Source organism: Gordonia sp. GN26 (genome assembly GCF_054823965.1).
This window is the reverse complement of the sequence record NZ_JSYC01000076.1, coordinates 1-42,635: the sequence shown is the minus strand read 5'-3', so window position 1 is coordinate 42,635 and position 42,635 is coordinate 1. Positions and strand designations below refer to the sequence as shown.

27 protein-coding genes are annotated in these 42,635 nt (G+C 68.1%); 14 read left to right on the top strand and 13 right to left on the bottom strand.

What is annotated here, in order from left to right:
* The first annotated feature begins 8 nt into the window (after positions 1 to 8).
* From OK17_RS16095 to OK17_RS16085, 3 genes are read left to right on the top strand one after another with little or no spacing between them, the layout of a single operon-like run.
* A complete protein-coding gene (locus OK17_RS16095) occupies positions 9 to 11,612 on the top strand; it encodes an amino acid adenylation domain-containing protein (protein WP_461418053.1) in 11,604 nt (3,867 codons plus the stop codon).
* Positions 11,609 to 12,472: a glycosyltransferase family 2 protein gene (locus tag OK17_RS16090; RefSeq protein WP_461418052.1), complete on the top strand. Its 864-nt coding sequence runs from the start codon at positions 11,609 to 11,611 to the stop codon at positions 12,470 to 12,472. The genes OK17_RS16095 and OK17_RS16090 overlap by 4 nt, the downstream gene beginning before the upstream one ends.
* Before the next feature lie 58 nt (positions 12,473 to 12,530).
* On the top strand, positions 12,531 to 13,271 hold the full coding sequence (locus OK17_RS16085) for a FadR/GntR family transcriptional regulator (RefSeq protein WP_006360566.1): 741 nt from the start codon (positions 12,531 to 12,533) through the stop codon (positions 13,269 to 13,271).
* On the opposite strand, the gene OK17_RS16080 is transcribed toward OK17_RS16085, so the two are convergent.
* The 3 genes from OK17_RS16080 to OK17_RS16070 all read right to left on the bottom strand — a co-directional run bounded on the left by OK17_RS16080 (position 13,255) and on the right by OK17_RS16070 (position 18,459).
* Complete coding sequence (locus tag OK17_RS16080; protein ID WP_461418054.1) at positions 13,255 to 14,469, bottom strand: amidase; 1,215 nt, start codon at positions 14,467 to 14,469, stop codon at positions 13,255 to 13,257. The genes OK17_RS16085 and OK17_RS16080 overlap by 17 nt on opposite strands.
* 89 nt (positions 14,470 to 14,558) lie before the next feature.
* Entirely contained in the window at positions 14,559 to 16,379 is a 1,821-nt protein-coding gene (locus OK17_RS16075; protein WP_461418051.1) for a hydantoinase B/oxoprolinase family protein, read from the bottom strand.
* Position 16,380: 1 nt separating this feature from the next.
* A complete protein-coding gene (locus OK17_RS16070; RefSeq protein ID WP_006868424.1) occupies positions 16,381 to 18,459 on the bottom strand; it encodes a hydantoinase/oxoprolinase family protein in 2,079 nt (692 codons plus the stop codon).
* A gap of 255 nt (positions 18,460 to 18,714) precedes the next feature.
* Between OK17_RS16070 and OK17_RS16065 the strand changes: the two genes are divergently transcribed.
* From OK17_RS16065 to OK17_RS16040, 6 genes are all read left to right on the top strand, one after another.
* Entirely contained in the window at positions 18,715 to 19,293 is a 579-nt protein-coding gene (locus OK17_RS16065; protein WP_461418050.1) for a MaoC family dehydratase, read from the top strand.
* On the top strand, positions 19,290 to 20,501 hold the full coding sequence (locus OK17_RS16060; RefSeq protein ID WP_461418049.1) for a CaiB/BaiF CoA transferase family protein: 1,212 nt from the start codon (positions 19,290 to 19,292) through the stop codon (positions 20,499 to 20,501). Before OK17_RS16065 ends, OK17_RS16060 begins: the two co-directional genes overlap by 4 nt.
* Positions 20,498 to 21,877 carry an MmgE/PrpD family protein gene (locus OK17_RS16055; protein ID WP_461418048.1) on the top strand — a complete coding sequence of 460 codons (1,380 nt, stop codon included), beginning with the start codon at positions 20,498 to 20,500 and terminating at the stop codon, positions 21,875 to 21,877. Before OK17_RS16060 ends, OK17_RS16055 begins: the two co-directional genes overlap by 4 nt.
* 84 nt (positions 21,878 to 21,961) lie before the next feature.
* On the top strand, positions 21,962 to 23,125 hold the full coding sequence (locus OK17_RS16050; protein WP_461418047.1) for an acyl-CoA dehydrogenase family protein: 1,164 nt from the start codon (positions 21,962 to 21,964) through the stop codon (positions 23,123 to 23,125).
* A complete protein-coding gene (locus tag OK17_RS16045; RefSeq protein ID WP_461418046.1) occupies positions 23,122 to 23,973 on the top strand; it encodes an HpcH/HpaI aldolase/citrate lyase family protein in 852 nt (283 codons plus the stop codon). Before OK17_RS16050 ends, OK17_RS16045 begins: the two co-directional genes overlap by 4 nt.
* Positions 23,974 to 24,079: 106 nt before the next feature.
* Complete coding sequence (locus tag OK17_RS16040) at positions 24,080 to 25,648, top strand: hypothetical protein (RefSeq protein WP_461418045.1); 1,569 nt, start codon at positions 24,080 to 24,082, stop codon at positions 25,646 to 25,648.
* 34 nt (positions 25,649 to 25,682) lie between these two features.
* On the opposite strand, the gene OK17_RS16035 is transcribed toward OK17_RS16040, so the two are convergent.
* Complete coding sequence (locus OK17_RS16035; RefSeq protein WP_461418044.1) at positions 25,683 to 26,858, bottom strand: polysaccharide deacetylase family protein; 1,176 nt, start codon at positions 26,856 to 26,858, stop codon at positions 25,683 to 25,685.
* 205 nt (positions 26,859 to 27,063) lie between these two features.
* Between OK17_RS16035 and OK17_RS16030 the strand changes: the two genes are divergently transcribed.
* Both OK17_RS16030 and OK17_RS16025 read left to right on the top strand, forming a co-directional pair.
* A complete protein-coding gene (locus tag OK17_RS16030) occupies positions 27,064 to 27,951 on the top strand; it encodes a prolyl oligopeptidase family serine peptidase (RefSeq protein WP_269785170.1) in 888 nt (295 codons plus the stop codon).
* Between the two features lie 139 nt (positions 27,952 to 28,090).
* Positions 28,091 to 28,891 (top strand): SDR family oxidoreductase, encoded by an 801-nt coding sequence (locus OK17_RS16025; protein WP_232718454.1) that lies wholly within the window; start codon positions 28,091 to 28,093, stop codon positions 28,889 to 28,891.
* Positions 28,892 to 28,897: 6 nt separating this feature from the next.
* On the opposite strand, the gene OK17_RS16020 is transcribed toward OK17_RS16025, so the two are convergent.
* Positions 28,898 to 29,857: a phosphotriesterase family protein gene (locus tag OK17_RS16020; protein ID WP_461418043.1), complete on the bottom strand. Its 960-nt coding sequence runs from the start codon at positions 29,855 to 29,857 to the stop codon at positions 28,898 to 28,900.
* Positions 29,858 to 30,036: 179 nt separating this feature from the next.
* On the opposite strand from OK17_RS16020, the gene OK17_RS16015 reads away from it, so the two are divergent.
* Complete coding sequence (locus OK17_RS16015; protein WP_461418042.1) at positions 30,037 to 30,579, top strand: dihydrofolate reductase family protein; 543 nt, start codon at positions 30,037 to 30,039, stop codon at positions 30,577 to 30,579.
* Positions 30,580 to 30,582: 3 nt separating this feature from the next.
* On the opposite strand, the gene OK17_RS16010 is transcribed toward OK17_RS16015, so the two are convergent.
* The 7 genes from OK17_RS16010 to OK17_RS15980 form a co-directional block, all read right to left on the bottom strand.
* Positions 30,583 to 31,860 (bottom strand): TY-Chap domain-containing protein, encoded by a 1,278-nt coding sequence (locus OK17_RS16010; protein WP_461418041.1) that lies wholly within the window; start codon positions 31,858 to 31,860, stop codon positions 30,583 to 30,585.
* Between the two features lie 95 nt (positions 31,861 to 31,955).
* Positions 31,956 to 32,750, bottom strand: a complete 795-nt coding sequence (locus OK17_RS16005; RefSeq protein WP_232718457.1) for a hypothetical protein — start codon at positions 32,748 to 32,750, stop codon at positions 31,956 to 31,958.
* 154 nt (positions 32,751 to 32,904) lie between these two features.
* Positions 32,905 to 34,080 (bottom strand): TY-Chap domain-containing protein, encoded by a 1,176-nt coding sequence (locus tag OK17_RS16000; protein WP_461418040.1) that lies wholly within the window; start codon positions 34,078 to 34,080, stop codon positions 32,905 to 32,907.
* 303 nt (positions 34,081 to 34,383) lie between these two features.
* Positions 34,384 to 36,051 (bottom strand): DUF6777 domain-containing protein, encoded by a 1,668-nt coding sequence (locus OK17_RS15995; protein ID WP_461418039.1) that lies wholly within the window; start codon positions 36,049 to 36,051, stop codon positions 34,384 to 34,386.
* Between the two features lie 218 nt (positions 36,052 to 36,269).
* Positions 36,270 to 37,799, bottom strand: a complete 1,530-nt coding sequence (locus OK17_RS15990; protein WP_461418038.1) for a flavin-containing monooxygenase — start codon at positions 37,797 to 37,799, stop codon at positions 36,270 to 36,272.
* A gap of 175 nt (positions 37,800 to 37,974) precedes the next feature.
* The gene (locus tag OK17_RS15985) at positions 37,975 to 38,634 is read right to left on the bottom strand and encodes a fasciclin domain-containing protein (RefSeq protein WP_461418037.1); all 660 of its coding nucleotides are present in this window, start codon (positions 38,632 to 38,634) and stop codon (positions 37,975 to 37,977) included.
* A gap of 275 nt (positions 38,635 to 38,909) precedes the next feature.
* Entirely contained in the window at positions 38,910 to 39,569 is a 660-nt protein-coding gene (locus tag OK17_RS15980) for a fasciclin domain-containing protein (RefSeq protein ID WP_461418036.1), read from the bottom strand.
* Positions 39,570 to 39,721: 152 nt separating this feature from the next.
* On the opposite strand from OK17_RS15980, the gene OK17_RS15975 reads away from it, so the two are divergent.
* Positions 39,722 to 41,266, top strand: a complete 1,545-nt coding sequence (locus OK17_RS15975; RefSeq protein ID WP_461418035.1) for a molybdopterin-dependent oxidoreductase — start codon at positions 39,722 to 39,724, stop codon at positions 41,264 to 41,266.
* 1 nt (position 41,267) lies between these two features.
* Here the strand turns inward: OK17_RS15975 and OK17_RS15970 are convergent, their stop codons facing one another.
* Positions 41,268 to 41,867, bottom strand: a complete 600-nt coding sequence (locus tag OK17_RS15970) for a DinB family protein (RefSeq protein ID WP_461418034.1) — start codon at positions 41,865 to 41,867, stop codon at positions 41,268 to 41,270.
* 116 nt (positions 41,868 to 41,983) lie between these two features.
* Between OK17_RS15970 and OK17_RS15965 the strand changes: the two genes are divergently transcribed.
* Positions 41,984 to 42,622, top strand: coding sequence for a pyridoxamine 5'-phosphate oxidase family protein (locus OK17_RS15965; RefSeq protein WP_461418033.1), 639 nt, complete (start codon positions 41,984 to 41,986; stop codon positions 42,620 to 42,622).
* Positions 42,623 to 42,635 lie beyond the last annotated feature (13 nt).

Sequence of the window (42,635 nt, the reverse complement as noted above, 5' to 3'; positions counted from 1 at the left end):
GCGAGCGGATGTACCGGACCGGTGACCTCGCGCGCATCCGTCCCGACGGCGTGCTCGAGTTCCACGGCCGCAACGACTTCCAGGTCAAGATCCGCGGCCTGCGCATCGAACTGGGGGAGATCGAGTCGGCGCTCGCCGCCGATCCACGGATCGCCGCCGCCGCGGTGGCCGCCCATCACGGCGACACCCTCACCGCCTACCTCGTTCCCGCACCGGGTAACCCGGACGTGCTCGATCCGGCCGCGGTTCTCGCCGACCTGCGCAACCGGCTCCCCGCCTACATGGCCCCGGTCTCCGCGATCGTCCTCGACAAACTGCCGCGCGGAATCCACGGCAAGGTCGACCGCAATGCGCTGCCCGAACCGCCGCGCGCCGAGCGCGAGCACGTCGCGCCGCGGACCGCCACCGAGCGAATCCTCGTCGGCATTCTCGACGACCTGCTCCCCGCCGACGCGAACCGGGTGATCGGTGTGACCGACGATTACTTCGACCTCGGTGGCAATTCGCTGATGGCGGCGAGACTCTCGGGTCGAATCGCCGACGTCCTCGGCATCGACCTCCCAGTTCGTGCCGTCTTCGAGTCACCCGTGATCGCCGACCTTGCGCAGGCCGTCGACGCGACCGCAACTTCCGACCGGCCCCGGCTCATCGCTCGGCCGCGTCCCACGATCCTGCCGGTGTCGCGGGCCCAGCGTCGGATGTGGCTGCTCGACCAGATCACGCCCGGGACCGCGCTCTACAACCTGCCGTTCGCCGTTCAGGTCGACGGACCACTCGACGCCCACGCGCTCCGGACCGCCGTGACCGGAGTGCTCGACCGGCATGAGGTCCTCCGCACGATCTACCCCGCCGACGCCGGGATACCCCGTCAGCACGTCCTGCTCACCGAGGAGGCCCTCCAGACCGCGGAGATCGACCTCAGCGGGGTGAACGCCGAGGTGATCAGTCGCGTCGAGGATCACATCGCCGAGGTCGCCAGCCGCGGCTTCGACCTGGCCGGCCGAATCCCGTTTCGGGTCGCGGTGTTCCACACCGCACCCGCGTCGTACGTCATCGTGATCGTCGTCCACCACATCGCCGCCGACGGATGGTCGATGGGTCCGCTCGTCGCCGACCTGCTCGACAACTATCTCGCCGCGGCCGCCGGGACCACGCCGACCCGCGAACCGTTGCAGGCTCAGTACGCGGACTACACGATGTGGCAGTCGACGCTTCTCGGCGACACCGGGGAGCGGGGCGCCCATCCGAGCATCACCCGCCAGCGTGACCACTGGCGGCGGGCGCTCACGGATCTGCCCGGACCTCTTCCGCTGCCTGGCGACCGCAATCGGCCCGCGCAACCGACTCATCACGGCAGCACCGTCGAGTTCGGCATCGACCCTGCTCTGGTCGGGGAACTCGCGGCGATCGCACAGACCCGGCGCGCCACGGTGTTCCATCTCGTCCACGCTGCGCTCGCAGTCCTCCTCGCGCGGTTGTCCGGTACGTCGGACATCGTTGTGGGTACGCCCGTGTCGGGACGCGGTAGCGAAGTGCTCGACGACCTGGTCGGCATGTTCGTCGAGACCGTGGTGCTCCGCACCCGGATCGACGAGGACCGCACCGTCGAGGACCTGATCGACGCGGTTCGGGCGGGTGACGTTGCTGCACTGACCAACTCGGAGATACCGTTCGACGAGCTCGCGGACGAGTACGAGCCCGACCGCGGCGGTGCGCACCACCCGGTCTTCCAGGTGATGCTCGCCTTCGGCGACCCGGTCCCGGGGCCGATCGTCGGCGGCGAACTCACCGCGACCCCGCTGTCGATCGACGTGCCGGTGGCCCGCTTCGACCTCCACCTGACCGTTGACATGCCGCAGGTCATCGACGGTCTGGACGAGCCGGTGCGAGCCCGCTGGACCTATGCCACCGACCTGTTCGACCGCGACACCGTCGCCGGGTTCGCCGACGACCTGCTACGCATCCTGGAACAGCTCGTCGGGCAACCACACTCGCGCGTGCACGAGCTGACGCTCCTCGACGCTCCGCAGCTGGACCGGACGGTCCGGCAGTGGGGAAGTGGCGGGCCGTCGCCCGTCGTACCCGCTGTATGCACGCTTCCCGATGCACTGGCCGGTGACGCCGCCGGACAGGTCGTCGACGCCGAGCAGAGGATCGCGGCCGCCGACTTCGCGCGACGCGTGGCTCGCTCCGCTCGCGCGCTGATCGACGCCGGGGTGGGGCCGGAGCGGACGGTCGCGGTCGCCGTACCGCGGTCGGTCGACATGCTGGTCGCGATCCATGCCGTTGTTGCCGCCGGCGGAGCCTACGTACCGATCGATCTTGCGGCTCCCGCCCCGCGTATCGCCGCGATGCTCGAGACCGCCGATCCTGTCCGGATCTTCTCCGCTCCGGACGACGCGCTCCGAATCCCGGCTGCGTTCGCCGATCGTCTCCTCGATCCGACCGACCTGCAACTCGACCGCTGTGACACCCCGATCACCGACGCGGACCGGGTCAGCCCGCTCCAACCCGGACATCCCGCCTACGTCCTGTTCACCTCTGGCTCGACGGGCGTGCCGAAAGCGGTCAGCGTCACCCACGAGGCCATCGTCAACCGACTCGCGTGGATGCAGCGGCAGTACCCGATCGACGGCCGTGACGTCGTCCTGCAGAAGACGCCGATCACCTTCGACGTCTCGGTGTGGGAACTGTTCTGGCCCTTGGTCACCGGCGCCGACCTCGTCCTCGCCGAGCCCGACGCCCACCGTGACCCCGCAGCACTGGTCGAGGTGATCGGCGAGCACGGGGTGACGGTGATCCACTTCGTGCCGACGATGCTCGACGCCTTCCTGGCCACCATTCCTGCTGATGCCGATCTCACCTCGCTCCGTATGATCTTCACCAGCGGTGAGGCGCTGTCGGTTCCGACGGCGCAAGCAGTCCGCGCGCGGACGGCCGCCGCGTTGCACAATCTGTACGGGCCGACCGAGGCCGCCGTTGACGTGACGGCCGTCGAGGTCTCCGCCACCATCGACGGCACCCCGGTCTCGATCGGCCGCCCGATGGCCGGGAACACCGTTCACGTGCTCGATCACCGGCTGCGCCCCGTTCCCGGCGGCGTGACCGGCGAGCTGTACCTGGGTGGCGTGCAACTGGCCCGGGGTTACCACGCCCGACCGGACCTCACCGCAACCCGATTCGTCGCCTCGCCGTGGGGGAACGGTGAACGCCTGTACCGCACCGGCGATCTGGTGCGCTGGCGTCGTACGGCCGACGACTCCGCACCCGTCCTGGATTACCTCGGACGGAGCGACTTCCAGGTCAAGGTCCGTGGCCAGCGCGTCGAACTCGGTGAGATCGAGGCCGTCGCGTCGTCGCATCCGGAGGTGCGGTCCGCCGTCGTCGTGATCCACGACGACCCTCGCGTCGGCACTCAGCTCGTCGCGCACGTCGTGCTGGGTAGCAGTGCTTCGATCACCGCTGCCGAGCTTCGCGCCCACCTCACCGCGCACCTGCCCGATCACATGGTGCCGACCCACATCCTGCTCTCCGACGCCCTGCCGACGACGACGAGCGGCAAGGTCGACCGCCGCGCCCTGCCGGCACCCGAGACACCGGTCGCCACCGTCGGTGGTGACACCGAAGCCCGGACACCGACCGAAGGTGTTGTGCTGACGCTCATCCGGGACGTCCTCGGCGATCACGTCGGCGTCGACGACGACTTCTTCGCCGCCGGTGGCAACTCCCTGGTCGCGACTCGGCTGGTCGCCGGTATCGCCGAGAAGCTCGGCGTCCGGGTTCCGGTACGTGCGGTGTTCGACGGCCGAACCGCGGCCGCCCTCGCCGCCACCGCCGACGCCACCCGGAGCAGCGAGGCGCCGGTCACCGAGATCGCGCGTCCCGAGGTGCTTCCGCTGGCACCTGCACAGCTGCAGATGTGGCTGCACAATCGGATCGATCCGGCGTCGTCGGAGTACCTCATCGTCGCGCCGATCCGGCTCCCGCTGAGACTCGATCGTCAGGCGTTGCGGGCTGCGGTCGGTGACGTGATCGAACGCCACGAGATCCTGCGGACCGTCTACCCCGAGGGCGCCACCGGCCCGCGCCAGGTCATTCTCGCGCCCGGCGAGTACGACCTCGATCCGGTGGTCGTCGTTCTCGAATCGCCCGTGGTCGAAGGACTCTCGTCGGAAGAGGACGCGGTCCGTGCGGCCCTGTCGGCGACCATCGACCTCTCCGAGGATCTGCCCCTGAAGATCGTCGTCCGGGAACTGGACCACGACACGGTCGTCGTGCTCGCCGTCCACCACGTCGCGGCCGACGGCTGGTCGCTACGCGTCCTCGCCCGTGACCTCGAACAGGCCTTCACCGCGCGCCTGGCCGGTGGCGCCCCCGCGTGGAGCCCGCTGCCCATCCAATACGCCGACCATGTCGTCCGCCGGGCCGCGCGGCTCGGCATCGTTGAGGACCCGTCCTCGGAGCTGGCCGCCCATCTCTCCTACTGGAAATCGGCGCTCGAGGGGGCCCCGTCGCTGTCGGCGCCCGAGGCCGACGCCGACGGCGGCGCACCCGAGGTCCACCACGTGACGCTCGGACCCGGCGCGGCCGATCGAATCCGCACCCTCGCGGATCGCACCGGCAGCACCGTCTTCGGCGTCCTGCACGCAGCACTCGCCCTCACTTTGAGCCGATCCGGGCAGGGGCGGGACATCGTCATCGGAACCCCGACCTCCGGACGGTCCGAGGCGGCCGTCGCAGATCTGGTCGGCATGTTCGTCACGATGGTGCCGCTACGACTGGACGTCGATCCGCACGCCGGCTTCGACGCGCTGGTCACACGTTCGCGTGACGTCGTGGTCGATGCGATCGATCACGGCGAACTCGATGTCGAGGAGATCATCGATCATCTGAGTCTGTCACGCAGCGGATCCCGCCATCCGCTGATCCAGGCGACCCTGACCGTCGACGGCGACCATCCTGGTGCCGCGCGCGACGGCGGCGCCACCGGGGCCCGGGCGGTACGCCTCGACATCCCGGTTGCCCGCTTCGACCTGGAGTTCACCGCGACACCGACCGCCGACGGGGGCCTCGACCTCGCGCTGATCCATCGGCCCGACGTCTACCGGAACTCGACCGCCGCAGGCATCCTCGCCCGACTCGGCCGAGCGATCGGTGCCGCCACAGCGACCCCGGCGACACCCCTGCGTGCCCTGGACCTGCTCGACGATCACGAGCGGGCCACGCTGGCCGCCGGGTCGGGGTCCGACGCCCCCACGCCGGCATTCTTCGCCGACGCGATCAGCCACCCGGATCACCGCCTGGTCGGATACGACGACTGCCGTGAGTGGCGGGCATTCGACGCCGACGAGGTCGGAAGACGTGTCCACCGATTGGCGCGTGCCCTCATCGCTCGTGGTGCCGGTCCGGAAACAGTTGTGGCCCTCGCCCTCCCGCGATCCGTCTGGTCGGTCGTCGCGACACGCGCCGTCGCCGCCGCTGGAGCCGCCTTCGTTCCCGTCGACCCGTCCTATCCCGCCGATCGGATCGCATTCATGCTCCGCGATTCCGGCGCGTCGATCATCGTCACCACCACCGGATTCGGCGAGCAGGTGGTCGGGCAGGACGTCGACCTCCTGGTTATCGACGACGCGGACACCGACGCCGAACTCACAGCTCTCCCGTCCGGTCCGATCGCCGACGACGAACTGCGTGCACCGCGACACCTCGACCAGCTGGCCTACCTGATCTTCACGTCGGGCTCCACTGGACGACCCAAGGCCGTCGCGATCACGCACCGCGGCGTCGCGTCGTTCGTCACCGAACAGCGCCGCTACGGCGTGGACCGCGACAGCCGCGTCCTGCACTTCGCGTCACCGAGCTTCGACGCCGCCGTGCTCGAACTGCTGATGGCGACCGACGCGGGCGCCACGACCATCGTCGCGCCCACCGACATCTACGGAGCCGACGACCTCGCCGACCTGCTCCGCCGCGAACGCATCACCCACGCCTTCCTCACACCAGGCGTACTCGACACCATCGAACCTGACGATCTCCCGCACCTGCGGACGGTCATCGTCGGCGGTGACGCCTGCTCGCCGACGACCGCGCAGCGCTGGATCGCCTCCGGTGTGCGTTTCTTCAACGCCTACGGTCCCACCGAGTCGACCATCATGGGCACGCTCGCCGGACCTATGACCGAGTCCGACACCGAACCGATGTCCATCGGGCGCGGCATCATCGGCACCCGCGTCGAGGTCCTCGACACCGCGCTGGCGCCCTGCACACCCGGTGTGAGCGGCGAACTCTACCTGGCCGGAACGGGATTGGCTCGCGGGTATCACGGTCGTGCGGCCCTGACCGCGGCGACTTTCGTCGCCGACCCCGACGGCCCGCCCGGATCGCGTCGTTACCGCACCGGCGACCTGGTGCAGGTCCGCGCCGATGCCGAATCCGGCGGTCCCGCACTGGTTCACCGTGGACGTATCGACCACCAGCTCAAGATCCGCGGTCATCGCATCGAGACCGGCGAGATCGAGGCGCTGCTGCGCACACATCCACAGGTCCGGGCGGCGGTCGTCACCGCACAGGCCGGCCCGGACGGAAATGCCGCCCTCGCCGCCCACGTCGTCCCGGCAATCGACGCCATCGATCCGCACGTCCTGCTCGACCACCTACGAGAAACTCTGCCCGGCCACGCGATCCCGGCCGCGATCGTCGAGATCGACGCCATCCCGCTGACACCGGCGGGCAAGGTAGACCTGCGCGCGCTGCCGGCGGCGACATTCGCCGTCCTCACCGCCCACGTCGCCCCCGCCACCGCCCACGAGGTGCTGGTGACCGAGGTGTTCGCCGAGCTCCTCGGCCGCGAGCGGGTGGGCGCCACCGACAACTTCTTCGATGCCGGTGGCAACTCGCTCATCGGCGCGCAGGTCGTTGCGCGCATCCGCGCTCGTTCGGGGCGGGAAGTGTCGGTCCGCGATCTGTTCGACGCACCGACCGCCCAGGCGCTCGCCACTCGACTCGATTCGTCGACGCTGCGCGTCGGTCCGGTCCTCGGGGAAATAGCACGGCCCGGACAGATCCCGCTGTCGCCCGCGCAGCAGCGCATGTGGTTTCTCAACCGGTTCGATCCCGGCGCACTCACCGAGAACATCCCGATCGTGTTGCGCCTGACCGGGCAACTCGACCTCGCCGCCTTCAGAGCGGCATTACACGGACTACTGGTCCGGCATGAGGTCTTCCGGACGATCTACCCCGACAGCGCAGACGGCCCGCATCAGGTCGTCTTGGCCGCCGACTCGACGCCGACCGTTCTCGAGACGATCACGGCCCGTCGTGACGGCCTGGACAACGCAGTCCGTGGCATCACCCGGACGACCTTCGACGTCACGGCACAACCGCCCATCCGGGCCGTACTGCTGCGAGTCGACGACGTGGGACCCGACGAGCACGTCTTCGTGCTGGTCGCCCACCACATCTGCGCCGACGGCCTGACGATGGTGACGCTGGCCGGTGAGCTGGCGAGTGACTACGCCGGGGCGAGTCCGGCGATCAGCGCGCCGCCGGTGCAGTACGCCGACTACGCACTCTGGCAACGGGCAGTCCTCGACGAGGGGATCGCGGATGCCCAGCTGCGCGGGTGGCAGGAGCGACTGCGCGGGGCGCCGCCGGTCGTCGACCTGCCGCTCGACCGGCCCCGGCCGTCACATCCGAGCGGTCGTGGGGCGCGGATCGATTTCACGGTCGACGCAGACCTGCACCTGCGGATCGTCGAGGCGGCCAACCGGCTCGGCGCCACGCCGTTCATGGTTGCGCACGCCGCGCTGGCCGTGCTCCTCGGCCGACTCGGCGACAACCGCGACGTCGTCATCGGCACCCCGATCGCGGGCCGCGGCGAACAACACCTCGATCGGGTCGCCGGCATGTTCGTGAACATGCTCGCACTGCGGACGGTCATCGACAGTTCCGCGACCGTGGAAGACGCGATCGGAGCGTCGAAAGAAGCCTCGCTCCAGGCATTCTCGAACGCGCTGGTGCCGTTCGACCGAATCGTGGAAGAACTCGACCTGCCGCGGTCGCCGTCCCATCACCCGGTCTTCCAGACGGCGCTGTCGTTCCAGAACATCGGATCGATGGATCTGTCCCTGCCCGGCCTCGCGGTCGAGATCATCGACGACGACGTCGAGGTCGCCGAGTTCGACCTGCACCTCACGCTGGCCGACATGTTCGACAACGACGGACAACCCGACGGATTGACCGGCCAGTTGGTCTACGCCACCGACCTTTTCGACGCCCTGACCGCGGGCGAGTTCGTCGAGCGCTACCAGCGCATCCTCACCGCGTTCGTCGACACCCCGGACCGGGCGGTGGGGGACCTGGCAGTGCTGTCGGAAGAGGAGCAACGCTCCCTCACGATGACCGCACCTCGACCCGATGCGGACGCGGCGGTGGAGCAGAACGAAGGCCTCGCGGCGGCGTTCCACGCCCAGGCGGCCCGCACCCCCGACGCCGATGCGGTGGTCGTCGGAGACCGCGTGGTGTCGTATCGCGAGTTAGCCCAGCAGGTCACGACGCTCGCACGCATCGTCGCCGATCACGGCGCCGGACCCGACGACCGTGTGGCGATCACCGCGCCCCGCGGCCTGCTGCAGCTACTCGCGATGTACGCGGTGGCCACCGTCGGCGCCGCCTACGTGCCGGTGGATCTCTCAGCGTCGGAACGCGCCTCGATGATCCTCGACGTCGCCGACCCGGTCCTCGTACTCGGTGCCGGTCCGGATGCTCCCGACGCGCGCCCCTACTGTGATCTCGAACTGCTGGACGTCGGCTCGCTGAACCTCACCGCCGGGCCAGGTGCGTGCGAGTTCCCGGCGCCCCATCCCGAGACCACGGCCTACGTGCTGTTCACCTCCGGATCCACCGGAATCCCCAAGGGCGTGAGCATGTCCCACGCGGCCGTCGGCGAACAGCTGCGCTGGATGCAACACCGGTATCCGATGGGTCCGGGGGACTCGGTACTGATCAAGACCTCCGCGGGCTTCGACCTGTCGGTGTGGGAGTACTGGTGGGCCCTCGGTACCGGGGCACGCGTCGTCCTCGCCGAACCGGGTGCCGAACGCGACGGCGCCGAACTGCTCCACATCCTCGACCGCCACCGCATCACCGTCCTGCCGACCGTGCCGTCGGCCCTGGGCATGGTCCTCGACGCCGGCGACCCACCGGCCACGCTGACCACCGCACTGTGCATCGGGGAGGAACTCCCCGCCGAGCTCGTGAACAGAATGCGGTCCGCGGCACCGAAGACCCTGGTGCACAACCTGTACGGCCCCACCGAGGCGGCGGTCAGCGTCACCGGACACGAGGTGACGGCGCTGCCGACCGGCCGCGTCCCGATCGGCTCCCCACAGCCGACCGTGTCCATCCGCATCCTGGACTCACGGCTCCAACCGGTCCCCGTCGGAGTCGCCGGTGAGCTCTACGTGGGCGGAATCCAACTGGCTCGCGGCTATCACGCAGACCCGGCGCGGACCTCGGCGGCGTTCGTCGCCGACCCGTACGGCATCGACGGATCCGGCGCACGGATGTATCGCACCGGAGACCTGGTGCGGCGCACCCGGGATGGCTCGCTCGACTACCTGGGCCGCACGGATCACCAGCTCAAGGTGCGCGGCTTCCGAATCGAGCCCGGCGAGATCGAGGCGGCGCTCCGGCGATGCACCGGCGTGGTGGATGCGGTGGTCGTTGCTCGTGCCGGTGCCGATGGGCAGGATCGGGTCGTCGGATTCGTGACGGGCGACGACGCGCAGGCCGAGGTCGTCCGGCGCGAGGCCGCTCAGCTGCTGCCGTCCTATCTGCGTCCCGAAGTGCATGTCCTCGACACGCTTCCCACCAACGGCAACGGCAAGATCGACCGGGCACGTCTACCTCGACCGCGGATCGCCGAGCGTGCCTACGAGGCGCCGCAGACCGAGCTGCAACAGCGCGTGGCCACGGTGATCGCCGAGGTCACCGGCGCGGCACGGATCGGCCTGAGCGACAACTTCTTCGACGCCGGCGGCAACTCGCTGTCGGCGACGCGGGTGGCGGCGCTCCTCGAGGCCGAGCTCGGCCGTCGGATCCCGGTGCGGATGCTGTTCGACGCGGTCGACGTCGGCGACCTCGCCGCGCAGATCGACGCACTGCCCGCACTCGACCCGTCCGGAGTCGATGTGCCGGAACTGGTCCGAGGCCACGACGACGACCCGGCGCCGCTCGCGCCGGCGCAGCGTCGGATCTGGGAGGCCGTGAACAGCGGTGCCGGAGCCGACTGGAATGTGCCGGTCGCCGTGCGTTTCTCCGGAGACCTCGACACCGAGTCTCTGGTCGCGGTCTTGCACGCGGCCCTGGTCGACGTCGTCGACCGCCACGAGTCGCTCCGTACCCGACATGTCCAGGCGGAGAACGGCCCCGAACTCGTCGTGTTGCCGACCGGTGGCGTCGCTGACCTCATCGGTCGCGTACTCGAACCGCGGGACGTCGCAGCCGGCGATCTCGAACGCGTGCTCACCGACCTGGCCTGGGCGGAGCTCGACGTGGTGAACGGTCCGCCGCTGCGGCTGCAGTTGCTGCGGCTCGATCAGCGAACCCACGTGCTGGTCCTCGTCACGCACCATCTCAGCGTCGACGGGCAGTCGATGGGACCGCTGACCCGCGATCTCGTCACCGCGTTCGTCGCCCGGAGTTCCGATCCGGACGCCACCGCGTCGGTTCTCCCCGAACCGGGCGTCCGCTTCCGCGACTACGCGCGGTGGCGCACCGAGATCCTGGCCGCCGACCGGGAACGTCAGCTCGCCTACTGGACCGAGCGACTCACCGCCGGTACGCGTGATCCCGGTACCGGACCGGCGCTCCACACCGACCGACCCCGGCCGGAACGGTGGGAATCCGCCGGTGCCACGGTCGAATTCGGGATCGACGCCGCCGTGCACACCGCGCTCGAACAGTACGCGCGGTCACAGTCGTCGAGCCTGTTCGCCGTACTCCAGGCGGCGTTCGCGGTGATCCTGGCCGACCTGGCCGGCGACCCCGACGTGCGGGTCGGCACCGCGAACGCCAACCGGTCCCATGTCGCGCTCGACGGAGTCATCGGCAACTTCGCCGAGGACCTGCCGATGCGACTCGACGCCGCCGACGCCCGCGCCTTCGGCGACCTGACCCGCGACGTCCACCAGCAGCTGCTGGACGGCCTGGCCCACCCGGACATCTCGACGCCGGACCTCGCCGCGGCGCTCGGGATCGAACGCGACCCGGCCGGATCGTCGGGACACCCGCTGTTCCCGGCGACCCTGATCCTGCAGCAGGCCGGGGCGGACGACGCCGGGATGGACGAGATCGATCTGGGCGGCGTGCGGATCTGTCGGGAGCCGATCCCGAACACCGTGGCCAAGCACGAGTTGGAGTTCACCATGCTCGACGTCCGGGACTCCGACGGTCCCGCCGGACTCACCGGGACCCTGCTGTACCCGGTGGCACTGTTCGACGCGACGACGGCGGAAGGCGTCGTCGACCGGATGCGAGCGATCCTCGAGACCGTCGCCGCCGACCCGTCCGGCGCACCCACCACTGCCGATCTGAGGAGCGTGCGGCGATGACGGCATCGGTGGTGATCGCCTACTTCCGTGGCCTGCCGGATCTCGACGTCCAGCTCGAAGCCCTGGCGGCACAGGACTTCACCGGCGACTTCGAGGTCATCGTCAGTGACAACGAGGGCAGCCCGCAGCTGCGTGAGCACCTCGACAGCCACCCGATGCGGGAGCGACTGGACCTGCGGTGGGTGGATTCCTCGGACGTCCCCGGGACCTCGCATGCCCGCAATGTCGGAACCCGCAGCGCACGAGGCGACTTCATCGCCTACTGCGATCAGGACGACGCCGTGCACCCGACGTGGCTGCGCGCCATGGTCAACACCGCCCGCGACGCCGACCTGATCGGCGGGCCGCTCGAACGCGACACCCTCAACGACCCGGTGGTGGCCGCCTGGCGAGCCCTTCCGAACCCGGAGGAACCGGTGGTCCTGGGCCGGCATCTGCCGATGAGCTTCGGCTGCAACCTCGGGGTGCGACGTGAGGTATTCGACGCCGTCGGCGGTTGGGACGAGGACTATCCGACCGCCGGGGGTGACGTCGAGTTCTGCTGGCGGGTTCAGACGGCCGGGTACACCTTCGGATACGCGCCCGAGGCGATGGTCGCCTACCGCTACCGCACGGGGATGCGGGAATCCTGGGCTCAGGTCATCGACTACGCCAGCGAAGAGGCGCGGGTGGCGAAGCAGTACGGGGCGCCCGGCCGGCAGTGGTGGTGGTTCCCGATCCACGCCGGCGTCGTCCTCGCGACCTGTCCGCTGTGGCCCTGGGGGTGGTCTCGCCGACGTCGCGGAGCCTGGATCTGGGTGACCGGGAACCTCGTCGGGCGCATCAAGGGAAGCCTGAAGTATCGGGTCGTCTATCTGTAGGCGTCGGCTCACTCTGATCTGGTAGTTTGGGACAAACCCATGAAGATCGGATCATGTTGTGACAGAAGCGAATCAGTCCGGGAGCAACAAGTCCGGACGACGCCCGGCGTACGAGATCGTGGCCGACGCGCTTCGGGTACGGATCCTCGCCGGTGAGCTGACTCCCGGTACTCGTCTGCCCCCGGACGCCGAACTCCGCGCCGAGTTCGGCGTCGGTCAGAGCACGGTCCGGGAGGCCATCAGGACGCTCGCCAGCGAGAACCTCGTCAACACGACCCGTGGGGTGACCGGGGGAACGTTTGTCGCGACACCCGACATCGGTCAGTTGAGTGCGAACCTCGAAGCGGGAGTCACGCTGCTCGCCGCAGCCGAAGGGGTGACCGTCGATCAGCTCATGGAGGTCCGGCAGCTCACCGAGGTGCCCGCCGCCGGAGTCGCCGCCTATCGTCACTCAGACGCCCATCTGGAAGAGCTGCGCGCCACCATCTTCGACCTGTCGGAGGGTGTCGGTCCGGAGGTCTACGCCAACAACCAGGAGTTTCACCGCATCCTGCTGCGGGCGGCGGACAACCCTCTCCTCGACCTCATCACCGTCCCGGTGTTCCGCGTCATCGGCACCCGCTTCAGCCGCGACGTCGCGCCGGAAGGGTTCTGGCGGTGCGTCGACGAAGACCACCGTGCGATCCTCGAGGCGGTCGAGCGCCGGGACTCGATGACGGCGATGACGCTCATGCGCCGGCATCTCGACCACCTCGGCGACGTCTACAAGCAGATGGACCTGCTCAGACGTCAGAACTGACGCGCACGGGCGGGAGCCGGAGATGCCAGTCGCTGTGCTCCTGCACCTGCTCGGCCAGCGCGAGAACAGTCCCCTCGCGCAGACGCGCCGCCGTCAACTGTGCGCCGATGGGCATACCGGACGGATGCACGCCGACCGGCAGTGCCAGTGTCGGACCGTCGTGCAGCGACCACGGATAGGTCAGCTGCCCCATCCGGCGCGCCTGGGTCACCACGGCTTCACCGACACCGAGCCGCGGCACATCCACCGGCATCGCCGGGGTGAGCACGACGTCGATCTCTCCGAACAGGTCGGTCATCGCCGCCCGGAACAGGTCTCGCTGCCGCAGTGCAGCTGCTCGCTGCTCGTCGGAGATGGTCAATCCCAGGGCGATTCGTTCGCGGGTGGCCTGCTGGAACCGGGTCGGTTCATCGCGCAGTCGTTCGGCGTGCGTCCGCGCCAGATCCGAATAGATCAGTGTGTAGACCACATCCTGTGCTGACTCGCTGTGCGGCACAGGGTGTTCCACGACCCGGTGCCCCAACCGTCGGAGCAGCTCGACGGTACTGTCGACGGCGTCGACGATGGCCGGGTCGACGTCGGCGGTCACGAACGGCCGTGGGACAGCGACCCTCAGGGAGTCGGCACCCACACCTGCCATGTCCGAGCCGGTGAGCACCGCGAACGTCTCACGTACCTGTCGGGCCGTCCGCGCGAGCGGCCCAACGGTGTCGAAATCCGCACTGACCGGAAAGATTCCGGACATGTCCAGGATTCCGGTCGACGGTCGGAGACCGGTGACCCCGCAGCAGGCCGCGGGGAGTCTGATGGAACCGCCGGTGTCGGTGCCGAGTGCCACGTCGACGACACCGGCTGCCACCGCGACGCCGGAACCACCACTGGAACCGCCGGGTACCCGGTCGGCGTCCCAGGGGTTCACCGGACCGCCCGACGCCGAGTTCTGGCTCGTGACACCCACGGCGAATTCGGCGAGGTTCAGCGTGGAGGTGATGGTTGCCCCGGCGCGCTTGAGTGCCGCGACGCAGGTGGCATCCCGATCGGCCACCCGATCGGCGAAATATGCCGACCCGCAGGTCGACCGCACGCCCGCGACCTCGATGTTGTCCTTGACCCCGATCCGGACACCGTTCAGTGGGCCCTGCGCACCACTCGGATCGACACCGAGCCCGACGGGGACCCACGAGATGACCGTGTTCAGGCGGTCGGCGACGGCAACCACGTCGTCAGAGGGTGTCCGAGACGTGCCGAAGGGGCCGGCGGTCTGGCCGGCCCCTTCGAACGGACTGGTCAGGATGCCACCCGGGATCCGCGCAGCTGCTCGGTTGCCTCTGCGTCGACGGTCCAGGTGTCGGTGTTCACGACGACACCGTAGTCCTGGCGTGCTTCCTCGGCGGTGAGGTACTCGTCCCACACGTCGGACAGCACAGCGAACGGATCACGCAGGAACGGGTCGCCGAAACCGCCACCCGAGGGCATGCGGATCTCCAGCCGGTCACCGGCGTGGATGACCTCCTGGGTGACCTTGGAGAACAGCACCTCTTCCTCCGGCGTACCGGGGTTCCGGATGAACGATCCCGACGCGCCGTCGCCGCCACCGAGTGCGCCGGCCGGCGGATCGGTGCGGTTGTCGGCCTCCGAGCCCAGGAAGGTGTCGGTCTCCATGTACCAGGTGCGCACGCTTCCGATGCCGCCTCGCCACTGCCCGGGAGCCGGGGACTCGTCGCGGAGCTCGTAGCGTTCCGCGCGCATGGCGTGGTTGAGTTCGAGTTCCTCGATCGGGTTGTTGCGGGTGTTGGCCATCAGGGCGTCGACGGCGTCCATGCCGTCCTTGCCGTTACGTGCGCCATAGGAACCCTCGTTGATCTCGATGTACACCCAGTACGATTCGCCGTCCTCGGCGAGACCGGAGTAGGCGATAGCGCACAGCGCGGCCGACGACCCGGCGATCGCCCGTTCGGGCAGGACCGGTGCAAGGGCCAGGTTGATCGAGTCGAAGATGCGGTTGACCTGGGAGAACCGCGCGAAGCACGACGCCGGGAAATCCGGGTTGAAGATCGTGCCCTCGGGTGCGTACGCCCGCACCGGACGGAAACACCCGTCGTTCTGCGGTACGAACTCCTCGGTGAGGTGCTCGTCGAGCAGGATGGTGCGGATGGCGCTGACGGCCACCGGGAGGACGGAACCCTCGAAGGGCACGTTGAACGCCGTGGGCACCTGGTCGTTGGAACCGGTGAGGTCGATCAGCACGTCCTCGTCCTCGACCTGCACGCGCACCGCGACCTTCAACGGCACACCGCGGTTCTTGCCGTCGTCGTCGAGGTAGCCGATGGGTGCCTCGTAGCTCCCGTTCGGGATCGCCCGGATGCGGCTGCGCAGCATCTCCTCCGAGTAGTCCATCCACCGGTCCGCGGCGCTCATCACGACGTCGAGGCCGTACTTCTCGAGCAGTTCGATGAAGCGCTTCTCGCCGATACGCGAGCAGGCGATGAGGGCTTCGAGATCGCCGCGGTTCTGTTCCGGGGTGCGCACGTTGTCCAGGATGTGCTGGATCAGCATGTCGTTGCGGACGCCGCCGTCGTAGATCTTCATCGAATCCATCAGCTTGCCCTCGGCCCAGACGTCGACGACGTCCATGCACAAGCCGGGGAAGTTGCCGCCGATGTCGGAGACGTGACCGGTGCAGCCGGCGAACCCGATGTGCTCGCCCTCCCAGAAGATCGGGATGATCACGCCGTAGTCGGGGGAATGGGCCGCACCGTGGTACGGGTGGTTGTGCAGGATCACGTCACCCGGCTTGTAGGTGCCCGCAAGACGCCGGTTCACGCCGCGGATGTACGCGGGAATCGAACCGCAGTGCATCGGCGTCGAATCCGATTCGCACAGTTCGCGACCGTTGACGTCGAAGATGCCGGCGCCGAGGTCCTCGGATTCGCGGATCAGGCTCGAGTAGGCCATGCGGTAGAGGACCTGCGCCATCTCCTTGGCCATCGAGTTGAGGGCGCCGCCGATGACGCGCAGGGTGATCGGGTCCACCTCGACGGTGTCCCAGGTCCGATTCGCCTCGGCCGCAAGGGAGACGCCGTCCGTGGGCATCAGGGTCTTCGCCATGTCAGGCGCTCCTCTCGATGATGATGTGACCGACGGCGTCGACCGTGGCCTTCTGCCCGATGCCGACGATCGTCGTCGAATCGAACTGCTGAACGATCGCCGGACCTTCGAACGTGTTGCCCGCCTTGAACAATGCGCGGTCGTAGATCGGGGTGTCGACCCACTCGGGATCGGCGGAGTCGTTCTTCCAGAACAGCGCCTGGGTGGTGGTCTTGATCGCTCCCGACGCGTCGGCGTCGCCCTTCTCGATCTCCGAGATGCGGATGTGCTCGACCGCGCCGACACCGGTCACCCGGATGTTGACCAGCTGCACCGGCTTGTCGTCGAAGCGCTGGGAGTAGGTGCGACCGTGCACCTCGTGGAAGGTGGCCGCGGTCTGCTCGACCCATTCGGCAGTGATCTCGCCGGCGGGAGCAGGCACGCGCAGCTCGTAACCCTGTCCGACGTAACGGCAGTCGACGCTGCGCTCGAGGGTGATGTCCTCGTCGGCGATGCCGTCGGCGCGTAGCTGGGCGACGGCCTGGTCGGCGAGTCGGTCCATCTCGCGTCGAAGCAGTTCGAGATCGGGCTCGGCCGAGGAGGTCCAGACCGTGGTGGGGACCTCGTACCGCACGTCGGTGGTCAGCAGGCCGACCGCCGAGGTGATCCCGGGATGGCCGGGGACGATGACGCGGGGGATGCCCAGATGCTCGGCGATCTGCCATGCGTACAGCGGCCCGGCACCACCCTCGGCGACCAGCGAGAACTCACGCGGGTCGTAGCCCTTGCGCACCGAGTGCAGGGAGATGGCCTCGGTCATCGAGTGGGCGAGGATCTGGAAGATGCCCATCGCGGCATGTTCGAGATCGGCACCGAGTTTGTCGGCGATGTGGGTCTTGACCGCCTCGGTCGCCAGCTCGGGCTTCACCTCCATGGTTCCGGACAGGAAGCTGTCGGCTCCGAGCCATCCCATGACCACCATGGCGTCGGTGGAGGTGGGTTCGGTGCCGCCGCGGTTGTAGCAGGCGGGCCCCGGCATGGCACCGGCGCTGCGCGGCCCGACGCGGAACATGCCGCCCTCGTCGATGCTGGCGATCGATCCGCCGCCGGCGCCGATCGTGTCGACCTCGGCCATCGGGACCATCGCGTGATAGTCACCGATGCGGGTGTCGAGCAGGTGCTTCATCCGGAGCTTGCCGTCCGGTGCGACGCCGATGTCGGCCGACGTGCCGCCCACGTCGAGGGTGATGACGCTCGGGTAGCCCGAGGCCTTGCCGATGAAGCAGCCGCCGAGAAGTCCGGCGACGACACCGCTGGTCAGCAGCGATACCGGGACCTCGCTCGCGCTCCGCGACGTGACGAGACCGCCGGCCGAGGTCATCAGGTGGACGTCCTCGCCGACCTGTGCGGCCTTGGCCTTCCCGGCCAGGTTCTCGATGTAGCGGGAGGTCTTGGGGCCGACGAAGGCGTTGAGGGCGGTGGTGGAGAAGCGTTCGTACTCGCGGTACTGCGAGGCGACGTCACTCGAGAGGGAGACGAACACGCCGGGGTACTCCTCGGCGATGATCTCCCGGACCCGCTGCTCATGGGTGGGATTCCGGTAGGCGTGCAGGAACGCGACGGCGATCGCCTCGACCCCGCGTTCGCGGAGCAGCGCGACCTCACGCCGGACCGCGTCCTCGTCGAGCGGGGTCAGCACGTTGCCTGCGGCGTCCATGCGTTCCGGCACCGTGCGCCGGTTGCGGCGCGGCACCAGCTGCCACTTCTGCCAGGGCAGATCCTGGTAGTTGGAGTAGTTCAGCGGACGCTTCTTGCGCGCGATGTGCAGGAGATCGCGGAACCCGTCGGTGGTGATCATGCCGACGTCGCTGCCGTTGTGCTCGAGGACGATGTTGGTCGCCACGGTGGTCCCGTGGAAGAACATCTCGATGTCGGCGACGTCGATGCCTGCGCGCTGGGCGAGCACCTCGATCCCGTCCATCGTGCCGATCGAGGGATCGTGGTTGGTCGACGGCGTCTTGTGCACCGTCACCGTCCCGTCGTCGTCCCACAGGACCAGGTCGGTGAACGTGCCGCCCACATCCACGCCGATTCGTTTCATCGAAACTCGCTTCCTATTCCAAAGCCGTCACGCCGCCGCCGGATCGATGCGATCAGCCGGTGACAGAAGTGATCTGAGCCATAAGTCCGCTCGAGTGCATCTTGCAATACCTCCGATTGTTTCGGCAACCCTAGAGACGAAATTCGTCAAACATCCAGGAGCGGCGCGGCCTTGACGGTCAAAAGATCAGAGGTTTATGGTGGTCCGCGTCACGGCGCTACATCTTCGGGACGCCGCACCCCCTCAGGAGGACCATTGACCACCCATCCCGCCACGCTCGGACGTTTCTTCGAGGACTACGTCGTGGGCGACGTCTACCAGCACCCGATGGGCCGCACGATCACCGACACCGACAACGCGTGGATCACGTGCCTGACGATGAACACCAACCAGAACCACTTCAACGAACACCTCGCCCGGACGAATCCGATCACCGACGGCAAGGTGATCGTGAACTCGGGTCTGACCATCGCGCTGGTGCTCGGACTCTCGGTCATCGACATGAGCCAGAACGCGGTCGCGAACCTGCAGTTCACCGACGTCAGGCTCCAGCATCCCGTCTATGTCGGCGACACCATCTACGCCGAGAGCATCTGCACCGGTCTGCGGCAGTCGAAGTCGCGACCGTATGCCGGCATCGTGTCGATGACCACCCGTGGAGTGAACCAGGACGGCGATGTCGTCGTGTCCTGGAAGCGTTCGGTCATGGTGGCCACCCGCGAGAGCGGAATCGGGCAGAACTACTTCCCGGAGGTCAAGGGACCGTCCCTGACCGAACTGACAGCGCCCGAGTCCGATTCCACCGAGGCCGATTCCACCGAGGTCACGCGGTGAGGCCGCTCGAGGACGTCCGCATCATCGCGGTCGAGCAGTACGGTGCGGGGCCGTTCGGCAGCGTGCACCTCGCCGATCTCGGCGCCGACGTGATCAAGATCGAGGAGCCGAAGTCCGGCGGCGACGTCGGACGGTACGTCCCGCCCTACAACAAGGGCGAGGACTCACTGTTCTTCGAGACCTTCAACCGCAACAAGCGCAGCCTGTCGCTCGATCTCGGTACCCCGGGTGGGCGCAGGGTCTTCGAAGATCTCGTCCGAACCAGCGACGCGGTGTACTCGAACCTGCGCGGTGACGTGCCGGCGAAGATAAAGATCACCTACGACGACCTCAAACACCTCAATCCCGCGATCGTGTGCTGCAGCCTCACCGGGTTCGGCATGACCGGTCCGCGCGCGGAGCAGCCCGGGTACGACTACATCCTGCAGGGCCTGGCCGGATGGATGGACCTGACCGGTGATCCCGACGGACCTCCCACCAAATCCGGTCTCTCCCTTGTCGATTTCTGCGGTGGGTACGTCGCGGCACTCAGTCTGATGTCCGGCCTGCACGCCGCGCGCCGCGACGGTATCGGCGGTGACTGTGACGTGTCGCTCTACGACACCGCGATCTCGATGCTCACCTACCCGGCTGCCTGGCACCTCAACGCCGGATACCGGCCGGGACGCACCAAGAACTCGGCACACCCGTCTCTGGTGCCCTTCCAGGCCTTCGAAGCGTCCGACGGCTGGTTCGTCGTCGGCTGCGCCAAGGAGAAGTTCTGGGTGCGATTGGCCGAGACCATCGGGTTGCCCGAGCTGCTCGAGGACCCGCGGTTCACCGACTTCACCGCCCGTGGAGAGAACAAGGACGAACTGCTGCCCGTGCTGGAGAAGCGGTTCGCCGAGGCGACGGTCGAGCACTGGGTCTCGCTCCTGACCGAGGCCGGGGTTCCCACCGGCCCGATCAACGACGTCGAGCAGGCGCTGACCGAGGAACACACCCTGGCCCGCGGTCTGATCGCCAGCACAGAGCACGAGGTGTGGGGCGAGGTACGCCAGGTCACCTCGCCGGTCCGGTTCGGTGACGAACCGGCCGAGTATCGTCGGGCACCGCGCCGCAACGAGAATTTCGACGAGGTGATGGAACTGCTCGGTTACAGCACTGAGGACATCAAGGGCCTGGTCGACGACGGTGCGTTCGGAACGATCGGGCAGGCGACGCCATGACCGCCCGCCGACTCGCGGAGTGGGCCGCCGGCCTGAGAATCGAAGCGATCCCCGAGGAGACGCGTCGGGCCGCGCTTCGTCATCTGCTCGACGGCGTCGGGAATGCGATAGGTGCCCGGCGCCGCGATCAGGGCGGCCCCGGGCTGGCGGTGGCCCGCGGACTCGGCGGACCGGCACAGTCACACCCGCTCGGTGACTCCGAGGCCATCTCGGCTCCCGCCGCGGCCTTCGCCAACGGCGTGCTGATGCACGCCCTCGACTTCGACGACACCCACGCCGGTGCTCTCGTGCATCCCACGACGGTCGTCGCCCCGGCTGTCCTCGCGGTCGCCGAGGAGGTCGGAGCCTCAGGTGCGGAGGCCGTCACGGCTCTTGTCGCCGGGCTCGAAGTCGCCTGTCGTCTCGGTACCGCCGCACCGCACGGATTCCATGCCCGCGGCCTCCACGCGACCGCGGTCGTTGGCCCACTCGCGGGGGCCGTCGCCGCAGGACTGCTCTACGGCGAAGGGGCGGACCGTCTCACCGATGCGATCGGCATCGCCGCGTCGTCGTCGGGCGGCCTGCTGGAGTTCCTCGACACCGGCGCGAACACCAAGATCCTGCACCCGGGCAACGCAGGGTTCAGCGGCGTCCTCGCCGCACGTCTTGCCCGCGAAGGTGCGAGCGGACCCGAATCGGTGCTGGAGGGTCGGCGCGGGCTGTATCGCGCGCTCGCCGACCGCGACGTCGATCCCGCGGCGATCGTCGCGGAACTCGGAACCCGTTGGGAGAGCGCGCACATCGGGATCAAGCCGTACCCGAGCTGTCAGCTCATGCATGCCTCGCTCGACGCGGTTTCCCATGCGCTCGCCGACGCTGCGCGACAAGGAGTCGAGGTGACGACGTCGCAGATCACCTCCATCTCCGTCGACGTGCATCCCGACAGCGTCGACATCGTGTGTGGGCCGGGCACCGGTACCCGCAGCCCTCGAAGCGTCTACGACGCGAAGTTCGACCTGCCGTGGAGCGTGGCCGCTCTCGTCCACGATGGTGCGGTCACCGTCGACACCTACGGAGCCGAGTCGATCGCCCGTCCCGAGGTGGCGGCCGCCGCCGCACTCGTGGAGATCGTCCCCGTGCCCGATGATCGTCCGGCCGCCGACGCTGCCGGCCGGGCGGTCATCACCCTCGCCGACTCCACCCGGCTCGTCGGCGAGGTTGCCTGCAGCCGAGGAACTTCCGGCCGGCCGATGGACGATGCCGCGGTGACGGAGAAGTTCCGGGGCAACGCCGGTGCCGGCGACGCGGTGGACGCCCTGGTCGAGGCCGTCCTCGGCCTGGCCGGCGCCCCGTCCGTCAAGTCGATCACCTCGCTCGCTGTGACCGTCGTCGGCTGACCGTCGACGTACACATCGTCATCACCGATCACCGGTCCGAAGAGTGCCCTGGCGATCGGACCCAGCCAAGACAAGGATCAGCCAATGGATTTCAGCTTCACCGAAGAACAGCGCGACTTCCGGGCGGCGCTCCGGCAGTTGGTCGACAAGGAGATCATCCCGGTCGCCAACGAATGGGAACGGACGGGCCGTTATCCCACCGAGATCGTCGCTCGACTGCGGGACATGGGCTTGTTCGGGATCACCACCCCCGAGGAGTACGGCGGGCTCGCGCTCGACATGGTCTCGTTCACCCTCGTCTACGAGGAGCTCGCGCGCGGTTGGATGGGGATCGCCGGCATCCTCGGCAGCCACAACCTGGCATGCTGGATGATCGCTCGGCACGGCACCGAGGAACAGAAACAGCAGTGGCTGCCCCGCTTGGCGAGCGGTGAATGCCGTACCGGCATCGGCCTGACCGAGCCAGGTGCAGGCACCGACCTGCAGGGCATCAAGACGACCGCCACGCGCGATGGCGACGACTATGTCATCCGCGGCACCAAGACCTGGATCACCAACGCCCGCCACGCCAATGTGCTGCCGGTACTGGTCAAGACCGACCCGTCGACGACGCCCGCGCACAAGGGAATGAGCATCCTGCTCGTCGACACCACCACCCCCGGATTCGAGGTCCAGCGCGATCTGGGCAAGCTCGGTTACAAGGGCACCGAGTCCTGCGAGATCTTCCTCGACGAGGTGCGGGTGCCCGCATCGACGTTGCTCGGCGGGGTGGAGGGACGCGGCATGCAGCAGGCGTTGTCCGGGTTGGAGATCGGGCGGCTCAACATCGCCGGCCGCAGCGTCGGCATCGCGCAGGCGTCGTACGACGCGGCCCTCGACTATTCACGCCAGCGCACCGCCTTCGGCAAGCCGATCTCCGACTTCCAGGCGATCCAGCTCAAGCTCGCCGACATCGCCACCCAGTTGCAGGCCGCCCGGCTGATGACGTATTGGGCCGCCGCCAAGGCGGATTCGGGTGCACGCGTCGACGGTGAAGCCGGCATGGCCAAGTACTTCGCGTCGGAGACGGCGATCACCGCGAGTCTCGAGGCGATGCGCATCCACGGTGGATACGGCTACTCGACCGAGTTCAACGTCGAACGCTATTACCGGGATGCCCCGCTGATGTCGATCGGTGAAGGGACGAACGACATCATGAGGACGGTCATCGCCAAGGCCCTCGTCAACGGCAGCGTCACCGTCGGATGACCGCGGGTTCGGCGAGCAGCGAGCTGATCTATCTCTACGTTCCCGGTGACCGGCCGGAGCGATTCGACAAGGCAACCGCCTCGGGAGCCGACGCCGTCGTGTTGGATCTCGAGGACGCGGTTCCCGTCGCGGAGAAGGACGCCGCACGCATCGCGGTGGGGTCCTGGCTCGCAGACCGCGACCCCGCGGTGCCGGTGTGGGTCCGGGTCAATCCCGGGTCCGAGTTGATCGATGACCTCGCCATGGCGGTCCAGGCCGGTGCGGACGGGATCTGGTTGCCCAAATGCGAGGACGTCGCGACTCTCGAACGCGTCGATCAATTGTTGGCCGACCTCGAAGAACAGTCGGACCGCCCACGGACCCCCGTATCGCCGTTGATCGAAAGCGGCGCCGGGCTGTGCAACGCGGCGGCGATCGCTGCCGGACCACGGGTGGAGTTCCTCCAGATCGGCGAGGTCGACCTTGCCGCAGATCTCGGAGTGACAGCGGTTGTCGGGAACGAACTTCTCTGGGCGCGTTCGCAAGTGGTCGCTGCCTCGGCCGCGGCTCGCATCCGGCCTCCGCTCGGGGCCTCGTCGCCGGTGATCGACGAACCCGAATCGTTTCGAATGGAGACCAGACAGCTGACCGGACTCGGGTTCCTCGGTCGCGCATGTATCCACCCGCGTCAGATCGAACCGGCTCGCGCGGGGATGGCACCGACCGACGCCGAGATCGCCTCGGCGCAGGATGTACTCGCAGCGTTCGACGTTGCGGGTGGTGCCGCAGCCACCGACAGCGCCGGGCGGCTCATCGACGAGGCGGTCGCGCGGATCGCACGCCGAACGCTCGCCCGTCGAGCCTGCTGACCGAACTCTCGTACGGCTGGGCAAATCCGTGACATCTTGATCGTCTGGTCAGCCGATATCGGGCGGAAGAGGTCGTTGAGCCCGATTTGTCCGCTACTGTTTTGCAATGCTCAATACCGGGTCTCGTTCTCGCTGGTCAGTCCGTTTTTCGGCTGCGGGTCTCGCCGCCGCAGCAGCTGCAGCATTCCTCACTGCGGGAGCGGACACCGCCGGTGCCGCACCCGTCGTGAACCCGAAGGCCGGCAAGGTCGTCGCGCACTCCGGCTTCGACGTCAAGCGGGACGGTTTCTCGTTCGAGAACTGGGGACCGAACGACGCGCTGCATCGGCGCGGCCTCACCACCGAGGGCATGCGCGCGGTCTTCGGCGACGAGGTGTGCGCCCGGATCGTGCTCGGCATCTGTTCGCCGACCACCGTCGCCGAACTCGTGATGGCGGAATTCAACGCGTCGATGAGGGGCGGTCATTGCTACGGCATGGCGGCGCTGGCCGGCCTGTACAACACGAAGCGGCTGAGCCAGTTCCCGCTGGCGCTGCCAGGACAGAGCGTCTACAGCATGCCGGCGTCGGGGCCGCTCGACGAACTGATCGCCCGGTTGTTCATCACCCAGGGCTTCCCGCCCACGGACCTCGCGGCCTCCGCGGTCACAGCGCCGCAGGCCTTGTCGAAGCTGCGCACCGCGTGGGCGCGCGACGACAACTACATCCTCGCCATCTTCGACAGCGAGGAGCCGACGGCCGGGCATGCGATCACCCCCGTCGCCCTACGCGATCTCGGCGGCGGAAAACATGGAATCGTGGTGTATGACAACAACTTCCCAGGTGTCGAGAAGATGGTGGTGGTCGATCCCGCCGCGGACACCTGGTACTACTCGACGGCGACCAACCCGTCGGAGCCGACCATGCTGTACCAGGGCTCGCCGACGAACAAGATGGTGCTCGTCCCGCTGGCCGAGGCGCTGGCGCGTCACCAGGATCCGGACCTGCGCTCCGATGACACCGTTGTCCTGGTCAGCGACACCAACGGCACCGCGCGAGGTGTGGGCGACGTCGACTGGGACGTCCGGGTCACCGATCTGTCCGGCAAGCCGATTCCTGGTGTCGACCAGCAACTTCTGCTCAACAACGACAACACCGCACGATTCACCGTGCCGGCCGGCAAGCGGTTCCGCATCGTCGTCGACGGTGTCGAGGCAGGCCGGACCGCCGACATCAACACGACCGTCCTGAGCGCGGGTGGCGCGGTCGCGGTCGGTGATCTCGAGGTGCCGTCCGGTGCTGTCGCTGCCCTGGACATCGACCCGGCGCGTCATGCGGTACGGGTGACCTCGTCTGCTCCGACGTCCGCGGAGTTCGAAGTGGCGACCGAGGACTCGCTGCGGTCAGTGTCCACCGACACCTCCCAGCTCGTGATCGGGCCGGGGTCGTCGGTCTCCGTCGGTGCGACGCCGACCGGGGTGAGCGTGCACAGCGAGGGGCGTGCGCAGAAGTTCCAGGTCGCCGTCGAGCGCAGCGACACCTTCATCGACCGCAACGCGGTCACCAGCATGCCGATCACCCTGCGTCCGGGTGCGAAGGCCGACATCCCGGTCAGCATCTGGACCGGCTGGAACCCGTTGTCCGCCACGGTGCGCGCCGGCGGGTCGACGACGTCGGTGCCGCTGTCGATCAGGTGATCCCATCGTCGGGTGAGCTGGCGGGGGAAGAGTTCTAGCGATGTGCGTCGACGGCGACGGGGGCCATCGACCGCCACTTCTTCAAGACGGCGGGGTCCTGCAACTCCATCCAGGCGATGACGTCCTGATGGGTGGCGCAGATGACGTCCGGCCTGGTGCACGCGCGACGCATGAAGGCGGCGGTCGCCGGGTTGAAGGCGTTGGCGTTCCAGGTGTTCAGGTGATTGGCGATGACCAGGGGCGCACGGTTGCCCTCGTAGGCACGGCGCAGCATGTAGTCGTAAGTGCTCGTGACGACCTTGGCGATGCGCTTCCGGTCCGCGGGGCGGTCGGTCGCCTTGTTGACGCTGTACCAGAAGTTGTAGTCGAGCGCGGTCTGCCGTTGCTGGAGCGCCGGCGACCACACGTAGGGGACCGGGAACTCCCAGATGCCGTTGATCTTCGTCGGCCAGTAGACGCCCGGCCGCGACGCCGGCATCGAGGAGTCCCACATCATGTCGAAGGCGCGCAACGCGGGGAAGAGTGCCTTCATCGACCCCTCGAGACACTGTGTCCGAGTGCCTTTCACCGCCTCCGGGCCGAAAGCGAGATCGGGTCCGGTGCGGATTCCGTTGAGTTGACGCCACTGGGTCATGAGCCGGAAGAACTGCGCCAGTTCATGGCGCCATTCGGCACTGGTCCACGACTTCCCCGGATTCCTTGTGCCCGCGCAGAAATGGCCGACGAAATGGGTGGCCATCTCATGGCCGTTGTACCAGGTCCGGTTGAGATAGGTGATCTCCTCGATCACGTCCTCCTTGGATCCACCGAACGCGATCGCCGCCTCGCCGGGTTGGTAACCGGGACCGCGGTAGTGACGTCTCCTGGCGTCGGTGAGGAAGTAGAGCCCGGTCATCATCGCGGTGAATCTCGCGTCGGATTCGGCTGCGGTGCGCAAGAACAGATCCCAGTTCTCCGACACCCCGACCCCGTCGAACGAGAACAGGATGAACTGCGGCGGCTTCTCGCCCGGTGCGAGCCGCTTCATCGGGACATTCGACGCCAGGCGCGTCGGTGGTGGGGGCGGAGCCGGCGACAACGTGGTGCTGACGCTCGGTATCGGCTGAGGGACGGCCGAATTCGCCGAAGTGGCGCAACCGGCGATCAAAACGGAAAGAACGGAGATGACGATCGGCACCGTGGCCGTTCGCTTTCCGCGTCGGATCCCCAATTGAATACCCCACCTTTACTGTCGCTTTACTCTATTCGGCAGAATGCGTAGTGGCCTCGTGGCCAGAAAGGCAGGCACAGAATTGTTGCCTTCGTTGACCTCGGCAGTGCGCGGGCGATCCCGCTGGTCGCCTGTCCCACTTCGCTTTCTGGGTATCGCCCTCGCCGCAGGCCTGGGATTGTCGGCGTGTACTGCCGACGACCCGTTGGCCTCGGGGCCGGTGGACACCCGGACGTCGGCCACGACCGAGGAGCCCGAATACCTCGACGAGGTCACCATCCATCGTTTCGAGTACCCGACGCCCGGCGATGCCGACAGCGAACAGAACTGGGCTGAGTTGTACCTCCCGGCGGGGGAGCAGCGGGTCGACTCGATCCCGCTCGTCGTCCTGATCCACGGCGGTGCCTGGCAGAGCGCGTTGGGCGCGGACATCTTCGAGCCGCTCGCGCGTGATCTCGCCGAACGCGGCATGGCGGTCTACAACGTCGAGTACCGACGGGTGGGCTCCGGCGGCGGCTGGCCGACGACGTTCCGCGACGTCGCGAGCGCCCTCGACCATGTCGCAGTGGTGGACAAGCAGTTCCCGCAGATCACCACCGACGACGAACTGGTCGTCGGGCACAGTGCCGGCGCCCAGCTCGCCGTGTGGGGCGGGACCCGGCACAAGCTCGATGACGACGAGGTCGGTGCGCGGCCCGTGTTCCGACCCACGCGCGTGGTGTCGCTCGCCGGGCCTCTCGACATGGTCTATGCCGCAACGCATGGCGACGACCGGATCGTCACCGCCCTGGGTGGCACCCCGCGTCAGGTCCCGGAGCGATACGCGATGGTCGACCCCATCCAGAACATCGATCCCACGACCCCGGTGGTCGCCGTGCACAACACCGGCGACCGCATGGTCTCCTCGGCCAACTCGAGCCGATACGTCGACGCCGTCGTCAAGCAGGGGGGCGAGGCCACCGCGGTGCTCCTCCCGGGCGGCAACCACGGCTCGGTGGTGACCTCGACCGCGCCCGAATACCCCAGGGTCCTCGACATCATCACCGGCGCATCGTCGGCAGACCTGGACGACGTCGATGAGGTGACCGGCTAGGCCCGCACGTTTCGCTCACTCGTTCCGTTCCCGCTCACCGACAACTGGTGAGCGGTAGCGGAAATGGTGAGCGCGGAGTCCTGCCTTCCGCGCGGGTCTGGTAGGTCTTTAACCAGACTCACCGATCGAAGGAGATCCCATGGACGTCGCAGGCAAGGTTGCAATCGTCACCGGCGGCGGAGGCGGGATCGGTGGTGCGCTCGCGCACGCTCTGGTGGAGGCGGGTGCGAAGGTCGTGGTCACCGACCTCGACGCTGCGTCGGCGAACAGCGTTGCCGACGACCTCGGCGAGTCCGCGGTCGCACTCGCCGGCGACGCCTCGAGCGACGAGCACATCGATGCGGCGGTCCGCCTGGCCGAGTCCACCTTCGGGCCCGTGGACATGTACTTCGCGAACGCGGGCATCGGCCGCGGCGGCGGCCTCGACACCGACGAGGCGATGTGGGATCTGGCGTTCGACGTCAACCTGCGCAGCCACATCCGGGCGGCGCGTCGACTCGTGCCCGAGTGGGTCGAGCGGGGCAGCGGTTACTTCGTCAGCACGGCGTCGGCCGCGGGCCTGCTCACCCAGATCGGCAACGCACCGTACTCGGTCACCAAGCACGCGGCGGTCGGCTTCTCCGAGTGGCTCAACATCACCCACGGCGACGACGGTGTGCGCGTCAGCTGCCTGTGCCCGATGGGTGTCGACACCAAGCTGCTGCGACCCGAAGACGATTCGGCGACCACGGACCAGAAGCTGATGCAGAAGGCCGTCGAGACCGCCGGTGAGGTCCTGACCCCGGGTGCGGTGGCCGCGATCGTGCTGGAAGCCGTTGCCGACGAACGGTTCCTGATCCTCCCGCACGCCGAGGTGCTGGACATGTACCGGCAGAAGGGCGCCGACTACGACCGCTGGCTGCGCGGGATGCGCCGCTACCAGCGCTCGCTACGGCGCTAGCAGCGACTACTCGAAGTACCGACGCGGGACGTCGACGAGCATCGTCGTGATGTCCGCGTCGCCGACCCCGCGTTCACGCAGCGCAGGCAGGACGTCCTCGCTGATGTGGCGGTAGTTCCACTTGGGCACCGCCTGCTTCTTCGCCTCCTGGTCGAACCAGTCGATGAAGCACGACGCGTCGTGGGCCAGGGCCATGCGGTCGGCGTAGCCGCGCTTGCACAGTTCGACGACCGTGTTCACCCGCTCCTCGAACGGCAGCAGCAGATCGAGACCGAAGCGGTCCATGCCCAGAATCGATCCGGCGTCGGCGATCTGCATCAGATAGTCGAGGTCGACGCTGTCACCGGAGTGGCCGATGACCACCTTGGTGAGGTCGGCGCCTTCCTCGGCCAGCACCTTCTGCGCCACCAGCCCTGACTGGGTGTGCGGGTTGGTGTGCACGGTGATGGGCGCACCGGTCTGCGCACTGGTCTGTCCGACTGCCCGCATCACCCGTTCGACGCCCGGTGTCAGTCCCTCGGCCTCGATGGCGCACTTGAGGAATGCGGCGCGGACGCCGGTGTCGGCGATGCCCTCAGTGAGGTCCTTGGTGAACAGGTCCACCAGCGGTTCGGGGACGTCGAACAACATCCCGGGGCCGGAGTAGTGGAACTGGAACGGAATGTCGTTGTAGGTGTAGAGCCCCGTCGCGACGACGATGTTGAGGTCGATCTGTTCGGCGATCCGCTGGATGCGCGGGATGTACCGGCCGAGTCCGAGGACCGTGGGGTCGAGGATCGTGTCGATCCCGAGCTCCTTCAGCTCGGACAGGTCGCGGACCGCTTCGGCGACCTTCGCGTCCTCGTCCCAGTCGTCCTGGTAGTTCTGCCGGAACTCTTCTCCGACGATGAAGACATGTTCGTGCACAAGCACTTTGCCGAGATCGGCGGAATCGATCGGACCTGCTGCGGTGTGGACGGTGGCCACGCGAACCTCCTCCGGGGCCGCCTCGTTGCGGCCCGCTGCGCCGAACCCTAATCGACCCTCCTCCGGCGCGGGGTGGTTTCGCCGGCCGCCGCCGGCCGCCGCCGGCCACCGATGAGTTCCGGTGGGACCGCGGGTCTGACATCGTGACAACAGCCAGACCGCGAGCACAGGAGCAACCCATGGGAAAGATCCATGTCCACGAATTCGTCACCCTCGACGGCAGTTACGAGAACCCCGCCTTCACGATGCCGCACGGGTTCACCGACCGGATGGGTGAGGTGCTGGGCGGTATCACCGGGTCGTGTGATGGCATCCTGTTGGGTCGCAGAACGTTCGAGATGTTCGGGCCGGCCTGGTCGGAACGGACCGTCGACGACGACCCGGGTGCGCCGTTCTTCAACGACACCACCAAGTACGTGGTCTCCTCGACGCTCCACGAGGCGAAGGGCTGGCAGAACTCCGAGGTCATCGGCGGTTACGACCCCGAAAGGCTCCGCGAACTCAGGAACTCCCACGATCTGTACGTCAGCGGCAGCGGCACGCTGGTCCGAGCCCTGCTGCGGGACAAGCTGATCGACGAACTGCACCTGCTGGTCTATCCGGTGGTCCTCGGTTCCGGCGCACGCCTCTTCGACGGCCTCGTCGACCTGCCGCTCACCCTGGTGGAGACGGAGTCGTTCGACAACGGCGTGGTTCACCTGTCCTACGCGTCGACCGACTGAGCGTCAGGTCAGCTCCATGGCGCTGAGGAGCAGCTGCGCCACCTCGGCGTAGGCGCGGTGCTCTGCCTCGCAGAAGGCGATCTCGTCCTCGCCGAGCTCCGCCTTGCGAGCCGAGGCGAGATTGTCCATCCACTCACGCATCTCGGCCGCGCAGATGTCGAAGAACTCGTGCACGCGTTCGGGATCGCGGCGGCAGGCGATCAGAACGGTGGTCGGCGACAGCGTGTTGTCCGGCTTCTGGCTGAGGCGCAGCAGTGCCATCAGAACCCCGGGGAGACGCTCGCCGCGGCACCGGTGCGTGGACGTCTTGTCACCGTCGAGCCGGGCGATCATCTCGGCGCGGGCGGTGGCGGCGAACTGGTCCCAGCGACGCAACGCGGCGTCGAGGTTGGCGGGACTGAACACCGCCACGTCGAGGCGGCGCTGCGCGTAGACCAGGCCGTTGCGGACCACGACCGCGATCTCCGGCCAGCGCGGGGAGAACTCGTTGATCAGCATCCCCAGGACCGACGGCGGCGGTACCGCGGAACTGAGGATCGTCACGATCTCCAGCGCGCGGGCATCGCGCGTGGGCCGCAGCAATGACGTACCCGACGATCGCAGGAAGATGGCCTTGCGTGGACTGATCACCACCGGCCGGCCGGCCGCGGCCATCGCCGCGCGGACCAGTTCGACGAGATGATCTTTGGACTGCGGCACGACGCCGCTCTCGGCCGGGGCGTCGAGCGGATGTGCCAGCGAGGCGAAGCGGATGGTGTCGGCGTTGGTTGTCTCGGGGTCGAGCGCGTGGGTCCCGAACTCGCGGCCGTGTCCGTCGGTCCCGGGTGCGTCGTCGGTGTTCTCCACGTCGGCTGACCCCGAGGCCAGATGGTGCCGTGCGTACGACGGGTCGCCGATGCTGACGAACGACGGGTGGATGACTCCCCACACCTCGCGCAGCGCTCGCACGGCGGCGCGGGCGAGGTCACCGAAACGGTCGTCGGCCACCTCGTAACAGAAGGCGCTGCGGCCCTCCAGGCGGCACCAGCCGCGGTCGACGATGTAGGTGGCCTGCCGCATCCACCGGTCTTTGTCGGTCCACGTCAGGTCTCCCGCGGAGATGGTGCAGCGCAACCGGTCCTCGTCGGCGACGGCGAACGTCATCCGCCTGCGCCAGCCACCGGCCGCGGCCTCCACGATCGCCAGCGACTGTCCGGGAACGAGCTGCGGCACGCGGCCCGCGAGGGTGTCGGTGAAGTCCCGCCATGCCGCCTCGACGACGGCATCGAAATCGGGGGACATTCGCACTCCTTAGGGCTGGGGTCCTCGTGCTGGCGGCCGCCGGCGAACCTGCGGAACACGAATATTACGACGCCTTCCTGACACCCGGGTGAGATCTAGAGCGGAGTCGAATGCCGGGTGGTCTCACCGAAGCTCGTGTGCCAGGGAAGTCGGTGGTCGATGTAGTCCGCACACGTCAGCGGGGAGTGGGATGGTGAGCCGCCGGTCAGCGACTCCCACATCACCGAGTTGACGATCCGGACGGCCGCCGAACCCATGCGGGTCGGATGCCAGGTGTCGGCGGACTCCAGCGGGCCGATGACCCGAGGCGCCGCGGTCCGCGGCTGTGCGCGTGCCTGTTCGGCCCGCGAGATGTCGCAGAGGACGCAGGTGCTCGCAGAGGTGTGGCGGCGGCGTCGTGCCCAGGCCTCGGCCCGCATCGGTATGACCGTCAGCTGCACCAGAATCCCGCCCGGGTCCGGTCTCGCACCGGTGTGAATCGACGGGGCGACGAACTGCCGGTGATCACCCGAGAGCGTTCGGTACGAGGCCAGGGTCTGCTGCGTCGGCACCTCGAGGTAGTCGTCGGCGGCGAAGTCGGGCGTCCCGGTGAACGGCTCCCCGCTGATCGCGTTGATCCCGTCCACGCCGACCATCACCAGGAACGGGTGCTGATGCGGAGAGGAGAAGTCGATCCAGGTCGCTTCCGATTGCCACATCGGGATCACGGCGTCGGCGTCTCCGGTCGGTGAGCCGTGCGCGAGCCGCAACGTGGTGTCGGCGGTCAGCCCGGTGCGGTCGCGAAGATCGATGGCGCGCAGGGTCCTCGGGAAGACGACATGCAGGCGGGCGTCGGGTCCCAGTTCGGGGAAGGCGAACGTCAGCGTGCTGCGGTCGGTGGTGAGGGTCATGCAGTGCTCCGATGGGATGCCGTGCGGGGCCGCCCGCAGGAGACCCACTACCGATATAGCGCACGGACCACCACTGCGCTCGTGTACGGGACCGTAATCCTCCGGGTGGACTACCGGAAGAACACCAGGTGTACGAGTCGTGTCCGGTTCGCGGCTACTTGGCCGTCGGACGACGGTCGGGCACGTCGTCGTCGGAGAGCACGACCACCCGGAGCGCGGCGCGCAGATTGTGGGTCGTGGCCCGCCAGGCGTCGGCCTCGTGCCGGCATGCGTCGGCCTCGGTCGAGTCCGCGGATGCGACCGCCTCGGCCGCCGAACGCCGCCAGGTGAGGTACTGCTCCTCGCAGGTGTAGATGAACGAGAGGATGTCGGCCTGGTTGTAGCGGCAGATCTTGGCGACCTCGTGGGCGGACAGCGACCGACCGTCGGGGTCGAGTTCCAGCAGGGTCTGCAGCGCATCCGGAAGGCGCTCGTCGGTCTCCGGCCGGGTCGGCGCCGCAGTCTGCGTGATCTGCTCGATGACGTTCGGTGCGCAGTCGGCGAGGAAGCTGAACCACTCGGCGAGCGCGGAGCTCAGGTTGTGGGGGTGGAAGACCGCGCACTCGACGGTCAGGGTTGCGAAGACCTCGTCCTGCAGGAGATGGACACGCACCGCCGAACCCATCGTCGGCTGGGCCGCCACGATGTCGGCAGCGCGCCTGCGATCGGGGATGTCGCCGGCCAGGCGGGCGAAGAACTCGAGCCGGGGGGCGTCGGACCGCGGGCTCAGCCACGACGACACGGGCTTGGTCGGCAAGGCGATGTCGCCGTCGGCGTCGGTCTGGATCCGGCACCCGGTCAGGTCCTCGAGCGAGCCGACGAGCAGCGCCCGGAGGTGGTCGTCGTCGAAGGGCTGGACCGCGACCTCGATCTGCGGTTCGGCGCGCGCGGCCGGGGTGTGGTCGAGGAAGGCCGGGTGCACGACCTCCCAGACCCGACGCAGCGTGGCCACCGTGGTGTGGGCGAGTTCGTCGACGCGTCGGCGGCCCACCTCGTAGATGTGGGTGCCGTTGCGCAGCCGACGCCAGCCGAGGTCGGCGAGCATCTCGAGATGCTCGAGGAAGTACTCCTCGGTGGGGTGCAGATCGGTGTCGTCGATGGTGCAGCGCAGACGGTTCGACCCGGTGAGGGTGAATCGCAGTTTGCCGTGCGGGCCTTCGGGGATCAGGGGGTCCTGCTGGATGGTGAGCGTCGAGCCGGGGGTGAGGTTGGCCAGACGGTCGCCGACGTGCAACTGGAATGTGCGCCAGGCGTCATCGATGTTCGAGTCCACGGTGAAGTCGGGCGTCATGTCGACTTCCTTTCTCGTGCGCTGAGATCGAGAGTGCCCAGTGCAAGGGTGTGAAGCGTGCTTTCGGGTGGCTGCGGTGTCGGTTCGTCAACGGACAGCCCGGATGAGCCGGCTCAGACATGAACGACCGCGAACCCGTCTCGGGGTTCAGGTTAGGTGACCGGGGCGACATTGTTGGTCGGTTGATCAGACCTATTGCTGAACGATTGCTCGAACCGTACCCCGCTCTGGGACACCCGGCTGATCACGCAGACGGATTTCCCAGGACCGGAAGCATAGTACCAGGTCAGAGGCGGAACCTTGTCATGCGGCCGGTGACGAGTAGGGCACCTCCGCCGGCGACTCGGGCGCCTGGGAGGGCTCCTCGGGTGGCGGGACGTACTCGGTGGTCGGCTCTGTGGTGGTGGGTGTCTCGGTGTGGGTCTCCTCCGGCGGCGGCGCCTCGTACGTCTCGGTCGACGTCTCCGCCGGTGGTGCCGACCGGGGGATCTCCGGCTGCGCGACGGTCCAGGAGGCGGACCGGACCACGACGGCCCGGGACGACAGCGCCAGCGTCCAGACGCCCGTCGCGTCGGTCGCACCGAGAACAGCGGCCCGCTGCAGCGCTGCGGCACTCACCGATCGCGGCACGCCGTCGCTGCAGGTCAGGGCAATGGTGCCAGAGGTCGCGCCGGCCGGGGCCGAGCAGCTGACGGCCAGGCCCGCGTCGTCGAAGACGAAGCTGCCGATCAGGTCACCGGCACCGCTGAAGGAGGTCGGGACGGATGCTGTCTCCGGTGGGCTCGGTACGGCGGGGTTCTCGGACGCGGGGTTCTCGGCTGAACCGGGGGCCGGCACCTCCGCCGAACCCGGGACGCCCGAGCCCGGCTCTTCCGCGGGCGAGTCGGCAGGTGAGTCGGAGGCGGGTGCGCCGACCGGCAGCCCGTTGTCCTCGGCGGCACGTTCCTCGACGGCCGGGGCGGCGACCGGGTTGCCGGCCTCGAGCAGACCGTTGCGTTCGGCGTCGTCGTCGGTGGCCGCCGTGAAGGGGGTGTTCAGTGATGCCGGTGTGGGCAGCAGTTCGGAGAGTGGTGGCAGACCCGACAGGTCGAGGATTCCCCCCAGCGTCTGCGGGATGATCTCGCCGGTGAGGAAGTTCAGCAGCTGCAGGACCGACCCGCCGTTGGCGTTCGCGACGGGCGTCGGCGCTCCCGGGACGATCGTCGTCGTGCGGTTCACCGCGGTGACGTTCTGGTTGTTGTAGGCGATGCGGGTCACCTCTCGGGTCTGGTAGCCGGGCCACGGCTGCCCTTCGAGCCGATAACCGCCGAGCGGTGCCGCGGCAGGCGGCGCCAGCGGGTTCCCGCAGGAGCACATCGCGCGCGGGACTCCGGCGGCGTCGACGTAGACCGAGGTGCCGCGCTGCAGCACCGACTGGAACGGCTCCGCCCGGCCCGTCGTGAACGTGTGGTTCGTGACCCAGGTGTCTGCGGTGAGGACCACGGGGGTGAGGGTGTTGAGATAGTGCGGGATGGCGGCCGTGCTGATCCCGAAGACGCTCGCCCAAGCGGCGGCCGTCGCCGGATCGGCCATCAGGCGGTTGCTCAGTGCCGCGGTGTCGCAGGCCATGGTGTCGCCGGTCGCGTACAGGCCGGCCTCGGTCCCGTTGACCGCCCGGCCGCCCATGTCCGGTGCCCCGGCACTCGCCGTGAGGGCGACGTTCGCGGGCAGGTTCCCCGCCCCGGCGACGAGGACCGGATCGGTGAACGGGTCGATGCCGGGATCGTTGACCGCGGTGAGCGTGAGACCGGGTACGTAGATGTCCCCTTTGCGGGCCTTCACCACGAAGACGATCCCCGCCGCGAGCACGAGGGCCAGGACGACGACGATCGCGCCGAGGACGAGGGTGAGTGCCTGCCGGTTGCGGGGCCGAGGAGGGATCGCACCGAAGGGCGTCGAGGGATGGGTCGGGGGACCGGGCGGGTAGGTCATCGGGGCGAACTCCTCGTGCCGACGCGCCGGCCACACCGGCGCGGTCGTGGCGGGCAGAGGCGCTCGCCGAGTTCGAGTATCAGCGCCCCATCAGACGCCCGGCAAGGCCTGACCAGCACAGATCGGACATCTGCCGCCAAATCTCGACCGTTTGGACCACACCGCGTAACGCGGCCGCCGACGGTCCCGACACAACCGTTCGGGCCAGGGAGCCGTCCTCAGATCCGACCGAACACCATCGAGTCGTCGATCTTGCTGATGCGGTGATCAAGCGCGTCCCGGTAGTAGTTGTGGCGCACCTTCCAGTGCCCGTGGGTGCCCGACTTCGGCAGCGCATCGGGCGACCGTTCGACGTACCCGGCCTTGAGATCCCACAGCGGTTGCGCCGTCATCGGTTCGGACCCGAGATGCGGATAGGCGTGCGTGTAACCGTTCTCGCGCATGTACTTCACGAGGGTCGCGACGGATCGCGCGGTCATGTCGGCGCGCAGCGTCCACGACGCGTTCGTGTAACCCACCGACCAGGCGAGGTTGGGGACGTCCTCGAGCAGGTGGCTCTTGAAGACGAACCGGTCGTGCGGTTTCACCTCGTCACCGTCGATGCGCAGCCGGGTCCCGCCGAATCCGAGCAGCTGCAGGCCTGTCGCGGTGACGATGATGTCGGCGTCCAGATGCCTCCCCGACGTCAGGCGCACCCCGGTCTCGTCGAAGCGGTCGATGTGGTCGGTGACCATCTCGATCGATCCCTCGGTGATGCCGTGGAACAGGTCGGCGTCGGGGACCATGCACATACGCTGATCCCACGGGTTGTACGTCGGGTTGAAGTGGACGTCGACGGGATAGTCGTCGGGCAGGTTCGCGGCGACGTTCGCGCGGATCAACTTGCGCCCGAGCTTCGGGAAGCGGTGGGTGAGGTGCACGATCGCCGCGGTCTGCGTCGCATAGCGGAGGCGGATCGCCCGATGGGCGGCGGCCGGCGGCAGCAACTTCTTGAGGGCGGGTGCCAGGTAGGCCTTCTGCTTCGACGAGAAGATGTACGACGGCGAGCGCTGCAGCATCGTCACGTGTGCGGCGTCGTCGGCGATGTTGGGGATGAGGCTCACGGCGGTCGCGCCGCTGCCGATGACGACGACGCGCTTGCCGCGGTAGTCGAGGTCCTCCGGCCAGTGCTGGGGGTGGATGATCTGCCCGGTGAAGTCGTCGGCGCCGGCGAAACGCGGCGTGTAGGGCTGGTCGTAGTCGTAGTAACCGGTCGCGAAGAGCAGGAACCGGCAGCGGTAGGTCTCGGTGCGCTTGTTCGCACCGTCGCCGACCTCGACGCCCAGCGTCCAGGTGTCGGTCGAGGAATCCCAGTCCGCGGTCAGGACGTGCCGTTCGAAGCGGATCTGCTCGGCGATGCCGTACTTGTGCGCGGTGTGTTCGATGTACTTCCGGATGTCTTCGCCCTCGGCCAGTGCACCCGGCTTGCGCCACGGCTCGAACGGATAGCTCAGCGAGAAGATGTCGCTGTCCGAGCGGACACCGGGATACCGGAACAGATCCCAGGTGCCGCCCATCCGGGGGCGGCGTTCGAGGATCAGATAGTCGGCATCTGGGTTCTGCTCGCGCAGGCGATAGGCGCAGTCGATACCGGACAGGCCGGCTCCGATGATGATGACGTCCCGTAGCGGGGACTCCGTTGTCGACGACGAGCTGGGCTCGGGATCAGTGGCTGAACGGACGGCGTCGGTGGCGTCGATCTCGGTCACATGGACCTCCTCCGTGGGATGCCTGGGTGGTGTCATCATGCAACACTTGGCAGCGCCTGTGAACGGAATCACGCGACTGGGGTCGGCCACCGGGCCGGAGGCTTACGCACCGAAACGCAGATGTCGCGCAACGTGGTGGAGCACAGCACGTTACGCGACATCTGCGTGAATGTTCCTAGGAGGCCGGCGGGGTCAGCACGGCGTCGATCAGGTACACCTGGGCGTTCGAGGTGGTGACGCCACCGCAGACGATGCCGGCGTCGTTGACCTTGAGGCTGTCGCCCTCGCCACTGACGGTGAGCTTCTTGCCCTCGAGGGTGGTGTGCTCGCCGAGAGCCTTGTCGGGGGTCGCCTGGCCCTCGACGACGTGGTAGGTCAGGATGCTGGTCAGCAGGTCCTTGTCGGTCTTGAGCTGCTCGACGGTCTCCGGCGGCAGCTTGGCGAACGCATCGTCGGTCGGGGCGAAGACGGTGTACTCACCGTTGTTCAGCGTCTCGACGAGGTTGACGTCGGGGTTCAGCTGGCCGGACAGCGCGGCGGTGAGCGTGGTGAGTTCGGGGTTGTTCGACGCGGCGGTGGCGACCGGGACAGTTGCCATGCCGGCGATGGACGCGGGGCCCGAGGGGTTGGCCTCGGCGTAAGCGGCACAGCCGGGGCCGACGAGGTTCGCGGCCGGATCGGCGGCGGCGCTCGCACTCATCGAGCTCATACCGGTTGCTGCGCTGGTGGTTTCGTTGGACGAATCGGAATCGTCGCTCGAACAGCCGGCGATCACACCGACGGCGAGGACCAGTCCGGTCACCGCTCCTGCGATACGGGGAACACGCTTGATCATCGTTGATCCAATCTCTCTGACAACGTTTCGGCTGCTGCGAACAGCAGCCTCACAAGCGCATTCGACACCGTGTGACATTCGGATGGGTCAGATGTGCCCGTTTGTTCCGGCGCCAGGGAGACCCGGCTGGCGCGGGATGGCCGAGTACTGAACGCGCTCATGCCGATTCCCTGGACGAGGGGTGTCCTCATCCAGGGAACCGGCATGTTTCTCGCTCGTGAGTTACGGGTTCAGCGATGCGTAACCCGTTGTCCGCGAGCCGTTGTGATCAAGAATCACTCGGCGGCAGGCGGCGTCAGGACCGCGTCGATCATATAGACCTGCGCGTTGGCGGTGGAGACGCCACCACAGGCAACGCTCGCCTCGTTGACCTTGAGCATGTCCGGCGATCCGGTCACGGTCACGGTCTGACCCTCCAGGGTCTTGTGCTCACCGACGATCTTGTCCGGCGTCGCCTGACCCGAAACCACGTGGTAGGTAAGGATCTTGGTCAACAGATCCGAGTCGGTCTTGAGCTGCTCGACGGTTTCGGCCGGCAGCTTGGCGAAGGCCGCGTCGGTGGGGGCGAAGACGGTGTACTCACCGCTGTTGAGCGTATCGACCAGGTTCACATCCGGATTCAACTGGCCGGACAGCGCCTGCGTCAGTGTCTTCAGCTCGGGGTTGTTCGACGCCGCGGTGGCGACCGGGTCCATGGCCATCCCGGAAACCGAGCCCGCGCCAGAGGGATTCGCCGATGCGTAGTCCGAACAACCGGGGCCGACCGGCCCGCTCGCGGCGTCGGCGGACTCGCTGTTCATCGACGACATGGCGGTGGTAGTGGAAGTGCTGCTGCCCGAATCGGAGTCGTCGCTGGAACATCCGGCGATGACGCCGACGGTCAACACCAGCCCGGACGCCGCGACCACGAGGCGCTGAATTCGTTTGATGGCCATGGCCCATCCAATCTAGTAGGTCGTGGTCCGACCATCCGGCCGAACTCATGACGTCATTCGCGGCTCGAGTGGTCGCGGATGGGTCCGATTCCGGATCAATCCAATCCGGGCGCTGTCGACGCGCGAACTCCCCTCGACAGAAACGGAGTTCAATGGTGCGAGTCTTTCAAGAGTCGTCGGTGCGGGCAGCGGTGTCCGGTGTCGTCGCGGTGGCAAGCGGCCTGGCGGTCGGCGAACTCGTCGCGGTCGGTATCGCGCAGTTCGCGTCCCCGTATCGCGCGGTCGCGGCGTTCCTCGTCGACCATGCGCCGGCCTTCGCCCGCGAGTTCGCGATAGACCGCTTCGGAACCGCGGACAAGCCTGCGCTGCTGGCAGGTATGGCGCTGGTGATCCTGTTGATCGCCGTGACTGCGGGAGTGTTGCAGGTCAAGCGCCCTCCCGCCGGGGTTCTGATCGTCGTGGCCTTCGCGGCCGTCGGTGTGATTGCGGCGTTGACCCGCCCGACGATGGAGGCGTCCTACGTCGTTCCGCCGGTTGTCGCGGGGCTGGTGGCCGCCGGTGTGCTGGTAGTGCTGGGGCGCGGGAGTGCCGTCGGAGACGAGTCCGAAGAGGAAGCGTCCCGCTCAGGGGGGTGGTCCCGCCGCCAGTTCGTCGGTGCCGTCGGGGTCGTCGTCGTGACAGGTGCGGTGTGCGCCGGCCTGGCCCGCCGCGCCGCGGACACCGGTGGCGCTCTCGCCGAACGCATGGGGCTTCGGTTGCCGCGCACGACCTCTGCGAGCAGGCCGGTCCCGATGGGTACCGAGCTGCGGATCGACGGTGCGACACCGTTCATCACCGGCAATCGCGAGTTCTACCGGATCGACACCGCGCTCCAGGTCCCGCAGCTGACCACGGGAGACTGGCGGTTGCGGATTCATGGGATGGTGGACCGCGAGATGACGCTGCGGTGGGACGACCTGCAGTCGATGCCCGCGATCGAGCGGATCATCACGCTCTCCTGCGTGTCCAACGAGGTGGGTGGCGACCTCGCCGGGAACGCACGCTGGCTCGGTTACTCGATGCGCGACATCCTCGCCGAGGTCGGGGTACACGCCGACGCAGACATGTTGCTGGCCACCAGCGTCGACGGATGGACGTCGGGAAGTCCGCTCGAGGCGATCCGGGACGGCCGCGATGCCCTGCTCGCCGTCGGCATGAACGGCGAACCGTTGCCCCTCGAGCACGGATATCCGGTGCGACAGGTGATCCCCGGTCTCTACGGTTACGTGTCGGCGTGCAAGTGGGTCGTCGACTGGGAGATCACCCGCTTCGATCGAGCGGAGGCCTACTGGACCCAGCGGGGCTGGGGCGTGCGGGGACCGATCAAGACGGCGTCGCGGATCGATCGGCCGGCACCGCTGTCGACGACGTCCGCGGGACCGGTGGTCGTCGCGGGGACCGCGTGGGCTCAGCATCGGGGTATCGGTTCGGTGGAGGTCCGCGTCGACGACGGACCGTGGAACCAGGCCGACCTCGCCACCGAGTACTCAACCGACACCTGGCGGCAGTGGACATGGACCTGGGACGCCACGCCCGGCCGACACACGCTGTACTGCCGCGCGACCGACGCCACCGGCGCGACGCAACCGGAGGAGCGGGTGCCGCCCATTCCGGAGGGTGCCACCGGTTGGCACAGTCGCGTGGTGACCATCGAGTGAGTTACTGCATCCATTCCGCGTCGGCCCAGTCCTGCCCTTCGGAGATGGCGCCCATGGTGGTCTGGCCGTCGAGTGCCTCACGGATGATGTCGGCGTGGCCGCAGTGGTGGGAGGTCTCGCGGAGCAGATGCAGGAGCATCGTGCGGATCGTCGACCACTCGCGTTCGGGCGCCCACGGCGCGGTGGGCTGGGGGATGAGTTCGTCCAGGCTTTCCGCGTCGGCGATGACGCGGTCGAGCGCTGCCGCGTTGCGGTCGTAGGCCTCGAGCCAGCCGGCAAGGGTCTCGCCCTCGGTCAGCTCGTATTCCGTTGTCGCCCGGCCCATGTCGAATTCGGCGTGCTCGTCTCGCTCGGTGATGACCTTTGCGGCGTTCTCCTCCCCGTTGGCGAGGTGCTTGATGAGGGCGCCGATCGTCAGCGTGCTCACGGTGGTCTGCTTGCGGGCCTGCTCGTCGGAGAGGTTGCGGGCGGTGACCTTGAGCATGTTGCGCTGGTCCTGCAGAAGGGTGAGGAGTTCATGCTTCTCGCCGGTGACGTCGACGCTGAGTTCGGGGGTGGTGTAGGTGCTCACGGTGTTCTCCGGTTCGTCGTTGATGATCATTCGTGCTGGTGAAAATCACGTTACGAACCATTGCGGACAGCTTCGGTCCTCGTTGCACAGGGATATGGCGGCTATATCGGTTGAGCCGGCGGCGACCGTGCCCGACGATGGGCGCCATGACATCTCCGCTCGACGCGCTCACCCGGAAGCCCGCCCGTGCCACCGACCGCGCCGCACTCGACGAACTCCTCGACGAGGCGAAGGTCGGCACGCTGAGCACGGTCGTCGACGGACTGCCGTGGTCGGTACCGATGCTCTTCGCCCGCGACGGCGATGCAATCCTGCTGCACGGATCGACCGGCGCCGGGGCGCTGCGGCATGTCGCGGCCGGTGCGCCCGTCACGTTCACCGTGTTCGTGATGGACGGGCTCGTCATCGCCGACACCCTCTTCGACCACTCCGCCAACTACCGGTCGGCGGTGGTGCGGGGTGCCCTCGAGCCGGTCGACGACGCGAAGTCGGCGCTGGAGGTGTTGTCGGACAAGCTCATTCCGGGTCGCGTCACCGAGGTGCGGGAGACCACCCGCAAAGAACTCGCCGCGACCGTGGCCCTACGGTTGCCGATCGTCGACGGTCAGTGGATCGCGAAGGCGCGCACCGGCGGTCCGGGTATCGAGTCGGAGGAGTGGACCGGCGTCGTACCGATGAGAACGGTCTACGACGAGCCGGTCACGTATTCCGGTGAGACGCCGCCGGATTCGGTGCGGGCTCTGGCTGAACCGCCGGCGGGGGGCGCGAGTCTGTTGGCCGAGTAGCGCCGACCGAGCG

Coding starts and splice junctions, on each gene's coding strand:
- OK17_RS16095 (WP_461418053.1), top strand. CDS start 9: ATGTACCGGACCGGTGACCTCGCGCGCATCCGTCCCGACGGCGTGCTC.
- OK17_RS16090 (WP_461418052.1), top strand. CDS start 11,609: ATGACGGCATCGGTGGTGATCGCCTACTTCCGTGGCCTGCCGGATCTC.
- OK17_RS16075 (WP_461418051.1), bottom strand. CDS start 16,379: ATGGCGAAGACCCTGATGCCCACGGACGGCGTCTCCCTTGCGGCCGAG.
- OK17_RS16070 (WP_006868424.1), bottom strand. CDS start 18,459: ATGAAACGAATCGGCGTGGATGTGGGCGGCACGTTCACCGACCTGGTC.
- OK17_RS16055 (WP_461418048.1), top strand. CDS start 20,498: ATGACCGCCCGCCGACTCGCGGAGTGGGCCGCCGGCCTGAGAATCGAA.
- OK17_RS16050 (WP_461418047.1), top strand. CDS start 21,962: ATGGATTTCAGCTTCACCGAAGAACAGCGCGACTTCCGGGCGGCGCTC.
- OK17_RS16045 (WP_461418046.1), top strand. CDS start 23,122: ATGACCGCGGGTTCGGCGAGCAGCGAGCTGATCTATCTCTACGTTCCC.
- OK17_RS16040 (WP_461418045.1), top strand. CDS start 24,080: ATGCTCAATACCGGGTCTCGTTCTCGCTGGTCAGTCCGTTTTTCGGCT.
- OK17_RS16025 (WP_232718454.1), top strand. CDS start 28,091: ATGGACGTCGCAGGCAAGGTTGCAATCGTCACCGGCGGCGGAGGCGGG.
- OK17_RS16015 (WP_461418042.1), top strand. CDS start 30,037: ATGGGAAAGATCCATGTCCACGAATTCGTCACCCTCGACGGCAGTTAC.
- OK17_RS16010 (WP_461418041.1), bottom strand. CDS start 31,860: ATGTCCCCCGATTTCGATGCCGTCGTCGAGGCGGCATGGCGGGACTTC.
- OK17_RS16005 (WP_232718457.1), bottom strand. CDS start 32,750: ATGACCCTCACCACCGACCGCAGCACGCTGACGTTCGCCTTCCCCGAA.
- OK17_RS16000 (WP_461418040.1), bottom strand. CDS start 34,080: ATGACGCCCGACTTCACCGTGGACTCGAACATCGATGACGCCTGGCGC.
- OK17_RS15995 (WP_461418039.1), bottom strand. CDS start 36,051: ATGACCTACCCGCCCGGTCCCCCGACCCATCCCTCGACGCCCTTCGGT.
- OK17_RS15985 (WP_461418037.1), bottom strand. CDS start 38,634: ATGATCAAGCGTGTTCCCCGTATCGCAGGAGCGGTGACCGGACTGGTC.
- OK17_RS15980 (WP_461418036.1), bottom strand. CDS start 39,569: ATGGCCATCAAACGAATTCAGCGCCTCGTGGTCGCGGCGTCCGGGCTG.
- OK17_RS15975 (WP_461418035.1), top strand. CDS start 39,722: ATGGTGCGAGTCTTTCAAGAGTCGTCGGTGCGGGCAGCGGTGTCCGGT.
- OK17_RS15970 (WP_461418034.1), bottom strand. CDS start 41,867: ATGATCATCAACGACGAACCGGAGAACACCGTGAGCACCTACACCACC.
- OK17_RS15965 (WP_461418033.1), top strand. CDS start 41,984: ATGACATCTCCGCTCGACGCGCTCACCCGGAAGCCCGCCCGTGCCACC.